Here is a 50,612-nt window from a genome sequence, read left to right on the forward strand (position 1 = left end):
CGCCGGCACCGCGAGAGGCCGTGAACAGTTCATCATGAATGGGATTGTACACGACCGCATGTTCCAGACGATCAAAGTGCTTGATACCAATGGATACGCAAAGTTGCGGCATGCCGTGAATGAAATTGGTGGTACCGTCGAGGGGGTCGATGATCCACTCGAATTCCTTGTCGGCGATGCGACTGCCTTCCTCGGCCAAAATGCCATGCTCGGGATAGGCGCGACGGATGATGTCGACGATGGCCGCTTCGGCGCGCTGGTCCACGTCGGTCACAAAATCGTTATGGGCCTTGGGGGTGATGGTGATTTCATTGACCCGGGCAAAGCTGCGGTTGATGATGTCGCCGGCTTTACGGGCGGCACGAATGGCGGTTACAAGAATGGGATGCTGCATGGGAACCCTATGGGAAAACAGAATGGATGTTTGCCAGTATAAAGGAGAACGACAACGACCGCACGATTGCCCTTGAAAGTGGTGTCTGGAAGCGGTGGCTGGGAGAGAGGCTTTCAGCGACTTTGGCCCGCGCCGTTGTTGTTCTTGGCAAAATCCTGCGCCCGGCAGGCGAACTGTCTGAACCCGAAGGGTGAGTTTTCGCCTGCCAGCAGGATGAGCCCCAGAACAACAGGCAAGGGCCGTTGGAGCTGAAAGCCTCTCTCCCAGCCACCGCTTCCAAATCGTTAGGTAAAGTAATGCGACGACCAAGATGATCAGGAGTAACACATTGTGAGTGCAGAGATTTTACAGGGTTTGCGGGTGGTGCTGGTGGAAACCAGCCATCCGGGGAATATCGGTGCCACGGCCCGCGCCATGAAAGTCATGGGCTTACAACATCTGGTGCTGGTAAACCCGCGCTACTTTCCCCATCCCGAAGCCACTGCCCTGGCTTCGGGAGCGGAGGATATTCTCGACCGGGCCCAGGTCACGACGGATCTGGCCACTGCCTTGCAGGGGTGTCACAGGGTCTATGGCACCAGTGCCCGGGACCGGCGTATTCAGTGGCCGGTACTGGATGCCCGGGAGGCGGCGCTGGACGTGGTGCAGGAGTTGACTGGCGGCCAATGTGCCCTGGTTTTTGGCCGGGAGCGTACCGGACTGAGTAATGAAGAATTGGATTACTGTCAGGTGCTGGTCAATATTCCTACTGCCGAATTGTATCATTCATTGAATTTAGGTCAGGCCGTTCAGGTGCTGGCTTACGAGTTACACATGGCGACGCTGGCCAAGCCTGCAGACCTGCCTGCCGAAGATTCTGCTGCGCTGCTGGAGGCGCCTGCCCCCAAGGAAGACATGGAGGGTTTTTATCAGCATCTGGAGCAAGTGCTGCGGCAAAGCGGTTTTCTCCAGGAGCTGCGTGCCACTCGCATGATGCGTCGCTTGCGGCGACTGTATGACCGGGCGCGACCCAGCGTCAATGAAGTCAATATCCTGCGCGGTATTCTTACGGAAATACAACGTTGGGCGACGAATAGTAGACAAAAAGGGTCGGGATAGTCTTTAATGCGGGCTGAGAAAAGTCGGCGAAACACAAGGGGGCAAAGGAATGACTGGTCATTGGCGGGCTGACCTGGATGCTGTTTTTGCCCGGGATCCTGCCGCCCGCAACCGACTTGAGGTATTGCTGACTTACCCCGGAGTCCATGCCCTGTTCTTGCATCGTGTGGCGCATAGCCTGTGGAAACGTCGCTGGCGCTTGCTGGCCCGGAGTATTGCCGCCTTTTCACGATTCTGGACTGGGATTGAAATTCATCCCGGGGCCTGTATTGGCCGACGTTTTTTTATCGATCACGGGATGGGTGTGGTGATTGGTGAAACGGCGGAAATTGGCGATGATTGTACGCTTTATCATGGGGTTACCCTGGGAGGCACTTCCTGGCAGCCAGGCAAGCGCCACCCCACGCTGGGAAACGGGGTGATTGTGGGGGCCGGTGCCAAAGTGCTGGGGCCTATAATCGTGGGGGATCAGGTCCGAATCGGTTCCAATGCGGTGGTGGTCAAAGCGGTTCCTGCTGGAGCCACGGTAGTGGGTATTCCCGGGCGTGTGGTGAACAAGGCCGAGCAACATCCCGATAGTTTTGAGGCCTATGGCCTGACCGGGCAGATGCCGGATCCGGTGGCCAGGGCCATCGAATGCATGCTCGAACACATGCATCGTCAGGATGCTGAATTGGCCCAGCTCAGAGAGGGCTTGCAGCAGTTACAGCCCAAGCAGAATTTGCTGCCGGTCGAGGAAATTGTTTGTTCTTTAGAACCGGATTCAGGTGATTCGGAGCAGGCGGCTTCGGGGCCAGGAACTTCCTCTGACAATACTTGACTAATTTAGTAGAGATAGTAGGATGTGTCACAGAGGTATTTCGATATGAAATTGACGACAAAGGGCCGCTATGCCGTAACCGCTATGCTGGACTTGGCTCTACATCAGCAGGGCGGGGTGGTGACGGTGGCAGATGTTTCCCGGCGTCAGCAGATTTCAGTGGCTTATCTGGAACAGTTGTTTGGACGTATGCGGCGTGTGGGGCTAATTGAAAGTGTGCGCGGCCCTGGTGGTGGTTACCGGCTGGCGCTCCCGGATTCGCAGATTTCCCTCACTCGTATTGTCGAGGCGGTCAACGAATCCATCAGCACTACCCAGTGTGGTGGCGAACCGCAGAATTGCTGCAAGGGTGACGGGCAGCAGTGCCTGACCCATGATCTTTGGGAAGAGTTGGGTGACCTGATAGCCGGATTTCTCGGGAGTATCACCCTGGGTGATCTGGTTGCGCGGCACTTGAAGAAGGAATCAGCGCAGGGTGCGCTGGTTCATATGCAAAATCGCCATACGTTGCGTACGGCAACGCATGATACCGCTTGAAACCACTTGATACCGTGAGGTGAGGTGCAGGATATGAATTCATCGCAAATTATCGAACTGGACAGCAAGAAGCCCTTGCTTATTGATCCGGATCGTCCCATTTATCTGGACTACCAAGCAACCACGCCGGTGGATCCGCAGGTACTGGAGCAGATGCTGCCTTACCTGACCCATGATTTCGGGAATGCGGCGAGTCGTTCTCATGCCTACGGCTGGACTGCGGAAAAAGCCGTGGATAAAGCGCGGCAGCAGGTCGCCGACGCCATTCATGCGGACCCCCGTGAGGTTGTCTGGACCTCGGGAGCCACTGAGTCCACTAACCTGGCTTTAAAGGGTGCTGCCCATTTTTACTCTGGCAAGGGCAAACACATCATTACCTTGCGGACCGAGCACAAGGCGACTCTGGATACCTGTCGGCAGTTGGAACGGGAAGGTTTTGAAGTGACCTATCTCGAAGTTCAGGAAGACGGTCTCGTTGACCTGAAAGCTTTTGAAGCTGCCATTCGTCCGGATACCATCGTGGCTTCGGTACTCTTCGTGAATAACGAGATTGGAGTCATCCAGCCCATGGCCGAAATCGGCCGGATATTGCGGGCACACAAGGTGCTGTTTCATGTGGATGCAGCCCAGGCGCTGGGCAAGGTTCCTGTAGATGTGGAAGCCATTCAGGCGGACATGATGAGTTTGTCTGGTCACAAGATGTATGGTCCCAAAGGGATTGGCGCTTTATACGTGCGGCGTAAGCCTCGGGTACGGGTGGAAGCCCAGGTGCATGGTGGTGGTCATGAACGGGGCATGCGTTCGGGCACGTTGCCCACCCACCAGATTGTCGGGATGGGTGCAGCGGCGGAATTGGCGGTGCAGCTCATGGACAGCGACGCCCAACGAATCGGCAAGCTGCGTGATCGTCTGCTCAAGGGCATTCAGGAGCGCGTTGAGGAAACCTACATCAATGGCAGCATGGAGCATCGGGTACCCCATAACCTGAATATCAGTTTTGCCTTTGTTGAAGGGGAATCCCTGATCATGGCCCTCAAGGAAATCGCAGTTTCCAGTGGTTCAGCCTGTACTTCGGCCAGTCTGGAGCCGTCTTATGTGCTCCGGGCCCTGGGTAAATCCGATGAGTTGGCCCACAGTTCCATTCGTTTCGGTATCGGTCGCTTTACGACAGAAGCCGAAATTGATGCCACCATTGAGTTGATTGCCGGCAAGGTAGGAAAGTTGCGGGAATTGTCCCCGCTCTGGGAAATGCATCAGGAAGGCATTGATCTTAACAGTATTCAGTGGGCCGCACATTAAGGCCCTCAAGCAAGGAGAACAGTCATGGCATACAGCGAAAAAGTGATCGACCATTATGAAAATCCCCGTAATGTCGGGGCGATGAACAAGGAAGACGGTGGTGTAGGTACCGGCATGGTAGGCGCTCCTGCCTGCGGTGATGTGATGCGTCTGCAGATCAAGGTAAACGCCCAGGGCATTATCGAAGATGCCAAATTCAAAACCTATGGTTGTGGTTCAGCCATTGCCTCCAGCTCTCTGGTGACGGAATGGGTGAAGGGAAAAACTCTGGATGAGGCGATGACTATCAAAAACAGTCACATTGCCGAAGAGCTGGAGCTGCCTCCGGTCAAGATTCACTGTTCCGTACTGGCCGAAGATGCCATCAAAGCGGCGGTAGAAGATTATCGCAGCAAGCAGGGCGCTGCCCAGTCCAGTCAGGGTGGTGAAGCAGTGTCCGCTCAGGTGGCGCACTGAGGACGTCGCTATGGCTTTGACTTTGTCAGAAAGTGCTGTTCAGCAGGTACGCAAGAGCATAGCCAAGCGGGGAAAGGGCTTGGGCATTCGTATCGGGGTAAAAACCAGCGGATGTTCTGGTTTGTCCTATGTCATGGAGTTTGTGGATGCCCCCCACCCTGAGGACGTGGTTTTTCCACATGACGATGTCAGCCTCTTTGTGGACCCCAAGAGCCTGATTTATCTGGACGGAACCCAGCTTGATTTTACCCGCGAAGGACTCAATGAGGGATTTCGTTTCAATAATCCCAATGTCAAGGATTCCTGCGGCTGCGGCGAAAGTTTCACCACCTGATGCCGAATTCCTGTATTCAGTGCGGGGCGGAACTCAATTTCCCTCCCGCATTTTGTCATGCTTGCGGCACTGTCCAGCCTTTTCGTCCGGAGTTATCCCTCTTTGAGGTGGTTGGCCTCCCAGCAAGCTTTGCCTTGGATCCGCAGACCCTGCGGCAACGGGTGCTGGATTTGCAGAAAATGCTCCATCCCGATCGTTTTGCCCATGCCGATGGGACCGCGCGACGATATTCGCTGGAATGGAGTACGCGGCTCAACGAGGCGCTGGCGATACTGCGTGATCCACTGAAACGCGCTGATTATCTTCTTCAGGCTCAGGGTGTAGATGCCCTGGGGGAGAATGTCAAGGTTGCTGATCCGGCATTGTTGATGTCTCAGATGATGTATCGGGAGCGTCTGGAAGACCTGGTGGCGGCCAAGGACCAGCAGGGGCTGGAGGATCTGCGCACCGAGGTGGATGCTGCGGCTAATGCGGCCGTTGAAAAGCTTGGCATTCTGCTGAAAACCCTGCCCTGTTCCCAGAGCGATGCTGCCGCAGCGCTGCTGCGTGAACTGCAGTTTCTGGACAAGCTTCAGGATGAAATCGACCGCAGTGAAGAATCCTCGCAAAACCTCTGATACCAGAGGGATATCCCATTAATAAACAGGGTGTTATGGTATGGCTTTAATGCAAATTGCAGAACCGGGAATGACCGCAGATCCGCACCAACGGCGTTTGGCCATTGGTATTGATCTGGGGACGACCCATTCATTGGTGGCTTCCGTGCTGTCGGCGGTGCCCACCGTCATGGGTGATCATGATGGAAAGTACTTACTGCCTTCGGTGGTGCGTTATCTGGAAAACGACGAGATTTCTGTAGGTTATCCAGCGCTGGCTGCTGCCGGTCAGGATCCTCATAACACCATTGCATCGGTCAAGCGCTTCATGGGCCGTGGTCATGGAGATGTCCAGAAGCTGGCGGGACATTTGCCCTATGATCTGGTTCCCGGTGAGGGCATGCTGCGTTTGCGGACCCGAGCGGGCGAAAAATCGCCAGTAGAAGTCTCTGCCGAAATTCTCAGGGTGCTCAAAGCCCTGGCAGTGGAAACCCTGGGCGGTGAACCGGAAGGGGCAGTGATTACCGTGCCCGCCTACTTTGATGAAGCGCAGCGGCAAGCGACCAAGGATGCGGCCCGTCTGGCTGGCCTGAAGGTCCTGCGCCTGCTGGCTGAGCCGACGGCGGCGGCGGTAGCCTATGGGCTGGATAAAAAAAGTGAGGGCCTTTTCGCCATTTATGATTTGGGTGGTGGCACTTTTGACATTTCCATTTTGCGCTTGCAGGCGGGGGTGTTTGAAGTGCTGGCCACGGCCGGAGATACCGCATTGGGTGGGGATGATATGGATCACGCCATCGCTGAGTGGCTGATTGCCGAGTCCGACACGCGCCAAGAGGATCCCGTCTGGCGGCGTCAGCTCTTGCAGCAAGCCCGCCAGGCCAAGGAGGCGCTGACAGCGCAGGAACAGGTACAGATCAAACTGGAGCCTGAAGCGGGCAACTCCCGCGAACTGACTTTGTCGCGCAAACAGTTTGAAGAGCTGATCCAGCCGGTGCTGCAACGTACTTTGCCAGCCTGTCGCCGCGCCCTGCGCGATGCGGGTCTTAAAGTGAGTGATTTGGATGGTGTGGTGCTGGTGGGTGGGGCTACCCGGGTACCCGCCTTGCGTCGGGTTGTCGCTGAGTTTTTTCAACAGCCGCCGCTGACGGATATTGATCCTGACCAGGTCGTTGCCCTGGGTGCTGCTATCCAGGCAGATGCGCTGGTGGGCAACCAGCGCGAAGACCTGTTGTTGATGGATGTCCTGCCCCTTTCGTTAGGCCTGGAAACCATGGGCGGTCTGGTGGAAAAAATCATTCCGCGCAATACGCCCATCCCTGCTGCCAAAGCGCAGGAGTTCACGACCTTCAAGGACGGGCAGACGGCCATGAGTATCCATGTGCTCCAAGGCGAGCGGGATCTGGTGCAGGACTGTCGTTCCCTGGCACGCTTCAGTTTACGTGGGATTCCTCCCCTGGTGGCCGGAGCAGCTCGTATTCGCGTGACTTTTCAGGTGGACGCCGATGGCTTGTTGACCGTAACAGCGGAAGAGGGGAGCACAGGGGTGCGCTCGGAAGTGATCGTCAAGCCCAGTTTTGGTCTGGATGATGCGGAAATTGCCCGCATGCTCCAGGAATCTTTTGCGCATGGTGCCGAAGATGTGGCCCAGCGGCGCCTCTCGGAAGCGCGGGTGGAGGGAGAACGGGTGCTTGAGGCCTTGCAGGGGGCATTGCAAAGCGACGCAGCTTTGCTGGATAGCACAGAACAAGCCCGCCTGGATGCCGCACGTCAGGATCTGGAGCAATTTCTTGCCGGCAGCGATGCAGATGCCATTCAAAAAGCGGCCGAGGCGGTTGAAGCGGCAGCAGAACCTCTGGTACAACGGCGCATGGATAGTGCCTTGCAGCGCGCTATTGCTGGCCGTTCCATAGATGATCTGGGAGATTAAATGACGAAAATACAAGTCCTACCCAACGCCGAATTGTGTCCCGAAGGGGCGGAATTCGAGGCAGAGCCGGGGGAAAGCATCATTGCTGCTGCCATGCGCCATCATATTGCCATTGAGCATGCCTGTGAGATGTCCTGTGCCTGTACCACCTGCCATGTCATTTTGCGGGAAGGTTTTGACAGCCTCGAAGCCGCAGAAGAAAAAGAAGAAGACCTCTTGGACAAGGCCTGGGGACTGGAGCCGACTTCGCGCCTGAGTTGTCAGGCCAAAGTGGCGGATACGCCCCTGGTCATTGAAATACCCAAATATACCATCAATCTGGAAAAGGAGCGGCACTGATGCTGTGGAGCGATACCATGGATATTGTTTTCGCGCTGGATGAGGCGCATCCCGACGCGGATGTGCAACTGTTGCGTTTCACAGATTTGCATCGCTGGATTGTGGAACTTCCAGATTTTGATGATGATCCCGAAAAGTCCAGTGAGGGTATTCTCGAAGCCATCCAGATGGCTTGGCTGGCTGAGAAGGACTGAGGGCTACTGAAGATGGCGGCACCCAAGGCGCTGGTGGCCCTTTCCGGTGGGGTGGATTCTGCGGTGGCCGCCATTCTCATGCAGGAACAAGGCTACGACCTGGTGGGTGTGACCATGCGTCTCTGGCCGAAAAGTCGCTGTTGTGACGAAAAAGATATTGAAGATGCGGCGGAAGTCTGTGCCCGTTTGCAGATTCCCTATCAGGTGCTGGATTATCGGGAGGCTTTCCGCCAGCAGGTCGTGGATGTGTTTGTCGCCGAATACCAGGCGGGACGTACGCCCAATCCCTGTGCGCGCTGCAATCAGTTTCTGAAGTTTGATGCTTTACTGGAAGAAGGCAAAAAACTGGGCGCGAGCATTCTGGCCACGGGCCACTATGCCCGACTTCTGGAAACGGAATCCGGCACCGCCCTGTTGCGCGGTGAAGATGCTGGCAAAGACCAGTCCTATTTTCTGTTTGCTCTGGGTGCCGGACTGCTGCCGCAGTTGCGTTTTCCGGTGGGTGCCATGCACAAGGATGCGGTCCGCGCCCTGGCCCGCAAACATGGCTTGCCGGTGGCGGCAAAACAGGATTCCCAGGATATATGCTTTGTGCCGGATGGTGACTACCGCCGTTTTCTCACCGATTATGCCGGTCTGGATCTGGAGCAGGAAGGGGAGATGCTGGACAGCAGTGGTCAGGTTGTCGGTCATCATGCCGGCGTCCTCAATTTTACCGTGGGACAACGCAAGGGATTGGGCGGAGGCAGTGGTCAGCCGCGCTATGTCCTGGCCTTGGACCCCGTCCGCAATCAGGTTCGGGTAGGCAGCGAAAAGGAGCTGTACCAGACCCGGGCTTATTTGCAGGAATGTAACTGGCTGATGCCTGTGGATTCTTCCCAGGAATACTCGGTGACGGTGAAATTGCGCTATCGTTCCCGACCTGAACCGGGAGTTTTGTGTCTGAAAGACCATGGCCGTGCCGAAATCCATTTTGCCGAGGGGCAACGGGCTATCACTCCCGGACAAGCAGCTGTCTGTTATGTAGGGGAGCGTTTGCTCGGCGGGGGCTGGATCAGTATCGCTGAAAATCCAGCGTAAATGGCAAGTAAAGTAAAAATCCTCTCATACTAAAGCGTCAGGGAGGGAGGTGATTTTTTGCGACTTTGGCCCGAGCCGTGGTTGTTCTTGGCAAAATCCCGCGCTCGGCAGGCGAACTGTCTGAACCCGAAGGGTGAGTTTTCGCCTGCCAGCGGGATGAGCCCCAGAACAACAGGCAAGGGACGTTGGAGCAAAAAATCACCTCCCTCCCCGACGCTGTTGGGGTCGTTCGTTCCTGGACAAGGCTGTTCCTCGTATTTATGTGGATATTCTGATAAAGTCCATCCGCCGTCATGATACAGTCTGTGTGATGGTCGTTGCATTGGTCCCCACCTTGATGAAGCGTCTGCCCAGACTGGCGTCCTTGCGACGAGGCCGGTGTTTTCGGAGTAATTCCCTATATGTCTTCTGATTTTGCTTCACTCGGACTTTCCGAGCCCATTTGGCGCGCCGCTGCAGAACGCGGTTATACCACGCCTACCCCCATTCAGGCGCAAGCTATTCCTGCGGTATTGTCCGGCGTCGATTTACTGGCCGGCGCCCAAACTGGCACCGGTAAAACGGCAGCATTTGCCATGCCGATTCTCCATCAACTCGCCGCCACGGCGGCAACGGCCTTTCATGGTCCTTCCAGTGTGCGGGCATTGATTCTCGTGCCGACGCGTGAACTGGCCGCCCAGGTGGAAGAAAGCGTACAACTCTACGGAAAAAACTTATCCCTGCGCTCCCTGATCCTCATTGGGGGTGTCAAAATCAACCCACAAATGCAGAAGTTGCGGCGCAGCGTGGATGTACTGGTGGCTACTCCCGGGCGTTTACTGGATCATATCCAGCAGCGCAGTGTGGACTTGTCCCATGTAGAGATTCTGGTGCTCGATGAAGCCGATCGCATGCTGGATATGGGTTTTATTCGCGATATTCGGCGGATTCTCGCCATACTCCCCAAAAAGCGGCAGAATCTGTTGTTTTCAGCGACTTTTTCGCCGGAAATCCGGACTCTGGCTGATGGCTTGCTGCATAATCCCGTCAGTGTCGAAGTAGCCAGCCGTAATGCCACAGCAGATACGGTAGCCCAACGTTTTTATGCAGTTGATCAAGAGCGCAAACGCGAGCTGCTGACCCACCTTATTCGCGAAGACCAATGGCATCAGGTGTTGGTGTTTACCCGAACCAAGCATGGCGCGGATCGACTGGCCAAGCATCTTTCCCAGGACGGCATGCAGGCCATGGCGATTCATGGCAACAAAAGTCAGGGCGCGCGGACACGAGCTCTGGCAGAATTCAAGGAAGGCAAGGTACGGGTACTGGTGGCCACCGATATCGCCGCACGCGGCATAGATATCAGTGAACTCCCCCATGTGGTGAATTTCGAGCTGCCGCATGTGCCGGAAGATTATGTGCATCGTATCGGTCGCACCGGTAGAGCCGGAAATAACGGGCAGGCGGTATCGCTGGTCAGTGTGGATGAACGCAAGCAGCTCGCTGATGTCGAGAAACTGCTGAAACGGTCGTTTGCCAAGGAAATCGTTGCGGGATTTGAACCCCGACAACATTTTCCCAGTCATCAGCCAGCAGCCCAGGCGCGCCGTCCATCGACTCCCGGAGCACAGCGCAGAGCGCCAAACCGTCCTGCAGCTGGCGGAAATCGCTTTCGGGAGCGGCCCAAAACTTCTGCATAGCTTTGGACGATTAACCCCGTGTTTGGCCTTGGCAGACCCCCCGCTGATCGGTCACAATGCTTTACTAAAGAGCGTCAATCCGAGATTGGTCAGATATGGAAGAAGAAAAGGTCTCCTCAGCACGCATCTTAATTGTTGAGGATGAAGAAGGTATCCAAGAGCTTCTGCGCGTGGCGCTGCAACGCCACGGTTTTGACGTGTGTTGTGAAGGTAGCGTGGAAGCTGCGGAATCCGTCCTGAAAAGCTGGGCGCCGCAAATGATCATTCTTGATTGGATGTTACCGGGAGAAAACGGGGTAGCCTGGTGCAGGCTTTTGCGACGGCGCGAGGAAACCCAGAAGTTGCCCATCATCCTCCTGACTGCACGGGGTGAAGAGGGTGATCGGGTACATGGACTCGAATCCGGCGCCGACGATTATCTGGCCAAACCGTTCTCTCCCCGCGAACTGGTAGCGCGCGTCAATGCACTGTTACGGCGCAGCTATGGGAATCATTCCGCAGGTGTGGTCAAGCTGGGTGAATTGCAGGTCGACCTGCGCGCCCATCGTGTGCATGTGCAAGATGTGCAATTGCACCTCGGGCCTACGGAGTTTCGGCTTTTACGTCTCTTTGTCACCAACCCGGACCGGGTTTTCTCCCGTGACATGCTTCTGGATCAAATCTGGGGGCAGCAGAGTTTTATTGAAGAACGCACGGTAGATGTGCATATCCGGCGCTTGCGGCGAGTGTTGGAAGAATATGGCCATGCCCATATTATTGAGACCGTGCGTGGGGAAGGATACCGTTGCACTGCGGTAACCGGGTGAAGCATGTCTCTGCATCTTCTTGGCGTCCGGCAAGTATTTAATCTGTTACCATGAAAATTTTTCGCGCCTGGGTTTTCCCGCTGGCGGTATGGGCATTGATTCCGCTTTTTCTTGCTGCGGATAAATTGCGCGCCTGGTCTTATATTCCTCCGGTGATTATTGCTTTGGTTCTGGCCGCCTGGGTGGCATGGCATCGTCAACAGTCCCAAAGTTTCAGTGCCTGGTTTCGCAATCCGGATACCCAGCTTCCGCCCTTGGCCGGTGGGCTCTGGGAGGAAACCTTCGCCGACGGTTATCACTGGCGGCGCGATCAGGAAGCACGACAACGCCAGTTAAGCGCTCAGATCCTGCAGTTGCGCGATGCCCTCCAGGCGATGCCGGACGTAGTGGTACTGATGGATGAGCGTGGTCAATTGGTCTGGGTGAATCCTTCGGGTATTCGTCTTTTGCAGTTGCAGTGGCCCGATGATGTGGGTAAACCTTTGGCTTTCTGGTTGCGGACTCCTGACCTGCGTGCTTTTTTGAGTGGTGATGGGCCTTCCAGTATGCAGTTGTCAGCTCCGGCAGATAACCAGATACAGCTGGAAGGTGTGCGTTATCCCCTCGCAGATGCGGGAGCTCTGGTCATTTTTAGGGATGTTACTCGCATTCGCCAATTGGAGCAGGTCCGTCAGGATTTTGTGGCCAATGTCTCCCACGAGCTGCGCAGCCCTTTAACCGTGGTTCGCGGGTTTCTCGAAAATTTACTGGACGGCCCCCTGGCAGATGATGAAGAAGTCGGTAGTCAATTGTATTTGATGGAGCAACAAACTCTACGCATGCAATCGCTAGTCGAAGATCTGTTGTCTCTGGCACGTATGGAAGCGGCTGAAGCCGAGCCGGAACGTTGTGATACGGTACTCATCAGTGCTTTGGTCATGAGCTTGCTGGATACTCTGAAGCTGAGTATCACCGAAAAGAATTTGCAGGTGTACACAGAACTGGATAATTCCTTGGGTATTTTTGCAGAGCAGGTGGACTTGACCAGCATCTTGCGCAATCTTCTCGAAAATGCCATCAAGTACACCCCCGCAGGACGCAGTATTACCGTGCGCTGGACACAGGAACCTGATGGATTGCGCTTGCTGGTGCAAGATACGGGAGATGGGATTGCTGCCGAGCATCTGCAAAGAATTACCGAGCGCTTCTACCGGGTGGACAAAGGTCGATCGCGACGAATGGGTGGTACAGGTTTGGGTTTGGCCATTGTGCGTCATGCTGTGGAACGCTACCACGGGCATCTGGATGTGCGCAGTAAAATTGGCGAGGGAAGCACTTTTATTGCACAGTTTCCTCCCTCTTTGGCGCGGAAAGCCACGGAGTCTGCGGACATTGTCATAAAACGGTCATAAAACCCTGCTATGGTATTTTGAGCCATACGATATTGCCTCTGCCGCGTCATTCTGGATCAGGCTTTTGCAGTCATGATGGATTGTGCAGTATTGATTTGATGTGTTAACGGTATTTTCCCCTGAAAAACAGGAGCTCTCTTTGATGTCGGAAACTCAGAATACCAAGCTTTCTGTACGCCATTTGGATTTTTATTATGGCAGCAATAAATCTCTCAAGGATATTAATCTGGAAATGCCCGAGAAGCAGGTTACAGCGTTCATTGGCCCCTCGGGCTGTGGTAAGTCGACTTTGTTGCGGGTATTTAACCGCATGTATTCCATGTATCCCGGGCAACGTGCTACCGGCGAAGTTCTGCTGGATGGGGAAAATATTTTGTCGCCAAGTATGGACGTTAACATGCTGCGCGCCAAAATCGGCATGGTTTTTCAAAAGCCGACCCCTTTTCCCATGTCTATTTATGATAATATTGCCTTTGGCATAAAGCTTTACGAAAAACTCCGTAAGGTGGAGATGGATGAGCGGGTCGAAGAGGCCCTGCGCCAGGCTGCGCTTTGGGATGAGGTCAAAGACAAGCTCAAGACCAGTGGACTGGGTCTTTCCGGGGGGCAGCAACAGCGTCTTTGCATTGCCCGGGCAGTAGCCGTCAAGCCAGAGGTGATTTTGCTGGATGAACCCACCTCGGCCCTGGATCCCATTGCTACCTTGAAAATTGAAGAGCTGGTCAGTGAGCTTCGAAATCAGTTCACCATTTTGATTGTGACGCATAATATGCAGCAGGCAGCACGCGTATCTGATTATACCGCGTTTATGTATATCGGCGAGATGGTAGAGTTTGGCTTAACCAATCAATTGTTTACCAATCCTGCTAAAAAGCAGACAGAAGATTACATCACCGGTCGGTATGGCTAAGGAGGTCTGAAACATGGATAAGGATCAACATATTTCCCAGCGTTTCAATGATGATTTGAACGAAGTGCATGAACTGGTGCTGGCAATGGGAGGAATTGTTGAGGAGCAGATCAGCAATGCCATCCGCGCCCTGCAGACCGGGGATAACGAGCTGGCCCGGGAGGTTGTCGCCAGGGATCATGAAGTCAATGGGTATGAAGTGCGCATTGAGGAAGAATGCATCAATATTCTTGCCATGCGTCAACCGGCTGCCTCGGATTTGCGTCTCGTCATGACTCTGATCAAAAGTATCGCCGATCTTGAGCGGATGGGTGACAAGGCCGGTAAAATTGCCGATATGGTTCTGGCCATGGGGCATGGGACCCGCAATGCCAATCCGGCCTTCATGCGCGATGTCGGGGTCATGGCCGACTATGCCCTGAATATGTTGCGCCGGGCCATGGATGCTCTGGCCCGGGCCGATGCCGAGCAGGCCATTGCGGTTGCCAAGGGTGATGAGGTGCTCAATCAGGAGTATCGTTCAGCGCTGCGCCGTTTGATCACCTATATGATGGAAGATCCCCGGACCATCACTCCGGCTATTGATGCCTTGTTCATTGCCAAGGCCATTGAGCGAATTGGCGACCATGCCCGCAATATTTGTGAGTATGTGATTTATCTTGCCAAGGGTAAAAATGTTCGGCATCTTCCCCTGGACCAGGTAGAAAAAAGCTTTCAGGGAGAATAATCATGACCGAGCCTGACACCACTGCAATATTGGATGATTATCTGGCGGCGGTGGATCTGGGTTCCAATTCCTTTCATATGGTGGTTGCCGAAGAGTTGGGCTCGGAAATCCGGCTGCTCGACCGCCTTCGCGAAGGCGTCCGTCTCGCCGAGGGATTACGGGATGATGGTACTCTGGATCCGGTAGTGGAAAAGCGTGCCATTGCCTGCCTCGCGCGCTTTGGGCAGCGCTTGCGGGGTATTCGTCCAGAGCGGGTGCGGGTCATCGGAACCAACACCCTGCGTCAGGCCAGTGCTGCCGAGGGGTTTGTCCAGGCCATAGAAAACACCCTGGGCTTTCCCCTGGAAATTGTGGCTGGACGCGAAGAAGCCCGCCTGGTTTATCTGGGCGTTTCCCACAGTCTGGCTGTGGATGCCAATGAGCGGCGTCTGGTGATTGATATTGGCGGTGGAAGTACGGAACTGATTGTCGGGCAAGGTTTTGCTCCCCACCACCGTGAGAGTCTTCATTTTGGTTGCGTGGTTTCCAGTCGGACTTATTTTCCCCATGATCAGATCACGGAAGCGGCTTGTGAGCGCCTGGAAAAACGGGTGCGGATGGCGGTGGATCCCATGCTCGAAGAATTCACCGGTCATGGTTGGGATCAGGCTGTGGGCTCTTCGGGAACGGTGAAGGCCATTGCCAGGGTCCTTTCCGAAAATGGTCAGGGTACCCGAATTACCCGGGATGGCATGTACTGGTTGCGCCATCGGCTTTTGCAGCTGGGTTCTGTGGGCGCCCTGACCCACATGAAAGGCCTCAAGGCGGATCGTGCTCCGGTTTTTGCGGGTGGTTTCATGATTTTATTCGGCTTGTTCGAAGCTTTGGATATTCAGGAAATGCGTTTTTCCGACGGTGCCTTGCGTGAAGGGGCTATTTATGACCTGCTGGGCCGTATTCATCAGGAGGACACGCGTGAGCTGAGTATTGTCAGTCTTCAGGAGCGCTTTCATAGCCAGGTGTCGCGTAATCGCGGAGTCCTGGCCTGGGCGGAGTATTTTTTTGCAGTGGCCCGGAAAAGCTGGTCACTGGATGGTGCCCACCAACAGTGGTTGCAGTGGGCAGTGTTGACCCATGATATTGGTCTGGATATAGCCCACTCCGGTTTTCACAAGCACGGAGAATATATCTGGCGGAATGCCGATCTTGCCGGGTTTTCCCGCCGTGAGCAGCTGGTTGTCGCAGCCTTGTTGCGCGCCCAACGCAAGCGATTACCCCCACAGTCTTTTTTTGCGGGACTGGGGGTTACCACGGAAGACATACAGGCTGTGCAAAGGCTGGCAGTACTTCTGCGCCTGGCCATCTTGTTTCAAAGGGATGCGCAGATATCCTGTAATGATCTTGACGTGCAGTTATCGGGAAATGACTGGCGATTTGTTCTCCCTGATCATACTACCCGGACGATGCCCCTGCTTTTGGCAGACCTGGAACAGGAACATGAAAATATAGCCCCGGATTTTCATTTGCACTGGTAAGAGGGTGCGGTCATCGAATATCTGAATCCCTTGCTGCACTGGTTGCATCTTCCACCCCTGACCTTGGCTGTTATCAAGGAATTTCTGCGGCAGTACGGTTATTGGATTCTATTGATCGGCACCTTGCTGGAAGGGGAAGCGGTAGTCATTATTGCCGGGGCTCTCGCTCATGCGGGGGTGCTCGACCTAGGCGCGGTGATCCTGGTCTCCTGGCTAGGAAGCACTATCAATGATCAGGTGCTCTATCAGCTGGGTGCGCGTTATGGTCAACGTCTGATTGATTGGTTGCCGCATTTTCTCAAGCGACACGTTACCCAGGCGGAGGGACTCATCCATCGTTTTGGTGACTGGGTAACGCTATTGTTTCGTTTTATCTATGGAACCCGCACCATTACGCCGATTCTCCTTGGTGTACATCATTATCCGCCCCGGCGCTATCTGCTGATGAATCCGTTGGCCGCGGCGGTGTGGGCGGCGCTGATAGCCAGCATCGGTTATGTTCTGGGAGCCTCCCTGAACAGTCTGCTGAGCAGCGTACGTTATGTTCAAATCACTTTATTGCTGCTGTTCTTGCTGGCTGCCTTGTTCTACTGGCTTTGGCACCGGCGCAAGACCGGCTAGTGTTTATGGCAGATTTCAGGTGGATCTCTCCTTGCACTTGCCCAAGGGGCTGAATCATGATAAAAACCGCTGGGCTTTGCCCTAATACGCACACGTCTCCTGAGGGAATTTCCGGGTGTCCGCAAGGATGGGGTTTCCGGTGACGTGGTGGAACTTAACCCTATGAAAACTGGAGAAATCTCTATGAGCAGCAATGTAAGCATGCGTGCCCTGCTGGAAGCAGGTGTGCACTTTGGTCATCAAGCCCGTTACTGGCATCCCAAAATGGCCCCTTACCTTTTTGGTGAGCGTAACCGCATTCATATTATCAACCTCGAACATACCCTGCCCATGCTTCGGAGCGCGCTGGCTTTTATCGAGCAGGTGTCGCGCAAACATGGCCGAGTGCTTTTTGTAGGTACCAAGCGCCAGGCCCGTGAGGCTGTAGAGCAGGAAGCCCGCCGTTGTGGCGCTTTTTTTGTCAATCAACGCTGGCTTGGTGGTACCCTGACCAACTTCAAAACCATCCGTCAGTCCATTCGCCGTCTCGACGAGCTGGATCAGATGACCGCCGATGGCACCATGGAAAAGCTGACCAAGAAAGAGGCTCTGACTTTGTCTCGCGAGCGCGAAAAACTGGAGCGCAGCCTGGGCGGCATCAAGGAAATGAATGGTCTGCCCGATGCGATTTTTGTGATTGATGTAGGTCATGAAAATATTGCTGTGCTGGAAGCGCGTAAGCTGGGTATTCCCGTTATTGGCGTAGTGGACAGTAATTGTGATCCCCTGCTGATCGATTATCCGATTCCGGGAAATGACGACGCCACCCGCGCCATCCGCCTCTATGCCTCTCTGGCGGCAGACGCCATCCTCGCCGGTCGTCAGGGTAGTGAATCCGATCTGCTGGATGAGTTCGTCGAAGTGGAAGAAGAAACCATTGAAATCGATGCCGATTGACGCTTTCACCACATCAGCTAAGGAGTGATCATGGCTATTAGTGCACAACAGGTAAAAGAATTGCGTGAGCGCACCGGCGCCGGCATGATGGAGTGTAAAACCGTCCTGACGGAAGCCGATGGCGATATGGAAGCAGCAATTGATTTGCTGCGCACCCGTGGTCTTGCCAAGGCCGACAAAAAGGCCAGCCGAGTCGCGGCTGAGGGTGTGATCGTGACGGCTCTGGGTGCGGATCAGAAGCAGGGAATTGTCCTGGAGGTCAATTGCGAGACCGACTTTGTGGCCAAAAATGATGATTTTCTGGGCCTGGCCCGGGATTGCGCCGAGCAGGCGCTCAAGCAAGGTCTGAAAGAGGTGGATGCGCTCTTGGCGGATTCCAGTATTGAAGATCGGCGCAAGACCCTGGTCAGCAAGCTGGGTGAAAATATCAGCCTGCGCCGCTTGCAGCATCTGCAGGTCAAGGACGGCGTTGTCGGCGCTTATGTGCATGGCAGCCGCATCGGCGTGTTGGTAGCCCTCGAAGGTCAGGCGGCAACCGATGAGCTGGGTAAGGATGTGGCCATGCATGTGGCGGCGGCGCGCCCTGAAGTCGTCCGCCCTGATCAGGTTTCACCCGAGCGTCTGGCCCGGGAAAAAGATATTCTCGTGGCCCAGGCGGCGGAAAGTGGCAAACCTGCCGATATTATCGAAAAAATGATCTCGGGACGGCTGAACAAGCTGGTGAATGAAATCGCGCTGACTGGACAGGCTTTTGTGAAAGATCCGGACAAAACCGTGGGACAGCTGGTCAAAGCTTTTCCCGGGGTGGAAGTTGCTGAATTCATCCGTTTTGAGGTGGGTGAAGGCATTGAAAAGGCGCCGACAGCCGATTTTGCCAGTGAAGTTATGGCGCAAGTCCGGGGGTCCTGAATGACCGCTCCCCTGTATTCACGTGTACTCCTCAAACTTAGTGGGGAGGCTTTGATGGGGGACGGGCAATACGGTGTGGACCGCGATGTGGTGCGCCGAATGGCTCGGGAAATCAAGGATGTAGTGGATTCTGGGGTGCAGGTGGCCATTGTCATCGGAGGCGGTAATATATTCCGTGGAATGGCCAAGGCCGCCGAAGGGATGGATCGTGCCACCGCCGATTATATGGGGATGCTGGCCACAGTGATGAATGCTCTCGCTGTCCAGGATGCCCTGGAACATTTGGGTCTGCCCACACGGGTGTTGTCCGCTCTGCATATCGAACAGGTTGCCGAACCTTATATTCGCCGGCGCGCCATTCGCCATCTGGAAAAAGGCCGGGTTGTCATTTTTGGGGCGGGAACGGGTAATCCTTTTTTTACTACCGATACCGCCGCCAGTTTGCGGGCAGTAGAAATCAATGCCCAACTGGTTCTCAAAGGCACCAAAGTCGATGGCGTCTATACAGACGATCCGGTTACCCATCCTGAAGCCATGCGCTATCGGGAGTTGTCCTATAATCAGGTCCTGGAACAGAATCTGCAGGTGATGGATGCGACAGCCATTACGCTGTGTCGGGATAATGACATGCCCATCATCGTTTTTTCCATCAATAAATCCGGCGCACTGATGCGGGTGATGCTGGGTGAAGAGGAAGGCACTTCGGTGCGTAGAGAGATCCCATGAGTATTCAAGAAATCAGAAAAGACGCTGAAACCCGGATGAAGAAAAGCATCGAGTCCCTGAAGGGAGAGCTGACGCGTTTGCGTACCGGGCGGGCCAGCGCGGGGTTGCTGGATCATGTCATGATTGATTATTACGCTACTCCGACTCCTCTGGCCCAGGTGGCCTCGGTGTCCGTTGCCGACGCCCGTTCCCTGGTGGTCACCCCCTGGGAAAAAAACCTCATTCCCAAAATCGATAAAGCCATTCGTGATGCCGGATTGGGTCTGAACCCGGTGGCGGGTTCGGACAATATTCGTGTGCCTTTACCCGCTCTTTCAGAAGAGCGCCGCAAGGAGATGGTCAAGGTAGTCCGTCAGGAAGGGGAGGGTGCGCGGGTGGCAATTCGCAATATCCGTCGTGATAGCATTTCACAGATCAAGGATTTACTGAAACAAAAAGTCATTTCTGAAGATGAGGAACGTCAAGGCGAAGAAGCTTTCCAGAAGCTGACGGATCGTTTTGTGGACGAAGTGGATGCGGTGGTGGAGGCCAAGGAAGCTGACCTCATGGAGGTCTGAAGCCGGTGTCTGCGCTGCCGATACCTCATCTTTCGACAACTCCTCGTCACATTGCGGTGATCATGGACGGTAACGGCCGCTGGGCATATCGCCAGCATCTGCCCCGGGTGGCGGGTCATCGGCGCGGGGCAGAGGTGGTTCGAGAAATGGTCCAGTCCTGTGTGGATCTGGGTATTTCGCATTTGACCCTGTTTGCTTTCAGTACGGAAAACTGGCGACGGCCCGCCCTGGAAGTTCGTTTGCTGATGAATCTGTTTCGCCTGTTATTAAAACGCGAAGTACGCAAACTCCATGAAAATGGTGTGCGTTTGCGCATTATCGGCGATCGTGTCCCCCTGGAAAGAGATATCCGTCAGATGATGGAAGAGGCTGAATCACTGACCCGGGACAATACATGTTTGTGCCTCAATCTGGCGGTTAATTATGGCGGGCGTTGGGATATTACCCAGGCTGCCCGCGCTGCAGTGGCAGCTATTCAAGCCAATGGCCAGGATCCGCAAATGCTCAGCGAACAGGATATTGCGCAACATCTCAGTTTGGCCGAGATTCCTGAGCCGGATTTGTTGATTCGTACCGGTGGAGAAGAGCGGATCAGCAACTTCCTGATCTGGCAGTTGGCCTATACGGAATTTTATTTTACCGATACGCTCTGGCCGGATTTTGATCGTGCTTCCCTGGAGCATGCCCTGCATTCATTTGCGCATCGACAAAGGCGTTTCGGTCGTACCGGTGACCAGGTTCAGGAGGGCGATTGCTCCGCCAGCGACTGATCACCGCCATTTTTTTGTTTTTTCTGGTTTTTATCCTGGTTTTTCAGGCTTCTTCAGGGGTTTTTCTGGGCTTTCTGCTGCTCCTGGCCCTGTTGGCCGGACAGGAATGGGGACGCCTCAGTTTACTCCCCAAGCCCTGGATACTCTTGTTATCACTCAGCTTGCTGTTGCTGTTACTCCTGCCGCTCTGGATGCGCGCTCTGGCAGGTCCGCCATTGGCAGATATGGCTGCGCTGGGATGGATATTATGGGCATTCATCATGTTGGCACACGCCCCCAGTCCGCTCCGGGACGCCCCGCTCTGGCAACGTCCATTGACCGGTATTTTACTTTTCCCCGCTTTTTTGCCGGCTTTCTGGCTATCCATGCGTCTTCAGGAGCAGATTCCCTATGCATTCTTATGGGTGATTTTGATCATCAGTGCCGGTGATGTAGGAGCGATGACCTTTGGCAAGTTATGGGGGAGGCGGCGACTCATCCCCCAAGTCAGTCCAGGTAAGACTTGGGAAGGTCTGCTGGGTGGCTTGCTTGCCAGCGCCATTGTGGGCACACTGGGAACCTGGATCTGGCTGGGTACCTATTGGCGTGTGCTCATGTCAGGGGCTGTGCTGGGGGCGGTGACCGCGCTGTTCGCAGTCATTGGTGACCTGGCTGAAAGTTATCTGAAACGCCGCGCGGATTGTAAGGACAGCGGGCAATTGCTGCCGGGGCATGGTGGGCTGCTTGACCGTCTGGACAGTATCAGCGCGGGTATCCCGGTGTTTGTGGCCGGGCTTTACTATCTGGGTTGGTGGAAATGACAAGAGGCATTTGCATTCTCGGAGCCACGGGCTCCATCGGTAAAAGTACCCTGGATGTGCTCTCCCGCCATCCCGAAACATTCCGGGTAGTGGCTTTGACGGGTAACCAGCGGGTTCAGGAAATGCTGGAGCTCTGTAAAATTCACCAACCGGAGCAGGTGGTGATGGCCTCGCCAGACGCGGCACGGCAATTAGAGCTGCTACTGCGCGACGCCGGGCTCAAGCAAATTCGGGTAGAAAGCGGTCCCGAGGCGCTTGCCGGGGTGGCCCGTATGGATAGCGTGGATGAAGTGATGGCCGCCATCGTCGGCGCTGCCGGACTACTACCTACCCTGGCTGCGGTGGAAGCCGGAAAAAAAGTCTATCTGGCCAACAAGGAATGTCTGGTCATGGCCGGCAAGCTGTTCATGGACCGGGTGCGTGCCCGCAACGTGGTCCTGCTGCCCATTGATAGTGAACATAATGCGGTGTTCCAGTGTTTCGCCGATGGGCGCGGTGTGCGCCGCATTTTGCTGACGGCTTCCGGTGGTCCGTTCCGGACCTGGCCCCTGGAGCGGTTGGAAGGCGTGACTCCAGATCAGGCCTGTGCCCATCCCAACTGGGTGATGGGTCGGAAAATATCCGTGGATTCAGCGACCATGATGAATAAGGGGCTGGAGGTCATCGAAGCTCATTGGTTATTCCAGCTTCCCGCCGAACAAATTGATGTGGTCATTCATCCCCAGAGTATCATTCACTCCATGGTGGAGTACGTGGATGGTTCGGTGTTGGCGCAACTGGGCAACCCGGACATGCGTACACCCATTGCTCATGCCCTGGCCTATCCGGAGCGGATGGAGAGTGGCGTATCTTCCCTGGATTTGGCCCAGGCGGCTGACTTGCAGTTTGAACAACCTGATCTGCAACGTTTTCCTTGTCTGGCTCTGGCTTTTGCGGCTTTGCGCAGCGGTGGTGCTGCGGCAACCGTTCTCAATGCTGCCAACGAGGTGGCGGTACAGGCCTTTCTCGATGAGCAGTTGCCTTTTGCCCGGATTGCTGCGGTCGTCGAAGATGCCTTGGCAGAACTGCAACCAGCGGCGCCGGATGCGCTGGATGCTGTGCTGGCCATCGATCACGAAGCCCGGGTGGTAGCTGGTCGGCACTTACGCCGTCATGCTGTATCTCCTGTGGTCTGATTACGGAATCCCGTGCAGGTTCTGGAAACCATCGCGGCCTTTATTCTGGCGATCGGCATTTTGGTGCTGATCCATGAATCCGGGCATTTCTGGGTGGCCAAGTTCATGGGCGTCAAGGTGCTGAAGTTCAGTATTGGCTTTGGCCCGGCCCTGATCAGCCGGCGTTGGGGCAAAGATCATACCGAGTATGTGATTGCCGCCCTGCCTTTGGGTGGTTATGTCAAAATGCTGGGCGAGCAGTCTGGAGAGGAAATTCCTCCCGAGGATGGTCATCGGACTTTTGACGCCCTGGCGCCCGGTAGGCGCTTTTTAATTGCTCTTGCCGGGCCAATGGCCAATCTGCTTTTTGCCGTGATTGCTTATGCGGGGGTGGCCTGGATCGGCATTCCAGGACTGGCCCCGATTATCGGTCTGGTCAGTGATCATTCCCTGGCTGCCCAGGCGCATTTGCAGCCGGGTCAGCGCATCACGGCCCTGAACGGGCAAAAAGTATACACCTGGGAAGATATGCGTACGGGGCTGTTGTCGGCAGCCATTGCCCGTGTCCCGGCGCATCTGCAGACCAACAATCAGGGAAAGGTGACTACCCATACTTTACCCTTGCAATCTCTCAAGGCTGACTCAGTGGGGCCGGATTTCCTCGAGAAGGTGATCGGTATGGCGCCCTATCTTCCCGCCACCGTAGGTGCCGTTGAACCTAAAACTCCAGCCGCTGCAGTAGGGTTGGTTCCCGGTGATCGGATTATCCGCGTCAACCATCATCCAGTGCCCAGCTGGGAGAGCCTGGCCCGCCAGATTGAATCCCATCCTGACAAAGTATTAGAGCTGACTTATCGCAGCACTCACGGAGTCAGCAAAACCGTACAGATCAAGCCACAGATGTTTCTCGACAAAGCCGGAAAGGCCATTGGCCGCATTGGGATCGTGATGGCGCCATTGCCCCCGGATTTGATCGTCACGCGCCACCGGGGACCAGCGGAGGGGCTGTTATACGGCCTGCACAGTATCTGGCAGATGTCCTGGATGACCGTGGAAATGATTGTGCGGATGATTCAGGGTTTTGTTTCTCCTGATAATATCAGTGGACCCATTGCCATTGCCGAATATGCAGGTCAGTCTGCCCAGGCAGGGGTGGCACCATTTCTGTCTTTTCTGGCCTTGGTCAGTATCAGTCTGGGTATTCTGAATCTACTGCCTATTCCCATTCTCGATGGCGGACATCTGGTGTTTTATGCCCTGGAGATGCTACGGGGTAAGCCCCTTTCACCGGCAGTGGTGCAAAAAGCCCAGCAGATCGGTATAGTGCTGCTTCTGATGCTGATGTCCTTCGCTTTTTACAATGATATTACGAGATTGATGACTCCGTGAAAAAATTCAGCCTGACTTCGCCGACGCCTCTTGTTCTTGCCTCGGGCCTAGCCTGTATGGCTGCTGTCTGGGCAGCACCTGCCTGGGCATTTACCCCCTTTACGGTAAAAAATATCGAGATCAGAGGTCTCCAGCATATCGCTCCAGGGACAGTATATAATTATCTGCCCATCCATATCGGCGAAGAAGTGGATGATCAAAAAGCGCAACAAGCCATCAAGGACTTGTATTCAACCGGTTTTTTCAAAGACGTCACCATTGCCCGTTCGGATGAAAACTTGCTGGTGATTGTGCAGGAGCGCCCCATTATCGCCAGTATTAAAATGCATGGCATCAAGGCATTTTCCAAAACCGAGGTGGAGGGCACCCTGAAAGGTATTGGTCTGGTGGATCGCCATATTTTCAACCAGTCCATTCTCGATGAGGTGGTCCATGGTTTGCAGCAGCAGTATGAAGGCATGGGTTACTACAACGCGAAAATTCATGCCAAGGTGCAGAAGCTGCCGCGTAATCGGGTCGCCATTAGCATAGATGCTCAGGAAGGAGAGCAGGCGACGATCAAGCAGGTGACGATTGTGGGCAATCATGCTTTCAGCGAAAGTCGCTTGCGGAGCCTTTTCAGTATTGGTGCTCCCGACGCCTTTTCATTTTTCACTAAAAATGACCGCTACTCTCAGGAAAAGCTGATGAAGGGTCTGGAGGCTCTGCACAACTTCTATCTGGACCGGGGCTACCTGAATTTTGATATCGAATCCAGTCAAGTACAGGTCACCCCTGATCGTCGTTTCGTGTATATCACCGTCAACATTCACGAGGGACCGGTTTATCACATTAAATCCGTCAATTTGAGCGGTAACTTGGTGCTTCCCAAGCCGGAACTGGAAAAACTGGTGGAAATTCATCCTGGAGAGGTTTTCTCCCGGTCCAAGATCAACGATACCAATAGTGCTATTGCCGACAAGCTGGGAGACTTGGGGTATGCCTTTGCCAATACCACACCGGTACCGACGGTCGATGAAAAAACCCGGGAAGTGGCATTGAATTTTGAGGTGGATCCCGGCCGCAAGGTCTACATCCGGCGTATCGAAATCACCGGTAATGACCGCAGTAAGGACTATGTGGTGCGGCGTCAGTTCCGGCAACTGGAAGGATCACTGTATAATGGCGCCCAGATCAAGCGCTCCAAGGAGCGCCTCCAGCAGACGGGATTTTATGACAAGGTGGATACCAAAACGGTTCCAGTTCCCGGTCATCCCGATCAAATGAATCTGGATGTACATGTCAGTGAACGACCGACCGGAAGTTTTAGCCTGGGCGTGGGTTACTCTAATGCGCAAGGTATTTTGTTCAATGGTTCCATCAGCCAGAAAAATTTCATGGGTACGGGTAATGCCCTGTCGTTTTCGGCTAACGTCGGTGGTCTGGGAACGGCCTTCAACTTGTCGTTTACAGATCCCTATTTTACCCCGGATGGCATCAGCCTGGGCTTTAATTTGTACCGGAATGATACGAATCTTTCCAGTCTCGCAGTGGCCCCATATCAGGAAATTGATTATGGTGCCACAGGGACGCTGGGTATACCCATCATGCGCTATGTTTATGATTATATGTCATTGGGTTACAGTAATACGACCATTAATCTGACTTCTTCTAGTACCCAGATTTATAATTCATATGTGCAGACATTCGGAAATACAGCGACTGCAGTAACCGTTGGTAACAGTTTGGTATATGACAGTCGTAATTCGCCCATCTTCCCCACCAAAGGTCTGTATACCAGCCTGGATATCAAAGCGGCCGTGCCGCCGGGTGACCTGAAGTGGTATAAGGCAGAAGTAAAGGCGGATTATTATCATCCCATTACTTCCTGGCTCACTGGTGGACTCAGTGGTCGTTATGGCTTCATTAACGGCTATGGCGGGAAACCAGTGCCTTTCTTCAATAACTATTATCTGGGCGGTCCGACAACCCTGCCGGGCTACCAGACATATTCTCTGGGTGAGCAAATCGATGGGTATCCAGTGGGTGGGACACGAGAGTTGTTGCTTAATGCCAGCTTGTATTTCCCATTACCGGGGCTTGCGGATAATCATAATTTCCGGATGTCGCTGTTTGCTGCCAGCGGCTGGGTGTATGGCGTGCAGTCTTATCTAGGGGGTTCCAATAGTTCAAGGTATTTCCCCAGCCTGGGAGATATGCGCAGTACGGCGGGTATCGGGTTCCTGTGGATCAGCCCCCTGGGTCCGCTGCGTCTCTCGCTGGCTGTTCCTCTGGATAAAAAGCCCGGTGATCTCACCCAACCCCTGCAGTTCACTGTGGGTAACAATTTCTGATGCGCTGGTGATGTTTTGATGATGCGGCAGTGGTTTCTGGGTGTGATGTTGTTGGTGCTTGCCGGAATGGCCTCGGCGAGCCCCATGAAAATTGGTTTTGTCGATCTGGACAAGGCGCTGCGTGAATTGCCGGAGGCTCAGGCTGGAGCTGCCAATCTGAACAAGCAGGTAGAAGCCAAACAGAAATCCATCGAGGCCAAGCGCCAGCAAATTGATACCTTTCAAAAGACTCTCGAAAAAGATTTTCCGCATTTGAGTAATACGCAGCGTCAGGATCGAGAAGCACAGTTACAGAACATGATTCTCAGTCTGCAGCAATTTCAGCAGCAGGCTCAGGACAGCCTCAATTATCAGCGTAATCAGATTCTCAAAAATATCCAGAAACAACTGGTCAAGGTGGTCAGCCAGATTGGCAGGGCGGGACATTACACCGTTATTCTCAATGATAAATCGGTGCTTTATGTGAGCGGTGCCATTGATTTGACCGGGCAGGTAGTTGCTGCCATGAAAAATTCGGCAGTGCAGCCCGTTGTGACAAAGAATAAGCCATGAAAACCGGCACACACCAACTCCAGGATCTAGCCTGCCACATCGGTGGAGAACTGCGCGGTCAGGCAGACTATTTGATCACGGGGGTTGCGCCTCTCGAATTGGCTCAGTCTGGAGATATAACTTTTTATTTGTCAGGGACTTTACGCAGCACCTTGCAGTCCAGTCAGGCTGGCGCCGTGATTCTCAGCCCGCAAGCGGCGGAAGATTTTGTCGGAAACGCCATTATTGTGGCCAATCCCTATGCTGCTTTTGCCAAAATCCTCCACCATCTGTTTCCCATGCCGCGACATGAACCGGGTGTGCATCACAGCGTGCAAATGGATCGTGATGTTCAGGTTCATCCCGAAACGCGGATGGATGCATTTGTCCGAGTGGAATCCGGAGCGAAAATTGCAGCGGGTGTCTGGTTGGAGACGGGGGTATTTATTGGTGCCAACGTCGAAATTGGGGCCGGCACCCATATTTATCCAGGGGTAAAAATTTATCGGAACTGCCGGATTGGTGAACGCTGCATCATTCATGCGGGTGCAGTGATCGGCGCAGATGGTTTTGGTTTTGCAGAAGAAAATAAAAAATACATCAAAATTCCGCAAGTAGGTGGGGTGCAACTGGGAAATGATGTGGAAATCGGGGCAAATAGTTGCATTGATCGTGGCGTGTTAACAGATACTGTGCTTGGCGATGGTGTGAAAATCGATAATCTCGTCCAAGTCGGCCATAATGTGCACATCGGCGCACATACGGTGATTGCCGGACAAACCGGAGTTGCTGGTAGTACCCATATTGGCCGTTATTGCCGCATAGGTGGACAGGTGGGCATTGCTGGGCATATTGAAATTGCCGATGGCTCCGTAATTGCAGGACAGAGTGCCATAACCCATTCTCTGCGTGTTCCTGGAGTTTATTCTGGCGTGGTACCAGCCCACGAAATTACCCGTTGGCGACGGATTGCGGCCCGTTTTGACGGTTTGGATACCTTGTTTCGGCGCGTCAAGCTACTGGAAAAGAAGTCTGCGAGCCCGGCATCATCTGACGGAGAGCTATTGAATGGTGAGTGAACTGAATATTCAAGATATTATGAAGCGATTACCCCACCGCTATCCTTTTTTGCTGGTGGATCGCGTGCTTGCTGTAGAAGTGGGTAAATCCCTCCATGCAGTCAAAAATGTCACCATGAACGAGCCCTTTTTTCAGGGTCACTTCCCGGCCATGCCGGTCATGCCGGGAGTTTTGATCATCGAATCTTTAGCCCAGGCTGCAGCGCTCCTGGCTTTTGTCTCGGAAGACAAGTATGGAGAAAATGCAGCCGTCTATTTTGCAGGGATAGACAAGGCTCGTTTTCGCAAACCCGTCACTCCGGGGGATCGTCTGGAATTGCATGCGAACGTCAGTCGCCGCCGTACTGGGATGTGGCAAATGGAAACCCAGGCGTTGGTTGATGGTACCGAAGTGGCTTCGGCCCTTTTGATGGCCACGTTGCGGGAAACTGCTCCGTGAGTACGGATATCCATCCTTCGGCGATTATAGAGCCTGGCGCTAAAATAGGATCAGGTTGCAAAATCGGGCCTTTTGCCGTGATTGGCGCCCAGGTGGAAATAGGCGAGTATTGCCAGATAGGTGCTCATGCCGTTCTCGAAGGTCCTACCAAGCTCGGCAGCCACAACCAGATATTTCAGTTTGCTTCTGTGGGAACAGCGCCTCAGGATATGGGCTACAAGGGTGAGTCTACCTCTTTGGAGATTGGCTCTCACAATACCTTGCGGGAATTTGTGACCGTTAATCGTGGTACCTTGAAGGGCGGTGGCGTAACCCGCATCGGTAGTCACAATTTGTTGATGGCCTATTGTCATGTAGCCCATGATTGTCATATTGGCGATCAAGTGGTGATGGCCAATGCCGCCACATTGGCCGGTCATGTCCATATCGAAAATCATGCCATTCTCGGCGGACTATCTGCTGTACATCAGTTTGCCCGGGTGGGGGCGCACGCCATTTTGGGCGGGGGAACCATGGCACCCCTGGATATCCCCCCCTACATGATGGCGGCGGGCAATCATGCCAGCCTGCATGGTATCAACGTCCGCGGTTTGGCGCGTCGGGGGATTTCCCGGGAGACTATTTTGCAGATCAAACGCGCTTACCGGCTTTTGTTTCGTTCCGGCCAGCGTTTGGATGCGGCGATGGAAGAAGTCGAACAACGGGGCCTCGATGCTCCCGAGATCGCGCATCTTCTCGCGTTCATTCGCAGCAGCAAAAGAGGAATTACGCGACCATGAAGCATCTCAAGACCGCTGTGATCGGTGTGGGCCATCTGGGTCGATTCCACGCCCAAAAGTATGCCAGTCTTTCCGATTTGCAGGGAATCTATGATGCCAACCCGGCCCGGGCTGCCGAAGTAGCCCAAGAGCTGAATTGTCGGGTATTTGCTAGTATTCCTGAGCTGCTGTCTTCGGTAGAGGCCATTTCCATTGCTACGCCCACCTCTACCCATCATGAAGTCGCCGAATCCGCCCTGCGCGCCGGGGTTCATTGTCTGGTGGAAAAGCCGTTTACCCTGAATATTCAGGAAGCCGATGCCTTGATCGCGCTGGCCCAGGAAAAACAACTGGTGCTGGGTGTAGGCCATATCAAACGGGTCCATCCGGCTATCCGCCATCTGCGTCAGGCCGGTTATGGAGCTCCGCGCTATCTGGAAGCCGAGCGCCTGGCGCCTTTCAAGCCGCGCTCTCTGGATATTGATGTCATCATGGATCTCATGATTCACGATCTGGATCTGACCTTGCTGCTGACCGGCGCCGAACCTGTCGATGTGCGCGCCGTTGGGGTGGCTGCCGTGACAGACAAGGCTGATATGGCCAACGCCTGGGTGACCCTCAACAATGGCAGCGTAGCCAATCTTGCCGCTTCCCGGGTGGTCCGCGAGCCGGCCCGGCGTCTGCGGATTTTCTGGCAGGATCGTTATGCCTCAGTGGATTTCATCCAGAATACTCTGCACATTTATCATCGTGGTGAAGGGGCGGTGCCCGGCATTCCCGGGGTTCGCGATGAAGCCATTGATTTGCCCAAGAAAGATGCCCTGGCTGCGGAAATTGAAGATTTTCTGACAGCGGTCATGCAGCAATCCCCGGTATTCTGTGACGGGCAGGCGGGCCGTCGGGTGCTGGCAGCGGCCTTGCAGGTGCGCAGTGCAGTGGATGAATTTCTTTCCCGTAAGCAGGAAAAATAAACAGGAAAAACAAGCATGAGTCAAAACATTCCTATGGTGGATTTGCGGACCCATTTCCAGCCGTTGCGTGAAGAAATCCTCGCGGGCATGGGAAAAATTCTGGATCAGGCGAGCTTCATTCTGGGGGAGCATGGCCGGGCCCTGGAAAGCGAAGTGGCCCAGCTTTGCGGTGTCGCCCACGGTGTGGGCTGTGCTTCGGGTACTGATGCCTTGCTGCTGGCGCTGCGCGCCTTGGGTATCGGCCCTGGAGATGAGGTCATTGTGCCGACCTTCACCTTTATTGCTACTGCCGAAGCGGTGCTCTATGTGGGTGCCAAGCCGGTGTTTGTGGATGTGGACCCGCACAGTTATGTGCTCACAGTGCCGCTGATTGAAGCGGCTATTACTGCCCGTACCAAGGCGATTATTCCGGTGCATCTCTATGGATTGCCCGCTGACATGCCGGCGATCATGGCGCTGGCTCAGCAGCATGGTTTGAAAGTCATCGAAGATTGCGCCCAGGCCATAGGGGCCAGTATTCACGGTCGCCCGGTGGGCAGCTTTGGTGACCTGGGCTGTTTTTCCTTTTTCCCCAGCAAGAATCTCGGCGGGGCTGGTGATGGCGGGATGGTGGTGACCAATGATCCCGCACTGGACAAGCAGTTGCGGGGCTTGCGCAATCATGGTTCCTGGCAGACGTATCATCATGATGTGCTCGGTTACAATAGCCGTCTCGATGAAATGCAGGCACTCATTTTGCGTACGGAATTTCCGCATCTGGCGACTTTCAGCGCTGGTCGCCAACAGGCAGCGGCCTGGTATGGCCAGCATCTGGCCGGTCTGGATCTGCAACTGCCTAGTGCGGCCGATGGATATCAGCATGTTTATCATCAATATACCATTCAGCTGGAGGGTCGGGATACGGTGAAAGCGGCCTTGCAGGCGGAAGGCATTGCCAGTGCCATTTACTATCCCATTCCGGGTCATCGTCAGAAAATGTTTGGCGAGCAGGTTCAGGGACATTGTCCCGTCGCCGACAAACTGGCCGAGCGGGTACTTTCCCTTCCTATGTTCCCCGAATTGCAGGAAGCACAAATTATCCGGGTGGCCGAAGTCATCCGTCGCAGCCTCCGGGCTTAGGACTTGGGCAAGGTATTTCTCCTTGCCGTAGAACGCTCCGGGGAAAACCTCGGGCTGGAAATCATGGCCAATGCGGCGGCCGCCGGACTGGATCTGCAATGGTCAGGGGTGGTCGGGGCACGCTTACAGGCGGCCGGGGTGGATAATATTGCCGATGGTGAAGTGCTGGCAGTTATCGGCTTGATTGAAGTGCTGCGCCATTATGGAGCGCTGCGGCGACTTTACCACCGGGTCGTAGCTCACCTGAAAAAAGAAAAACCCCTCTGTGTGATCCTGATCGATCACCCGGCCTTTAATCTGCGTATCGCCAAGGTGGCCAAGGCTCTGGGTATCCGGGTTCTTTATGTGGTAGGTCCGCAAATATGGGCCTGGCGTGGCCAGCGCATTCATCAGATCAAGCAGATGGTCGATCAGATGCTGGTGCTTTTTCCCTTTGAGGTGCCCATTTACACTGAAGCCGGGGTTCCTGTGCAGGTGCTGGCACATCCCCTGCTGGAGCAGACGGCTGCCGCACCGGATCGGGTGACTGCCAGAGTGGCCTTGGGTCTGAAATCCGATCAGCCGGTCTTGGCCCTGTTGCCAGGTAGTCGTCGCGGTGAGCTGGAAAAGCTTTCTCGGCGCTATGCCGAAACAGCGGTCCTGTTGCGCCGGCAAATGCCTCATCTGCAACTGGTCGTGGCTCTGGCCCGTCCCGAGTTGGCGAGTACCTGGAAGCAGCACTGGCAGCGCGGTGCTGGTCCAGAGGATGCGTTGGTCGTCAGCGCCCAGACCCGGACCGTGTTGGCCGCCGCCGAAGTCGTGCTGGTGGCTTCCGGGACAGCGACTCTGGAAACCGCCTTGATGGCACGCCCAGCGGTCGTGGTGTACGTCCTCAATGCCTTGACCTATGCTTTCGCCAGAAGATTGGTCAAAACACCGTTTGTGGCCATGCCGAATATTCTGCTCAAGGAGGCGGTTTATCCGGAATTCCTGCAGAAAGATTTCACGGCAGATCAGGTGGCTGCCACACTATTGTCTCTATTCGGTGCAGCCGGACAGGAGCAGCTGCGGCGCTTGCAAAGGCTGCGCGGCTTGCTGCAGGGAGATTCTCCAGAAGCGCTGCAGCAGGTCCTGCGGAAGATGCTCACATGAAGCGGCCCGTAGCACCGGTGCTGGAGCATTGGGGGCCGGGGTGTGCAGGGGTGGATGAAGCCGGACGTGGTCCCCTGGCCGGGCCGGTCATTGCCGCAGCGGTCATTTTGCGCGAACCACTATATGGTCTCAATGATTCCAAGAAGATGACGGCCAGGGCGCGTTTGCAATGGGCTCTCAGAATTCGTCAGGAAGCCCTGGCCTGGTCCGTGAGTTGGGCTGCCGTCTGGGAAATTGAGCGTTATAATATTTTGCAGGCATCCTTGCGCGCCATGTCCCGGGCCGTAGGCGCATTGCCTGTGCGCCCCCAACGCATCGTGGTGGACGGCAACCAGACACCGCCCGGCTGGCAGGTCGAGACCGTGGTGGGCGGCGATGGGCGGGTCGATGCCATTGCGGCGGCCAGTATTCTGGCCAAGGTTACCCGTGATCAGACCATGCAGGTACTGGATCGTTATTATCCAGCTTATGGCCTGGCCCGGCACATGGGTTATGGTACCGCCGCTCATTTACAGGCATTGCAGCGTCATGGCCCGTGCCCGCTGCATCGCCGTGGTTTTGGCCCGGTGGATCGGGCCTGGGAGACAGGACAATGAGTGACCCCAGCTTCGTGCATCTGCATGTGCATTCCGAATATTCCCTGGAAGACGGTATTATTCCGGTGAAGGCACTGGTGAAACGCTGCGTTGAAAAAAACATGCCGGCGGTAGCCATTACCGATCATGGTAACCTGTTTGCCTTGGTCAAGTTTTATAATGCCGCCCGTAGTCAGGGCATCAAGGCGTTAATTGGCAGTGAAATCTGGATTCATGATCCGGCTGACGCAGAGCGTCCTGCCAGTCTGATTTTGTTGTGCATGAATAAAACCGGTTATGGGCATCTCAGTCGCTTGCTGAGTCGGGCCTATCTGGAAGGTCAGCAGCAGGGGCGTCCGCAAATTCAAGCAGGGTGGTTACAGCAAGCCAACACGGGGCTGATTGCGCTGTCCGCAGCCGGGCAGGGCGAAATCGGTCGAGCGTTGTTACGCCATGACCAGGTGCAGGCGGAAAGGCTGGCCCGGCAATATGCTGACTGGTTCCCCGAGCGTTTTTATCTGGAATTGCAGCGGAATGGTGAGCAGGATCAGGAAAGTCTGGTGCAGGCGACCCTGGCCTTGGCGCAAAAGCTGAATTTGCCTGTCGTCGCCAGCAATAATGCCCACTTTCTGGATGCCAGCGATTTTGCCGCCTTTGATGCCCGGCAGTGTATTTCTGCGGGCCTGACCCTGGATGATCCACGCCGGCCAAAGCGTTTCACGACAGAACATCGTTTGCCAGATCCCGAGGAGATGCGGACGCTTTTCGCGGATATTCCCGAGGCCTGTGACAACACGGTGGAAATTGCCAAGCGTTGTAATCTGGAGCTGGTACTCGGCCAATATGCCCTGCCCGATTACCCGATACCCGCAGGTCAATCCATTGATGACTATCTGCACGAGGCGGCGCAAAAAGGCCTGCAGCAGCGTCTGCAAGCTTTGAAGATCGGTGGCGAAGCCAGCCATCCCTATCATGAACGCTTGCTGCGTGAGGTGGGCGTGATTCAAAAAATGGGTTTTCCCGGCTATTTTCTGATTGTGGCTGACTTTATCCAGTGGGCCAAAAATAACGGGGTGCCGGTGGGTCCCGGGCGCGGCTCCGGAGCAGGCTCTCTGGTGGCTTATGCTTTGGGGATTACGGATCTGGATCCCATCAGTAATGGTTTGCTGTTTGAGCGCTTTCTGAATCCCGAGCGGGTATCCATGCCCGACTTCGATGTGGATTTCTGCATGGACCAGCGTGACCGGGTCATTCAGTATGTGGCGGAAAAATACGGACGTGACCGGGTCGGGCAAATCATTACCTTCGGCACCATGAAAGCCCGGGCGGTGGTTCGCGATGTAGGACGAGTGCTGGGCTTGCCTTATGGGTTTGTCGATCAGCTCGCCAAGCTGGTGCCTGCTGATCTGGGTATGACTTTGGCGAAGGCTCTGGATGAATCCGAAGAATTGCGGCGTCGTCAGACGGAAGAAGATGACGTCCGGGATTTGCTGGATATTGCCCTGCGGCTGGAAGGGCTGCCGCGCCATGCTTCTACCCATGCAGGTGGTGTGGTCATTTCTCCGGAGCCACTGGCCGATCGCTTGCCCCTGTTTACGGATAGCTCTGGTGAAAGTGGCAACGTGACCCAGCTGGATAAGGATGATGTCGAAAAAATGGGGCTGGTCAAGTTCGACTTTCTCGGTCTGCGGACCCTGACTATCATTGATATGGCCGTCAAGCTCATCAACGCCGCACATCCATCCCATGTTCCCCTGGACATTCAGCAGCTGCCCCTGGACGATCCGGAAACCTATGCCCTCCTCAAATCCACGGAAACCGTCGCCGTATTCCAGCTCGAATCATCAGGCATGCGCGATCTGGTCCGCCGCCTGCAACCCGATACTTTTGAAGATATTGTCGCCCTGGTCGCCCTGTTTCGCCCGGGACCCCTGCAGTCGGGCATGGTGGATGATTTCATCGCCCGCAAACATGGCAAGGCTCAGGTCACCTATTTGCACCCCGATCTGGCGCCGATTCTCCAGGAAACCTATGGGGTAATCGTCTATCAGGAACAGGTCATGCAGTCCGCGCAGGTGCTGGCGGGCTACTCCCTGGGTGGCGCCGATTTGCTGCGCCGTGCCATGGGCAAGAAAAAGCCCGAGGAAATGGCCAAACAGCGCAGTATTTTTCTGGAGGGCGCCCATAAAAATGGTCTGCAACCCGATCAGGCAGGCGCTATTTTTGATTTGATGGAAAAGTTTGCCGAATATGGATTCAATAAATCCCATTCTGCAGCCTACGCGCTGGTCTCCTATCAGACCGCCTACCTCAAGGCCCATTATCCCCAGTTTTTCATGGCTGCCGTACTGACCGCAGATATGGATCATACCGACAAGGTTGTGGCCATGATTGCCGAGTGCCAACGCATGGGCCTGCGCATTGCTCCGCCCAGCGTACAGCGCAGTGGTCTGGAATTTCGTCCCGAGGGCGACCAGGATATCCGCTTTGGTTTGGGGGCCATTAAAGGACTCGGCCGGGCGGCTATCCAGGCCATTCTGGAAGCGCGTGCCGTGGGGCCCTTCACGAGTCTTTTTGACCTGCTCTGCCGGGTGGACAGTCAAAAAATCAATCGCCGCGCTCTGGAGGCCCTGATTCGGGCGGGTGCCATGGATGACTGGCAGGTATCGCGGGCAGATCTCATCGCCTCGCTGGAAAATACCATGGAAGCTGCTGCACAATATCAGCACAGTCAGGCCAGCCAGCAGGAATCGCTGTTTGCGGGGCTGGAAGCTTTACCGGTTGCGCCGCCCATGAGTCAGGCTGTTCCCTGGACATCCACTGAAACTCTCCGCCAGGAGCGGGAAACCCTGGGTTTTTATTTCAGCGGCCATCCTATGGATACCTTGCGCGACGAGCTGGCGGAACTGGATGTCCAGCCATTGGGACAACTTTCGTCGGGGACCGTGGTACTGGTGGCAGGATTGGTGGTCGCCCGGCGCAGTACCCGCACTAAAAGAGGCGACCGGATTTATTTTCTGACCCTGGATGATGGTGTCGGTCGTCTGGAAGTGGTGGTATTTGCGGAAGTCTGGGCACAGGCAGGAAAAATGGGTGATGGCGAGGAACCGGTCCTGGTGCTTGGCGAGGTGGGGGAAGATAGCTACTCGGGGGGCTTGCGTCTGAGCGCCCTGCGGGTAATGGATCGCCATCAGGTCCGGGCAGAATTGGCGGCAGAATTGAAGCTGGAGATTCCCCGGGAAGTCGCGCTGATTCCTGAGCAACTGCGGGACTGGCTACAACAATATCCGGGTCCGGTACGCTTGCGCCTGGAAATGCCAGTAGACAATGACCTGCGGGTGCTGTTAAAAGTGCCAGATAGTTTGAGTTTTTCTGCCACTGAAGAGGCGTTGGTGGCATTGCGCGCCCTGCTGCCCGAGGGGCGCTGGCAGTGGACGCATCGCGCAGCCCAGTTGCTGGTCAATAATGTGATTCCTCTGGAACGTGGACAGCGCAAAACTCGCCGTCCTGCCTGAAATCTATTTTCATACTTGTCAGGAGTGTTAATGAAAATCAGTTATCTGGATTTTGAACAAGGCGTTGCCGAGCTGGAGGCCAAGGTAGAGGAATTACATGCCTTGAATCAGCCCGGCATTGCCGATGAAATCAAGCGGCTGGAAGTGAAAGCTCGCAAAGAATTGCAACGCATTTATAGCAAGCTGGGTGCTTGGCAGACCGTCCAAGTGGCGCGTCATCCCCAGCGTCCCTATACCCTGGATTATGTGCAAGCCTTGTTCAGTGAGGTGCAGATTCTTGCGGGAGACCGGGCCTTTGCCGATGATCAGGCGATTATCGGCGGGCTAGCCCGCTTTCATGATCAGCCCATTGTCTGGATGGGACATCAGAAGGGTCGTGATACCAAGGAAAAAATCCAGCGAAATTTTGGCATGCCGCGTCCTGAGGGTTATCGCAAAGCGTTACGGCTGTTGCGTTTGGCCGAGCGATTTCAATTGCCGGTGTTCACCTTCATTGATACGCCCGGGGCTTATCCGGGTATTGGCGCGGAAGAACGCGGGCAGAGTGAGGCCATTGCCCGTAATCTGGCGGTCATGTCGGATCTGCCGGTGCCCATCATATGCACCGTCATTGGTGAGGGGGGGTCTGGTGGTGCGCTCGCCATTGGGGTGGGTGACCGCATGCTGATGCTGGAGTACAGCGTCTATTCAGTGATTTCTCCCGAAGGTTGCGCTTCCATTCTCTGGAAAGATGCCGCGATGGCGGCAGAAGCCGCAGAAACGCTGGGTATTACTGCCCGGCGCTTACAGTCATTAGGACTGGTGGATGAAGTGTTGGTGGAGCCTCTGGGTGGTGCCCATCGTGACCCCGAGGCGGTCTTCAAGCTTCTCCGGGAGAGTCTGGCCAGACATCTTGCTGATTTAAAAAACCTGGAAACCAATAAATTGCTGACTACTCGCTATGAACGACTCATGCATTATGGAGTGGTCGGCGCGGCCTGAACTGGAGCAAAGACTCCAGAACCGTTTGCAGCAGTGGGAGCTGACACCGCAAAGGCCACTGTTGGTGGCCTATAGTGGCGGCTCTGACTCCACTGCCTTGCTTGCGGCTCTGGTCGCTCTTGAATACCCGGTTCATGCCCTGCATGTCGATCATGGCTGGCATGCGCAAAGTCCGGTCTGGGCGGATTTTTGTGTCACCCAGACCCAAGCCATGGGCGTTCCCTGTACCGTCTTATATCTGCCCCCGGATACAACCGGGGAAGGTCCGGAAGATCAGGCCCGGCGCGGGCGTTATGCAGTGCTGACCGAGCAGTTGCAAGAGGGGGATATCCTGTTGACGGCCCAGCACCAACAGGATCAAGCGGAAACTTTCTTGCTGCAGTTGTTGCGCGGCACCGGTATAGCCGGTCTCGCTGCCATGCCCTGGCAAAAACCGCTGGGCAAGGGACAACTGCTGCGTCCCCTGCTGCAAGTACCCAAAAGCGTGATACGCGATTATCTCCAGCAAAAAAATCTTCCTTACTTGCAGGATCCCGCCAATCAGGATCCGCGTTTCGACCGGGTACGCGTGCGCCAGCAGTTATTGCCGCTCTTGCAGGAGATGGGTTGGGCGCATGCGCCAGGGACATTGGCGCGTACAGCAGAAAATATGGGAGATGTATATGCCCTGGTAGAGGACTGGTTTACTATCCAGTGGGAACGCCACCGCACAGCCTTTCCGCAACTCCGGGAAGACGCGGTGTCCCTGGAATTTTTACGGAAATTGACGCCGGCTTTGCAGCGCATGTTCTTGAGAGGCTGGTTACAAAAGCTTCGGGTACCTCTGCCTAGTCAGGCACGCCTCACGATCCTGCAACAAGCTTTGGATTCTGGATTGGGCAGGCGTATTCAGTGGGCCGGTGCGGCATGCTGGTTACAGGGGCAAACCCTTTATTTGTGGCGAAGTTCGGACTTCACTGGAGATTGGCAGGAAGGTCCCTGGCAGAGTGATTCAGCACTGCCTTTCGCGGGTTGGGAATGTCAAAAAGTCGAAGCCTTACCTTCTGGGTCTGCGCATCAGGCATTGTCGGCTGCATTTTCGGAAGAAACATTATGCTGGCGACGACGGCAGCCGGGTGAGCTAGTCCGCATGTCCACCGGAACGCATCGGCCATTGAAAAAAATCCTGCTCGAGGCGGCAGTACCCCCGGATTGGCGGGCGCATATCCCACTGCTGTGGGATACCCATGGACATCTTTTGTTGATACCCGGATTTTATACAGCACCATGGGCGCGCGCAGCGTTTGGAACTGCTGCGCTTTGTTTTATCAGACGTTGAACTGAAATAGAGCTGTCGGCTAGTCTTGCGCCATTTGCTTTTCGCGCTTTTCTTCCAGGGTTTTGCAATCAATGCAGAGCGTGGCGGTTGGTCTCGCCTCGAGGCGGCGCAGACCAATTTCTACTCCGCAGCTCTCGCAATAACCGTACTCTCCTTCCTTGATGCGGCCCAATGCCTGGGTGATTTTGCGAATCAACTTGCGCTCCCGGTCCCGCGCCCGCAATTCGAGGCCCATATCGGTTTCCAGGCTGGCGCGGTCATTCGGGTCCGAATAATTCACATTTTCCATCTGCATATGCTGTACGGTGCGATCTACCTCTTCCATCAACTCGCCGCGCCAGTCTTCGAGAATTTTCTGGAAATGGGCAGTTTGCGCGGCGTTCATATAATCCTCGCCAGGCTTGGGTTCGTAAGGCACAAAGGCGGTGTACTGATGAGGGTTTTTGGGCTGCACCTTGCTGGCGCTGAGGTCAGCAGCTTGAGAGGCGTTATCTGCCATGTGATCTTCCTGTCCTTGTCATAAATCCGCTTAGGTTTAACAGAGATTGGGTATTTTGGCAATGTTGCTGCTTGTGTTTACAATGCGGATCTGTGCTCACTTGCCCCAGGAAAAAGCCCATGCCTTTGCGCGCCTTGATATTTGATGTGGACGGAACTCTGGCCGATACCGAAAGAGACGCCCATCGGGTGGCTTTTAATCAGGCTTTTGCTGCTGCAGGCCTGCCTTTTGACTGGGATGTGCCCACTTATGGACGTTATCTGAAAGTCACGGGTGGTAAGGAGCGCTTACGCAGTTTTCTGAATGATCATCCGGCCCTGCCACAGCTCAGTGATGGGGATATTGCCCGAATTCATCAGCAGAAAACGGCTTATTATGTGGAAATGATGCAGGCCGGTTTGTTACCGCTGCGGCCAGGGGTGGAGCGACTGCTCAATGCCGCCAACGATGCCGGATTGACCTTGGCCATCGCCACCACCACCACGCCTGCCAATGTGGACGCATTGCTGAAAAGTACACTGGGTCAAGATGGAAGCAATCGCTTTCAGGTTATCGGTGCGGGAGATATCGTGCCGCACAAAAAGCCCGCCCCGGATATATACACTTATGTCCTGAGACAACTGGATTTACCGGCTACCGATGGCCTTGCCCTGGAAGACTCTGAAAACGGTTTGCGTTCGGCAGTTTCTGCCGGACTGGCTACCGTGATCACCCAGACCGAATATACCCAGGATCAGGATTTTTCCTCGGCACTGAGAGTGCTGGATCAGTTGGGTGAACCGCATAGTCCGGCAAAAGTACTGCAGGGCAGGGAAGCCGGACAACAGATAGTGGTTGATGTGAGCGTTCTGAGCCAATGGCTGGCCGAGAGGGCTTAAAATCCGACAGAATACACGATATGGCCGTGATGCTGTCGGTTCTTTAGACGCATTAGCTGGCAGTCAGCATGCGATAAATTTCATCTTTGAGCAGCAGGCGTTTTTTCTTCATTTCTTCCAGGCTTTGTGATCCAGTGGCGGCATCATTGCGTTCGATGTGCTCGATCTCAGCCGTCAATGCATTGAATTCCGCATAAATTTTGGCAAAGTGGCCTTGTTCGGCCAGAAGTTGATCGATCCGGTCGCCCAGTTCGGCGAATTCTGTTTTTAAATCCTGATGTTCTGTGAGCATGAGTATCCTCCGATAGTGTGGGATGCAGCGGACAGCGCTTGATGCATCGATGTCTATTCCTATTGTAGCGGGGCCAGGGAAACTCTGCAAAGCGCAGTCTGAAGCAGTGCGGACGAATAATGTATCAAATATCTTAAATGCCTAAAAATATATTATCACTTGTTTTTTAAACAAATTATTTATTTTTCGCTAAATGTGTATCATTTTGTTTACATTCTCTGTGGATGTCTGGGCGCGCTTGCCCTGAGCGGGTTGGCATGGAAAGACTATTATATTGTGGTATAATTTTTGCTTAGAATATTGCCCAAGTGCGAAAATAAGAGATCCAGTATGTCAGCTTCCGCGATGGCTAAAAATAATTTGAGTCTGGTTCTCCCTCCCCGATCCGGAAGAAAATTCGCTCAGTATCTGGAAAGCATCGAAGCTATTTTTCAGGAGATTGTTCAGGAAAACCCGCAGCAGCTGCTCAATCGTCTGCTGTCCCAGGATGTCGTGGTGTTTTCACCTGCCGAGACAGATTCTGGAAAGCTATGTAGTTTGTATTCGGTCGGCCCTGAAATGATTCTTTTACGCTTTCATCATGTCTGGCCACGAAGTTACCAGGATGAAACTGGATCTTTACTGGTGACGATAGGGTCGGGTGGTCAACTATATGCTTTTTTTGCGAAAGTGCTGCAGGTATCTGAAAATATTTTAATGTTAACAGCGCCAGTGGTTATTTATCAACGTGCTGTCCGGCATTTTTCACGAATTCCCTTGTCCGAGCCATTGCAGGTTTTCTGTAAGGACGGTTTGCAGGTACAAGGGAAAATGGCTGATTTTAGTCCTACCGGAATTCGCTTTTTTATGCCCGCCATGCCTATTCAGACCAAGGAAAAAATGTTGCTTGAATTTGCCACTGGCGAGTGTGGCAGTTGTGAAACCATCGTTCAGGTGGTCCGCAGTGAACCCCTTGCTTCGGATACGCGTTGTCAGGTGGCGGTACAGATGTTATTGACGGGTTTGATGAAGAAAAAAATGGAGTATCTTTACTGGTGCTGTCAAAAAATGTCAGTCAATGCGGGCGTGATGGCGTCCTGAAAGAGGGTCTTCTGAAAACAGGTGATGAGTCAGTTTATGAAAGCCTAACTTGTTGCCCGCATGGATGTTTTTTGCGTGACGATAGCCTGATAAAAATCAGCCAGCCGGGTAACCATGCTGCTTTCTGACCAGTGATCGGCCAGCTTTCTGGCTTCAATGGACAATTGCTCCAGCTGCTTGCGGTCGGCAAGAATATCGGCGCATATCTGGGCAAATGCGCCGGGATCAGCAGGCGCAGAGCGGGTGCCTATCCCGCTCTGGAGAATATCGGCTGCGCCCATGGCGGGCACCGCAACCACGGGCAATCCTGCCGCCAGTGCTTCCAGCAAGACCATGCCCTGGGTTTCCGTTTCCGAGGCAAATACCAGAAGGTCTGCAGCGGCATAAGCCTGCGGCAGTTCGTGCAGATGATCCAGATACCCCAAAAAGCGGACATGTTCCGTGAGTTGGTTGTCCCGCATGATTTTTTCGAGGGCGGGACGGGCGGGACCATCTCCGGCCAATAAGAACAAAACCTCCGGTTGCTGCTGACGGAGCTGGCGGAGCATGGCAAGGAGCAGGCCAATGTTTTTTTCCGGGGCGATACGTCCGGCATATAACAGTACGGGGCGATTTTCGGCAATGGCGTGGCGCTGGCGGAATTGCGCCCGGCCTTCGGGTACATGTGTCTCATGATGTATGCGAATGCCGGTGGGGATAATCTGTATGGGGGTTTTCACTCCATAACTTCGCAGCACGGTAGCCATGGCCTGGGATGGCACAATCAAGCCATCCACAGCGGCGCATTGTTGACGGGAGGGGATACGCGCCATGGCCTGACGGAGTCGGCCGGGGATTTTTTTGTAGTAATGACCGAGATAGGCCTCAAAATAGGTGTGATAGGAACCGACCACCGGCAAGTTCAATCGACGGGCCAGATGCTTGCCCAGATAATGGGCCACAAAAGGCGTTTGAATGTGTAATACATCATATTGCCGAGCAGCCAGCATGGACTTGCTCTGCAGCAGATTGCGCGGGCGCATGAACCGCTCCTCCGGATACGGAGGGATTTTACGAGAGGGTATGCGCATGATTCCGGGGCCATCCCCGCTGTTGACATCATAATCAGGAACGAGCAAGTCGACCTGATGTCCGAGTTGCTCCAAACCCTGACGAAAACTGCGAATGGAGGTGGCCACGCCGCTGATACGCGGGAAATAGGTATCCGAAATCATAAGGATGCGCATGGATTTTCCAGAAAATCAGCAAGAGGGGACTTGTTGGCGATAAGCGGCTTCAAGTACGTCAAAACTGTGCTCCCAACTTTGCGATTCGGCGCGCAACCGCCCCGCAGTACCCATGCGTTGACGATCTGCGGAATTGGCGCAAAGGGCATGTAGTGGTCTGTCCCAGTCACTACCCCGTGGCAGCAGCAGACCGTGTACGCCATCCCGAACCTGTTCGCAAACGCCCGGACAGTCGTAGGCAATGATGGGCAAGGCGCTGGCCTGGGCTTCCAGAACCACATTCCCAAAGGTTTCGCTGCAGGAAGGAAAGCAGAACAGATCTGCGCTGGCATACCAGCGGGCGAGGTCCATGCCGCTTTTCATGCCGGCACAATAAATCCGTTCCTGGGTGAATTGGCTGATTTCGTCACGGAGAGGGCCGTCACCGACCAGGGCCAGCATGGCCCGGGGATAATCCTTGCTGAGCTGGCGAAAAGCTGCGAGCAGGGGGGGCAGGTTTTTTTCCCGGGCCAGACGACCCACATAGAGCAGCAGTAAATCCTGATCCTCTAGTCCCAACTCCTGACGAAGCTGCGCATCGCGCCATTGGGGATGAAAGCGCTGGGTATCGACCCCACGGCCCCATTGCTGGAGACGGAGAAAACCCTGCTGATCAAGTCGTTGCAGGGTTCCTTGGCTGGGGACCAGCGTCTGGCGGGTAGCGTTGTGAAAGTGCCGTAAGTAAGCACGCGCGAGATGGCGCAGAGCAGGAATCCCGTAGAGGGAGAAATATTGATCGAAATTGGTGTGGAAACTGGTCACGACGGGCAGGTTCAGCTTTTTGGCAGCCAACAGGGCTGCATAACCCAAGGGCCCCTCTGTGGCGATATGAACCACTTCGCTACCCCAGCTTTGCAGGCAATGGCTAATGGTGGCCGGACTAGCCCAGCCCAACTTGACCTGAGGATAAAAAAACAGAGGGAACGCCGCGACCAGTCCTTCCTCTAGCACTTCTTCCGGTTGCCGGGGACGCATGATATGAACCGTATGGCCGCGCGCTTGCAGGGCTGCCACTGCCTTACCCAGGGTAAGGGCTACGCCATTGACTTCAGGCGGGTAAGTCTCGGTGATCAGGGCGATGCTGAGTCTGCCTGTGCTCATGTTATACCGTGTTCATGGTTGCTTGCCGCGCATCGACGCGCGCTTGGAAATGTCTCGATGCTCATTCTTGGATCATAACGGAGAAATGTGACAATTTGATGAAGCTGAAAAAATGCACTTTAATCGCCATGCTGACGATATACGCTGGCAGCGTGGGCAGGAGTAAGGGCAGGGCTGCCCAAGGGTCGTATTCCCCTTTATGATGGGCCGGGCAGCAAAGCGGCTTCTGCGCCGGGCAATGAGCTACTTAAAGGATCTGACTGTTTTGAACTATAGCGCCGAACAATTTACGGTTCTCAAGGGCCTGGAGCCGGTACGCTTGCGGCCCGGGATGTACACACGAACCAGCTGTCCCACCCATATGGTGCAGGAGCTCATTGATAATTCCGCCGATGAAGCTTTGGCGGGTCATGCGACCCGCATTGAAGTGAGCGTGCTGGGCGATGGATCGGTGATTGTCGAGGACAATGGTCGGGGGATTCCAGTGGGAATTCCTCCCGGCGAGACCCGACCCGCCGCCGAGCTGGCCTTTACGACCCTGCATGCGGGTGGAAAGTTTGACAAGAGCGACAAGGCTTCGGCGTATCGCTTTTCTGGTGGTTTGCATGGTGTCGGTGTGGCCGTGACCAATGCGCTGTCCAGCCGGTTGCAGGTGGACATTCGTACCCGCGATCCTGAAGGGGGCGGGTATGGACGTTACCAGTTGGGTTTTGTCGAGAGCGCTCTTGCGCAAGGGCTGAGCAGGGTCGAAAACAGCCATGCCCGACAGCATGGTACCCGCGTCCAGGTCTGGCCGGACCCCCGCTATTTTGATTCGCCCCGGGTCAATATCCGTGAATTGATCCATCTCCTGCGTGCCAAAGCTATTCTCCTGCCAGGGCTGCAGGTGATTTTGCATGTGGCGGAGCAGGAATCCCAAACTTGGCAGTATGACGCGGGTCTGGCCGAATATCTGGAAGAGATGCTCAGTGAAGCGGAGCCCATAACGCCGGTTTTTGCCGGAGAAATGTATCAAAGTGACGACGGTAATGGTTTTGCCCAGGGAGAAGGCGCCAGTTGGGCGCTGTGCTGGGCCGGGCAGGGGAGTTTGCGTCCGGAAACCTACGTCAATCTGATTCCTACTCTGGACGGGGGAACTCACGAATCAGGTTTTCGGGCCGGGGTTTTTGAGGCTGTGCGCAGTTTTATGGAGCATCACGGTCTGGTACCGGCCAAGTTGAAGCTGGTGCAGGACGATGTGACCGGCAAAATGGCGCTGGTACTGTCCGCGAGAATCCTGGATCCCCAGTTTCAGGGGCAGACCAAGGACAAGCTTACCAGTCGGGACGCTTACAAGCTCATGGTCCAGACCATTCGCGATCCCCTGGAGTTATGGCTGAACAGTCATCCTGAAGCAGGCAAGGCCATTGTCGAGCAGGCCATACAGAGCGCCCAGCTGCGCAGTCGGGCAGCGCAGAAAATAGAGCGCAAGAAGGGGTCGGGTTTGGCGACCTTGCCCGGTAAGTTGACTGATTGCGAAAGTGAGGATATCCAGCGTAATGAGCTTTTTCTGGTGGAAGGGGATTCTGCCGGAGGCTCCGCCAAGGCGGCCCGGGACAAGGAGTATCAGGCACTTTTGCCGCTTCGGGGTAAGGTGCTCAATACCTGGGAGGTGGATGCGGACCTCATCTTCAAAAACCAGGAAGTCCACAACATGGCAGTGGCGCTGGGTATCGAGCCCCATACGGTTGCAGCACATCCCCAGCAAGTGCTGGCAGGATTGCGTTATGGCAAAATCATGATCTTATCGGATGCCGATGTGGATGGCAGCCATATTCAGGTGCTGATTTTGACCTTGTTTCTCCGCCATTTTCCTGCCTTGTTGAGTCAAGGACATGTATTCGTGGTGAAACCGCCCCTGTATCGGGTGGATGCCACCTGGCGCGGCAAGGCCCGAAAAATATATTGTGAGGCAGAAGCAGAGCGCGATGCTGCCATGGAGCGTCTGCGCGCCGAAGGGGTCAAGGAGTCGGCCATTGCGGTGCAGCGTTTCAAGGGCCTGGGTGAAATGAATCCGGATCAACTCTGGGAAACGGCCATGTGTCCTGATACCCGCTCTCTGGTACCTTTGACCATGCACCCTTCCGAGCTGGTCACGTTGCAAGAGCGCTTCACGCTGCTCATGGGCAAGCAGTCGGCTGGAGGGCGGCGGGAATGGATGGAAAGAGATGGCTGGACGGCGGATTTGGATATCTGAAATGCGAAGTCGGGAAAGGGAAAGGTTCGGTACGGTTTAGTCTGAGGGGGACCACGTTGTATGTGCAAAAATGGAATTGGTCATGAGTAATACCCTGGACCTCTTTGCAGGCATGGGAGCAGAAGATGCTGACTCACAACATCCTGCTTCTACACAGCAAGCCAGTTCAGCCTCTAGTGACGCAGATGTATCCCCACCACCGCCACCTTCTCCGGCTGGCAACGGAGAAAGCCCCAAAGATCCCAATCCGCCCCTCGCAGAATATGCCGCTAAAGCCTATCTCGCTTATGCCATGAGTGTGGTGACCGGACGCGCCATTCCGGCCCTGGCGGATGGCCAGAAGCCGGTGCAAAGACGCATTTTGTTTGCCATGCGCGATATGGGCTTGCAACGCTCGCCCAAACACGTCAAGTCCGCCCGGGTGGTGGGGGAAGTCATCGGCAAGTGGCATCCCCATGGCGATACTTCGGTTTATGATGCCATGGTCCGGATGGCCCAACATTTTACCTTGCGCTATCCGGTGGTGGATGGACAAGGGAATTTTGGTTCTCTGGATGGCGACTCGGCAGCCGCCATGCGCTACACCGAAGCCAATTTGACGCCCATATCCGAATTGCTGCTGGGAGAAATAGATGAGGGCACGGTAGATTTTCGCAGTAATTACGACGGCACCCTCGAAGAACCCGTAACCTTGCCAGCGCGACTGCCCTTTTTGTTGATGAACGGGGCTTCCGGTATTGCCGTCGGCATGGCCACAGAAATCCCCCCCCATAATTTACGCGAACTGGCAGCTGTTTGCGCGCAGTTGGCCGCTACTCCGGAGATGACCGACGCGGCCATTCTGGACGCCATTCCCGGTCCGGATTTTCCCGGAGGCGGGCAGATCATATCCGCACCCGAACAGATTCGTGAGGCTTACCAATCCGGTCGCGGCAGTATTCGGGTGCGTGCCCGTTGGGAAGTCGAAAAACTGGCGCGGGGCGAATGGCGCATCAGTATTCATGAACTGCCTCCCGGCGTTTCCACCGCCCAGATTCTCTCGGAAATCGAAAACCTCTCCAACCCTCAGCCCCGGGGCGAGGGCAAGAAGAAAACCCTGAGCGCCGAACAGCAATCCAGCAAAACCGCCATGCTCTCCCAGATAGAGACGGTGCGTGATGAGTCTGGCAAGGATCATGCTGTACGCATTGTGATTGAACCCCGCTCCCGGAATCAGAATCCCCAGCAACTGATGACCTATTTGCTGGCCCGTACTTCCCTGGAATCCAACCAGTCCGTCAATCTGACTGTGCTGGATCTGGAGGGCCGTGCGCCCTGTCTGTCGCTGACAGAGATTTTGCGGCAATGGGTCACCTATCGTCTGCGCACCGTGCGCCGCCGCAGCCAGTTCCGTCTGGACAAAACCCTGGCGCGCATTCACATCCTCGAAGGACGCTTGCGGGTGCTGCTGGACATTGATGCCGTGATCCGGGTGATTCGCGAATCCGATGATCCCAAGACGGATCTCATCCAGCATTTTGCCCTGACGGAAATCCAGGCCGAAGACATTCTTGAAATACGGCTGCGGCAACTGGCGCGGCTGGCCGGCATCGAACTGGAAAAGGAGTTGCGGGATAAACGGGACAATGCCGATTATCTGGCAGGTTTACTGGCCCATGAGGAACGCCTGAGAGCGTTGCTGGTAGAGGAAATCAGCGCAGATGCAGAAAAATTCGGCGACAACCGCCGCACCTTGTTGCAGGCTGATGCGGCCATTACCGGCAAGTCGGTACAAACCATTGTGGCGGCCGTCACCGACGAGCCGGTGACGGTGATTGTTTCGCGTAAAGGCTGGTTACGCAGTCGCGCCGGGCATGGAATCGCCACAGACAGTCTGACCTTCAAGGAGGGCGACCAGCTCCTGCAGGTTTTTGAGGTCCGCTCGGTGGATCAGTTGGTGCTGCTGGATCAAACCGGTCGCGCTTATTCCCTGCCGGTCAGTCAGATTCCGGGTGGCCGTGGCGATGGGGTGCCGGCTTCCAGTCAGGTGGACTTTCAGAACGGGGCGACAATGCAATCTGTGGCTTGCGGTCCCTCTGACAGTTTATGGTTGGTGGCGAGCAGTGGTGCTTATGCCTTTATCACTGCCCTGGAAAATATGACGGGACGCAATCGTGCGGGTAAGGCGTTTTTGTCTCTGGAGGCGGATGAGTATCCACTGCCCCTCCTGCCCGTTTCTGATCTTTCTGCAGAAATTCTCTGTGTGTCTTCCGATGGTCATGGCTTGCTATTTCCTGTGGCGGAAATCAAGCAGCTTCCCAAAGGGAAGGGGGTCAAATTGATGACGTTGGTCCCTCAGGCCCATTTGCAAAACCTGTTTATTCAACCTGAAGCACAGGCTTTGCCGCGTGCTATTCGCAAAAATCGTCTGGAGACTTGTCGGGGTAAACGGGCGGGCAAGGGGCGCTCTCTGCGTTAAAAGGGAACTCGACGGTGTGCGTTGCGTCTTTCCTGAAGTCGGGGCGCCAATGAAACGGGATTACTACATATCCCAGCTGCTGCCCGGCAGTCTTTTTAGATGAATATGATGGGCAAGGCGGATAATCGGGCGAATCAGCAGTTCGGCGCTGCCTATGACGAAAAGCCATACCCCTGCTGTTTCCATGGAGGGATAAAAGAAAAAGAAGCTGCCCACCAGGAACAGGATACCAATCATGAAATCATTGATGATGCTGATGGTTTCGTAACGATTACGGATCAATAACTCGTCATGACCAAGCTGCAAGGTGATGTTGGTGTTTTGCGGTGTTGTATTGCTTTGACTGGACAATATTTTTCTCCTTTGTAGGTGAACAAAGGCTTATATTATAACACATTCTGTTAATGGATCCGACCGGCCATTGAAAAAGCTGCTGGCGGATCAGGCCGCCAGCGCCATCACCTGTGTGGCATACACCTGTGCCGGTATGGGTATTGCTCCGTGGGCAACGGCGGTAGGACCGGCATTATAGGCTTCCAGAGCTTCGCGCAGATGACCATGAAAAATAGCCAGGAGATGCTTTAAATAACGCGCACCACCGACAATATTTTGTCGCGGTTTCCAGGGATTAACGTGCAGAAAGTGCCGCGCGGTACTGGGCATAAGCTGCATGGGCCCTACCGCCCCGGCATCACTGACCACATTGCTGGCACGACTTTCCACATGAATCACTGCTGCGAGTAGTTTGCGGGAAATCCCAGTTTTTCTGGAGGCGTACACCACATCCTGACTATACACTCCCGCCAGATTTTGCCACGCACCCATGGGTGGTACACTCGCATTCCCTGCCGCAGCAGGCTGTGGATGGGCGTTGTTACTATCGCTGCTCGGAGAGGGCTTGGCAGTCAGTAACGAAATTTTTGTGGGAAGCCCAGGAATACTGCGCTGCAAGGGTTGCGGCGCGATGATAAACAGAAAGCTGATTCCGGCCGTCACTGCGGCCACAAAAAATTTTTTCAAATCAAGATAACCACATCGCTCAAGGGATGTCTGTTTTACATGGTTTTTTGGAGCGGTGCAAGTTTTAACTAATTCTGATCTGTTGTACAAGCGATCTTACAAGCAGGGGAAGGGACTACATAAAGTCAGGTAGGAGCAGGGGCTGTGTTTGTGGCGAAGTTGCCCCCTCCATTCTGTTTAACCTGGTAAAGGGCCTGATCTGCCCTGGCCAAGGCCAGGGAAAATGGCTGATCTTCATGGTAAAGCTCGGTTAAGCCAATGCTGGCAGAAATCGATACGGCATCATCAGCCAGGGTGATTTTGACTTTTTTCATTTTCGCCTGCACGCGAGAGAGGATGTCCGTGACTTCCATCAAGTTGCAGTTTCTGAAAATGATGGCAAACTCATCTCCACCCAAACGACCAAAAATATCAGTTTCCCGGAGAGTTTCCCTAAAAATCGAAACAAAAACCTTGAGAACGCGGTCTCCATTCAGGTGCCCATAACGATCATTGATGGGCTTGAATTTATCCATGTCAATCACCGCGAGCAAACTGTTTTCAGGGTGTCTTCGCAGGTGTTTGATATGCAGGGAGCGCTCTAAAATGAAGTGCAACACCTCTGGTCGAAGGCAGACGGAGGTGAGAGATGGCCAGAAAATACAGGCAATTGATGCCCGATCAGCGAAACCAGATACAGCGTGGATTGAATCAGGGGCTGAGTATTCGTGGCATTGCCAGGCAGTTGGGCCGAAGCCCTAGCACGATCAGTCGGGAGATTCAGCGCGGTCGTGTGGAAGAGACCTATGACGCCGTATGCGGTCGGGAAGAAGCGCAGAGGCGCCGACGCAAGGGAGTCAGGAAGTTGACTGAAGGTTCGCCTTTAACCCTCGCGGTGACACACGCTATTCTGCAAAGGAAGTGGTCACCGGAGCAGATAGCGGGGAGGTTGCGGATGGACTATCCCGAAGACAAACAGTGGCACGTCTCTCATGAGACTATTTACCAGTTTATCTATGCCCACCCGGCGGGTGAACTGCGCAAGACATTGATTGCAGGGCTGCGCAGAGGGCACAGCAAACGCAAGCCCC

Annotated in this window: 52 protein-coding genes (1 of these 52 running past the window's edge); 44 read left to right on the plus strand and 8 right to left on the minus strand. The window is 54.7% G+C overall.

Annotated features, from left to right (window positions below):
- Positions 1 to 394 carry the beginning of an inositol monophosphatase family protein gene (locus B1757_RS10945; protein WP_101538336.1) on the minus strand. The gene continues 404 nt to the left of window position 1, outside the view, so only the first 394 of its 798 coding nucleotides appear in the window; its start codon is at positions 392 to 394; the stop codon falls past the left edge of the window.
- A 26-nt stretch (positions 395 to 420) separates the two neighbouring features.
- Between B1757_RS10945 and B1757_RS15460 the strand changes: the two genes are divergently transcribed.
- The 39 genes from B1757_RS15460 (at position 421) to tilS (ending at position 38,713) form a co-directional block, all read left to right on the plus strand.
- Positions 421 to 588 (plus strand): hypothetical protein, encoded by a 168-nt coding sequence (locus B1757_RS15460; protein ID WP_172437685.1) that lies wholly within the window; start codon positions 421 to 423, stop codon positions 586 to 588.
- A 136-nt stretch (positions 589 to 724) separates the two neighbouring features.
- Positions 725 to 1,492 (plus strand): RNA methyltransferase, encoded by a 768-nt coding sequence (locus B1757_RS10950; protein WP_216360861.1) that lies wholly within the window; start codon positions 725 to 727, stop codon positions 1,490 to 1,492.
- Between the two features lie 49 nt (positions 1,493 to 1,541).
- Positions 1,542 to 2,312 carry a serine O-acetyltransferase gene (gene cysE / locus B1757_RS10955; protein WP_101538337.1) on the plus strand — a complete coding sequence of 257 codons (771 nt, stop codon included), beginning with the start codon at positions 1,542 to 1,544 and terminating at the stop codon, positions 2,310 to 2,312.
- A gap of 45 nt (positions 2,313 to 2,357) precedes the next feature.
- Positions 2,358 to 2,849 (plus strand): Rrf2 family transcriptional regulator, encoded by a 492-nt coding sequence (locus B1757_RS10960; RefSeq protein ID WP_101538338.1) that lies wholly within the window; start codon positions 2,358 to 2,360, stop codon positions 2,847 to 2,849.
- 33 nt (positions 2,850 to 2,882) lie between these two features.
- Positions 2,883 to 4,148, plus strand: coding sequence for an IscS subfamily cysteine desulfurase (locus tag B1757_RS10965; RefSeq protein ID WP_101538339.1), 1,266 nt, complete (start codon positions 2,883 to 2,885; stop codon positions 4,146 to 4,148).
- A 24-nt stretch (positions 4,149 to 4,172) separates the two neighbouring features.
- Entirely contained in the window at positions 4,173 to 4,604 is a 432-nt protein-coding gene (gene iscU, locus B1757_RS10970; RefSeq protein WP_101538340.1) for a Fe-S cluster assembly scaffold IscU, read from the plus strand.
- Positions 4,605 to 4,614: 10 nt separating this feature from the next.
- Positions 4,615 to 4,938, plus strand: a complete 324-nt coding sequence (gene iscA / locus B1757_RS10975; RefSeq protein WP_101538341.1) for an iron-sulfur cluster assembly protein IscA — start codon at positions 4,615 to 4,617, stop codon at positions 4,936 to 4,938.
- Positions 4,939 to 5,072: 134 nt separating this feature from the next.
- Complete coding sequence (hscB, locus tag B1757_RS10980; RefSeq protein WP_253253819.1) at positions 5,073 to 5,555, plus strand: Fe-S protein assembly co-chaperone HscB; 483 nt, start codon at positions 5,073 to 5,075, stop codon at positions 5,553 to 5,555.
- 40 nt (positions 5,556 to 5,595) lie between these two features.
- Positions 5,596 to 7,461, plus strand: a complete 1,866-nt coding sequence (hscA, locus tag B1757_RS10985) for a Fe-S protein assembly chaperone HscA (protein WP_101538343.1) — start codon at positions 5,596 to 5,598, stop codon at positions 7,459 to 7,461.
- Complete coding sequence (gene fdx / locus B1757_RS10990) at positions 7,462 to 7,800, plus strand: ISC system 2Fe-2S type ferredoxin (RefSeq protein WP_101538344.1); 339 nt, start codon at positions 7,462 to 7,464, stop codon at positions 7,798 to 7,800.
- Positions 7,800 to 7,994 (plus strand): Fe-S cluster assembly protein IscX, encoded by a 195-nt coding sequence (gene iscX / locus B1757_RS10995; protein ID WP_101538345.1) that lies wholly within the window; start codon positions 7,800 to 7,802, stop codon positions 7,992 to 7,994. The genes fdx and iscX overlap by 1 nt, the downstream gene beginning before the upstream one ends.
- 12 nt (positions 7,995 to 8,006) lie before the next feature.
- Complete coding sequence (mnmA, locus tag B1757_RS11000; protein ID WP_101538346.1) at positions 8,007 to 9,074, plus strand: tRNA 2-thiouridine(34) synthase MnmA; 1,068 nt, start codon at positions 8,007 to 8,009, stop codon at positions 9,072 to 9,074.
- Between the two features lie 401 nt (positions 9,075 to 9,475).
- On the plus strand, positions 9,476 to 10,753 hold the full coding sequence (locus tag B1757_RS11005; protein ID WP_101538347.1) for a DEAD/DEAH box helicase: 1,278 nt from the start codon (positions 9,476 to 9,478) through the stop codon (positions 10,751 to 10,753).
- A 95-nt stretch (positions 10,754 to 10,848) separates the two neighbouring features.
- Positions 10,849 to 11,559, plus strand: a complete 711-nt coding sequence (gene phoB, locus B1757_RS11010) for a phosphate regulon transcriptional regulator PhoB (RefSeq protein WP_101538348.1) — start codon at positions 10,849 to 10,851, stop codon at positions 11,557 to 11,559.
- 50 nt (positions 11,560 to 11,609) lie between these two features.
- Positions 11,610 to 12,950, plus strand: a complete 1,341-nt coding sequence (gene phoR, locus B1757_RS11015; protein ID WP_101538349.1) for a phosphate regulon sensor histidine kinase PhoR — start codon at positions 11,610 to 11,612, stop codon at positions 12,948 to 12,950.
- Positions 12,951 to 13,092: 142 nt separating this feature from the next.
- Positions 13,093 to 13,860 (plus strand): phosphate ABC transporter ATP-binding protein PstB, encoded by a 768-nt coding sequence (pstB, locus tag B1757_RS11020; RefSeq protein WP_101538350.1) that lies wholly within the window; start codon positions 13,093 to 13,095, stop codon positions 13,858 to 13,860.
- Between the two features lie 13 nt (positions 13,861 to 13,873).
- A complete protein-coding gene (gene phoU / locus B1757_RS11025; protein WP_101538351.1) occupies positions 13,874 to 14,587 on the plus strand; it encodes a phosphate signaling complex protein PhoU in 714 nt (237 codons plus the stop codon).
- A 2-nt stretch (positions 14,588 to 14,589) separates the two neighbouring features.
- Complete coding sequence (locus tag B1757_RS11030) at positions 14,590 to 16,101, plus strand: Ppx/GppA phosphatase family protein (protein ID WP_101538352.1); 1,512 nt, start codon at positions 14,590 to 14,592, stop codon at positions 16,099 to 16,101.
- Between the two features lie 30 nt (positions 16,102 to 16,131).
- Entirely contained in the window at positions 16,132 to 16,722 is a 591-nt protein-coding gene (locus tag B1757_RS11035; protein WP_101538353.1) for a DedA family protein, read from the plus strand.
- Between the two features lie 183 nt (positions 16,723 to 16,905).
- A complete protein-coding gene (gene rpsB, locus B1757_RS11040) occupies positions 16,906 to 17,658 on the plus strand; it encodes a 30S ribosomal protein S2 (RefSeq protein WP_101538354.1) in 753 nt (250 codons plus the stop codon).
- 30 nt (positions 17,659 to 17,688) lie between these two features.
- Positions 17,689 to 18,567, plus strand: a complete 879-nt coding sequence (gene tsf, locus B1757_RS11045) for a translation elongation factor Ts (RefSeq protein ID WP_101538355.1) — start codon at positions 17,689 to 17,691, stop codon at positions 18,565 to 18,567.
- Positions 18,568 to 19,293, plus strand: coding sequence for a UMP kinase (pyrH, locus tag B1757_RS11050; protein ID WP_101538356.1), 726 nt, complete (start codon positions 18,568 to 18,570; stop codon positions 19,291 to 19,293).
- A complete protein-coding gene (gene frr, locus B1757_RS11055) occupies positions 19,290 to 19,850 on the plus strand; it encodes a ribosome recycling factor (RefSeq protein WP_101538357.1) in 561 nt (186 codons plus the stop codon). Before pyrH ends, frr begins: the two co-directional genes overlap by 4 nt.
- 5 nt (positions 19,851 to 19,855) lie before the next feature.
- Positions 19,856 to 20,620, plus strand: a complete 765-nt coding sequence (gene uppS, locus B1757_RS11060) for an undecaprenyl pyrophosphate synthase (RefSeq protein WP_253253821.1) — start codon at positions 19,856 to 19,858, stop codon at positions 20,618 to 20,620.
- The gene (locus B1757_RS11065) at positions 20,602 to 21,420 is read left to right on the plus strand and encodes a phosphatidate cytidylyltransferase (protein ID WP_101538358.1); all 819 of its coding nucleotides are present in this window, start codon (positions 20,602 to 20,604) and stop codon (positions 21,418 to 21,420) included. Before uppS ends, B1757_RS11065 begins: the two co-directional genes overlap by 19 nt.
- Positions 21,417 to 22,595: a 1-deoxy-D-xylulose-5-phosphate reductoisomerase gene (gene ispC, locus B1757_RS11070; protein ID WP_101538359.1), complete on the plus strand. Its 1,179-nt coding sequence runs from the start codon at positions 21,417 to 21,419 to the stop codon at positions 22,593 to 22,595. Before B1757_RS11065 ends, ispC begins: the two co-directional genes overlap by 4 nt.
- A gap of 12 nt (positions 22,596 to 22,607) precedes the next feature.
- Positions 22,608 to 23,963, plus strand: coding sequence for an RIP metalloprotease RseP (gene rseP, locus B1757_RS11075; protein WP_101538360.1), 1,356 nt, complete (start codon positions 22,608 to 22,610; stop codon positions 23,961 to 23,963).
- Positions 23,960 to 26,296, plus strand: coding sequence for an outer membrane protein assembly factor BamA (bamA, locus tag B1757_RS11080; RefSeq protein ID WP_101538361.1), 2,337 nt, complete (start codon positions 23,960 to 23,962; stop codon positions 26,294 to 26,296). The genes rseP and bamA overlap by 4 nt, the downstream gene beginning before the upstream one ends.
- 18 nt (positions 26,297 to 26,314) lie before the next feature.
- On the plus strand, positions 26,315 to 26,848 hold the full coding sequence (locus B1757_RS11085) for an OmpH/Skp family outer membrane protein (protein ID WP_101538362.1): 534 nt from the start codon (positions 26,315 to 26,317) through the stop codon (positions 26,846 to 26,848).
- Positions 26,845 to 27,906 (plus strand): UDP-3-O-(3-hydroxymyristoyl)glucosamine N-acyltransferase, encoded by a 1,062-nt coding sequence (gene lpxD, locus B1757_RS11090; RefSeq protein ID WP_101538363.1) that lies wholly within the window; start codon positions 26,845 to 26,847, stop codon positions 27,904 to 27,906. Before B1757_RS11085 ends, lpxD begins: the two co-directional genes overlap by 4 nt.
- A complete protein-coding gene (gene fabZ / locus B1757_RS11095; RefSeq protein ID WP_172437686.1) occupies positions 27,896 to 28,345 on the plus strand; it encodes a 3-hydroxyacyl-ACP dehydratase FabZ in 450 nt (149 codons plus the stop codon). Before lpxD ends, fabZ begins: the two co-directional genes overlap by 11 nt.
- Positions 28,342 to 29,124 (plus strand): acyl-ACP--UDP-N-acetylglucosamine O-acyltransferase, encoded by a 783-nt coding sequence (gene lpxA / locus B1757_RS11100; protein ID WP_101538364.1) that lies wholly within the window; start codon positions 28,342 to 28,344, stop codon positions 29,122 to 29,124. Before fabZ ends, lpxA begins: the two co-directional genes overlap by 4 nt.
- On the plus strand, positions 29,121 to 30,074 hold the full coding sequence (locus B1757_RS11105) for a Gfo/Idh/MocA family protein (RefSeq protein ID WP_101538365.1): 954 nt from the start codon (positions 29,121 to 29,123) through the stop codon (positions 30,072 to 30,074). The genes lpxA and B1757_RS11105 overlap by 4 nt, the downstream gene beginning before the upstream one ends.
- A 15-nt stretch (positions 30,075 to 30,089) precedes the next feature.
- On the plus strand, positions 30,090 to 31,193 hold the full coding sequence (locus tag B1757_RS11110; RefSeq protein ID WP_101538366.1) for a DegT/DnrJ/EryC1/StrS family aminotransferase: 1,104 nt from the start codon (positions 30,090 to 30,092) through the stop codon (positions 31,191 to 31,193).
- A gap of 3 nt (positions 31,194 to 31,196) precedes the next feature.
- Complete coding sequence (gene lpxB, locus B1757_RS11115; protein WP_101538367.1) at positions 31,197 to 32,324, plus strand: lipid-A-disaccharide synthase; 1,128 nt, start codon at positions 31,197 to 31,199, stop codon at positions 32,322 to 32,324.
- A complete protein-coding gene (rnhB, locus tag B1757_RS11120) occupies positions 32,321 to 32,920 on the plus strand; it encodes a ribonuclease HII (protein WP_101538368.1) in 600 nt (199 codons plus the stop codon). The genes lpxB and rnhB overlap by 4 nt, the downstream gene beginning before the upstream one ends.
- The gene (dnaE, locus tag B1757_RS11125) at positions 32,917 to 36,414 is read left to right on the plus strand and encodes a DNA polymerase III subunit alpha (protein ID WP_101538369.1); all 3,498 of its coding nucleotides are present in this window, start codon (positions 32,917 to 32,919) and stop codon (positions 36,412 to 36,414) included. Before rnhB ends, dnaE begins: the two co-directional genes overlap by 4 nt.
- 30 nt (positions 36,415 to 36,444) lie before the next feature.
- Positions 36,445 to 37,395, plus strand: coding sequence for an acetyl-CoA carboxylase carboxyltransferase subunit alpha (locus tag B1757_RS11130; protein WP_101538370.1), 951 nt, complete (start codon positions 36,445 to 36,447; stop codon positions 37,393 to 37,395).
- Positions 37,355 to 38,713: a tRNA lysidine(34) synthetase TilS gene (gene tilS / locus B1757_RS11135; RefSeq protein WP_253253822.1), complete on the plus strand. Its 1,359-nt coding sequence runs from the start codon at positions 37,355 to 37,357 to the stop codon at positions 38,711 to 38,713. The genes B1757_RS11130 and tilS overlap by 41 nt, the downstream gene beginning before the upstream one ends.
- A 19-nt stretch (positions 38,714 to 38,732) precedes the next feature.
- Here the strand turns inward: tilS and dksA are convergent, their stop codons facing one another.
- A complete protein-coding gene (gene dksA, locus B1757_RS11140; RefSeq protein ID WP_253253823.1) occupies positions 38,733 to 39,212 on the minus strand; it encodes an RNA polymerase-binding protein DksA in 480 nt (159 codons plus the stop codon).
- Between the two features lie 119 nt (positions 39,213 to 39,331).
- On the opposite strand from dksA, the gene B1757_RS11145 reads away from it, so the two are divergent.
- Positions 39,332 to 40,090, plus strand: a complete 759-nt coding sequence (locus B1757_RS11145) for an HAD-IA family hydrolase (RefSeq protein WP_101538372.1) — start codon at positions 39,332 to 39,334, stop codon at positions 40,088 to 40,090.
- A gap of 52 nt (positions 40,091 to 40,142) precedes the next feature.
- Here B1757_RS11145 and B1757_RS11150 read toward each other — a convergent pair whose 3' ends face one another.
- Positions 40,143 to 40,382: an HP1242/YdcH family protein gene (locus B1757_RS11150; RefSeq protein ID WP_101538373.1), complete on the minus strand. Its 240-nt coding sequence runs from the start codon at positions 40,380 to 40,382 to the stop codon at positions 40,143 to 40,145.
- 495 nt (positions 40,383 to 40,877) lie between these two features.
- Here B1757_RS11150 and B1757_RS11155 point away from each other — a divergent pair, with 495 nt between their 5' ends.
- Positions 40,878 to 41,462 carry a PilZ domain-containing protein gene (locus B1757_RS11155; protein ID WP_172437687.1) on the plus strand — a complete coding sequence of 195 codons (585 nt, stop codon included), beginning with the start codon at positions 40,878 to 40,880 and terminating at the stop codon, positions 41,460 to 41,462.
- A gap of 44 nt (positions 41,463 to 41,506) precedes the next feature.
- Here B1757_RS11155 and B1757_RS11160 read toward each other — a convergent pair whose 3' ends face one another.
- Positions 41,507 to 42,688 (minus strand): glycosyltransferase, encoded by a 1,182-nt coding sequence (locus tag B1757_RS11160; protein WP_101538375.1) that lies wholly within the window; start codon positions 42,686 to 42,688, stop codon positions 41,507 to 41,509.
- Between the two features lie 15 nt (positions 42,689 to 42,703).
- Entirely contained in the window at positions 42,704 to 43,828 is a 1,125-nt protein-coding gene (locus B1757_RS11165; RefSeq protein ID WP_101538376.1) for a glycosyltransferase family 4 protein, read from the minus strand.
- A gap of 265 nt (positions 43,829 to 44,093) precedes the next feature.
- On the opposite strand from B1757_RS11165, the gene B1757_RS11170 reads away from it, so the two are divergent.
- Entirely contained in the window at positions 44,094 to 46,064 is a 1,971-nt protein-coding gene (locus B1757_RS11170) for a DNA topoisomerase IV subunit B (protein ID WP_101538391.1), read from the plus strand.
- Positions 46,065 to 46,146: 82 nt separating this feature from the next.
- Complete coding sequence (gene parC / locus B1757_RS11175) at positions 46,147 to 48,522, plus strand: DNA topoisomerase IV subunit A (RefSeq protein ID WP_101538377.1); 2,376 nt, start codon at positions 46,147 to 46,149, stop codon at positions 48,520 to 48,522.
- 63 nt (positions 48,523 to 48,585) lie between these two features.
- On the opposite strand, the gene B1757_RS11180 is transcribed toward parC, so the two are convergent.
- The 3 genes from B1757_RS11180 to B1757_RS11190 all read right to left on the minus strand — a co-directional run bounded on the left by B1757_RS11180 (position 48,586) and on the right by B1757_RS11190 (position 50,141).
- Complete coding sequence (locus B1757_RS11180) at positions 48,586 to 48,873, minus strand: YrhK family protein (RefSeq protein WP_172437688.1); 288 nt, start codon at positions 48,871 to 48,873, stop codon at positions 48,586 to 48,588.
- A gap of 90 nt (positions 48,874 to 48,963) precedes the next feature.
- Positions 48,964 to 49,542, minus strand: coding sequence for a lytic transglycosylase domain-containing protein (locus tag B1757_RS11185; RefSeq protein WP_101538378.1), 579 nt, complete (start codon positions 49,540 to 49,542; stop codon positions 48,964 to 48,966).
- Between the two features lie 125 nt (positions 49,543 to 49,667).
- Positions 49,668 to 50,141, minus strand: coding sequence for a GGDEF domain-containing protein (locus B1757_RS11190; RefSeq protein ID WP_301179166.1), 474 nt, complete (start codon positions 50,139 to 50,141; stop codon positions 49,668 to 49,670).
- Positions 50,142 to 50,170: 29 nt separating this feature from the next.
- Here B1757_RS11190 and B1757_RS11195 point away from each other — a divergent pair.
- Positions 50,171 to 50,612, plus strand: a 442-nt coding sequence (locus B1757_RS11195) for an IS30 family transposase (RefSeq protein WP_143484250.1), incomplete at its 3' end; no start/stop codon positions are given.

The sequence above is a fragment of the Acidithiobacillus marinus genome, from assembly GCF_002847505.1.
Taxonomy (GTDB): Bacteria; Pseudomonadota; Gammaproteobacteria; order Acidithiobacillales; family Acidithiobacillaceae; genus Acidithiobacillus; species Acidithiobacillus marinus.

Bases quoted from the DNA above. Each gene is read 5' to 3' on its own strand.
- B1757_RS15460 (WP_172437685.1), top strand. From the start codon at position 421: ATGTTTGCCAGTATAAAGGAGAACGACAACGACCGCACGATTGCCCTT.
- cysE (WP_101538337.1), top strand. From the start codon at position 1,542: ATGACTGGTCATTGGCGGGCTGACCTGGATGCTGTTTTTGCCCGGGAT.
- B1757_RS10960 (WP_101538338.1), top strand. From the start codon at position 2,358: ATGAAATTGACGACAAAGGGCCGCTATGCCGTAACCGCTATGCTGGAC.
- B1757_RS10965 (WP_101538339.1), top strand. From the start codon at position 2,883: ATGAATTCATCGCAAATTATCGAACTGGACAGCAAGAAGCCCTTGCTT.
- iscU (WP_101538340.1), top strand. From the start codon at position 4,173: ATGGCATACAGCGAAAAAGTGATCGACCATTATGAAAATCCCCGTAAT.
- iscA (WP_101538341.1), top strand. From the start codon at position 4,615: ATGGCTTTGACTTTGTCAGAAAGTGCTGTTCAGCAGGTACGCAAGAGC.
- hscA (WP_101538343.1), top strand. From the start codon at position 5,596: ATGGCTTTAATGCAAATTGCAGAACCGGGAATGACCGCAGATCCGCAC.
- fdx (WP_101538344.1), top strand. From the start codon at position 7,462: ATGACGAAAATACAAGTCCTACCCAACGCCGAATTGTGTCCCGAAGGG.
- iscX (WP_101538345.1), top strand. From the start codon at position 7,800: ATGCTGTGGAGCGATACCATGGATATTGTTTTCGCGCTGGATGAGGCG.
- mnmA (WP_101538346.1), top strand. From the start codon at position 8,007: ATGGCGGCACCCAAGGCGCTGGTGGCCCTTTCCGGTGGGGTGGATTCT.
- B1757_RS11005 (WP_101538347.1), top strand. From the start codon at position 9,476: ATGTCTTCTGATTTTGCTTCACTCGGACTTTCCGAGCCCATTTGGCGC.
- phoB (WP_101538348.1), top strand. From the start codon at position 10,849: ATGGAAGAAGAAAAGGTCTCCTCAGCACGCATCTTAATTGTTGAGGAT.
- phoR (WP_101538349.1), top strand. From the start codon at position 11,610: ATGAAAATTTTTCGCGCCTGGGTTTTCCCGCTGGCGGTATGGGCATTG.
- pstB (WP_101538350.1), top strand. From the start codon at position 13,093: ATGTCGGAAACTCAGAATACCAAGCTTTCTGTACGCCATTTGGATTTT.
- phoU (WP_101538351.1), top strand. From the start codon at position 13,874: ATGGATAAGGATCAACATATTTCCCAGCGTTTCAATGATGATTTGAAC.
- B1757_RS11030 (WP_101538352.1), top strand. From the start codon at position 14,590: ATGACCGAGCCTGACACCACTGCAATATTGGATGATTATCTGGCGGCG.
- rpsB (WP_101538354.1), top strand. From the start codon at position 16,906: ATGAGCAGCAATGTAAGCATGCGTGCCCTGCTGGAAGCAGGTGTGCAC.
- tsf (WP_101538355.1), top strand. From the start codon at position 17,689: ATGGCTATTAGTGCACAACAGGTAAAAGAATTGCGTGAGCGCACCGGC.
- pyrH (WP_101538356.1), top strand. From the start codon at position 18,568: ATGACCGCTCCCCTGTATTCACGTGTACTCCTCAAACTTAGTGGGGAG.
- frr (WP_101538357.1), top strand. From the start codon at position 19,290: ATGAGTATTCAAGAAATCAGAAAAGACGCTGAAACCCGGATGAAGAAA.
- ispC (WP_101538359.1), top strand. From the start codon at position 21,417: ATGACAAGAGGCATTTGCATTCTCGGAGCCACGGGCTCCATCGGTAAA.
- B1757_RS11085 (WP_101538362.1), top strand. From the start codon at position 26,315: ATGATGCGGCAGTGGTTTCTGGGTGTGATGTTGTTGGTGCTTGCCGGA.
- lpxD (WP_101538363.1), top strand. From the start codon at position 26,845: ATGAAAACCGGCACACACCAACTCCAGGATCTAGCCTGCCACATCGGT.
- fabZ (WP_172437686.1), top strand. From the start codon at position 27,896: ATGGTGAGTGAACTGAATATTCAAGATATTATGAAGCGATTACCCCAC.
- B1757_RS11105 (WP_101538365.1), top strand. From the start codon at position 29,121: ATGAAGCATCTCAAGACCGCTGTGATCGGTGTGGGCCATCTGGGTCGA.
- B1757_RS11110 (WP_101538366.1), top strand. From the start codon at position 30,090: ATGAGTCAAAACATTCCTATGGTGGATTTGCGGACCCATTTCCAGCCG.
- rnhB (WP_101538368.1), top strand. From the start codon at position 32,321: ATGAAGCGGCCCGTAGCACCGGTGCTGGAGCATTGGGGGCCGGGGTGT.
- dnaE (WP_101538369.1), top strand. From the start codon at position 32,917: ATGAGTGACCCCAGCTTCGTGCATCTGCATGTGCATTCCGAATATTCC.
- B1757_RS11130 (WP_101538370.1), top strand. From the start codon at position 36,445: ATGAAAATCAGTTATCTGGATTTTGAACAAGGCGTTGCCGAGCTGGAG.
- tilS (WP_253253822.1), top strand. From the start codon at position 37,355: ATGAACGACTCATGCATTATGGAGTGGTCGGCGCGGCCTGAACTGGAG.
- dksA (WP_253253823.1), bottom strand. From the start codon at position 39,212: ATGGCAGATAACGCCTCTCAAGCTGCTGACCTCAGCGCCAGCAAGGTG.
- B1757_RS11145 (WP_101538372.1), top strand. From the start codon at position 39,332: ATGCCTTTGCGCGCCTTGATATTTGATGTGGACGGAACTCTGGCCGAT.
- B1757_RS11150 (WP_101538373.1), bottom strand. From the start codon at position 40,382: ATGCTCACAGAACATCAGGATTTAAAAACAGAATTCGCCGAACTGGGC.
- B1757_RS11160 (WP_101538375.1), bottom strand. From the start codon at position 42,688: ATGCGCATCCTTATGATTTCGGATACCTATTTCCCGCGTATCAGCGGC.
- B1757_RS11165 (WP_101538376.1), bottom strand. From the start codon at position 43,828: ATGAGCACAGGCAGACTCAGCATCGCCCTGATCACCGAGACTTACCCG.
- parC (WP_101538377.1), top strand. From the start codon at position 46,147: ATGAGTAATACCCTGGACCTCTTTGCAGGCATGGGAGCAGAAGATGCT.